The organism is Clostridium tyrobutyricum, assembly GCF_019144085.1.
GTDB classification, from domain to species: domain Bacteria; phylum Bacillota; class Clostridia; order Clostridiales; family Clostridiaceae; genus Clostridium_B; species Clostridium_B tyrobutyricum_A.
In genome coordinates, this window is sequence record NZ_JAHHUY010000006.1 from 57,672 (window position 1) to 115,342 (window position 57,671).

The window sequence follows — 57,671 nt, forward strand, 5'->3', positions numbered from 1 at the left end:
TATTTTGAAGATCAGGATGTTGTAAAAAATCTTCAGAAGCAATTTGCAACATACAAGAACAATTTCCCTATCTGGTCCCAGCAGGCTTCAGGAATTCTTCAATATATAATATGGACTTCCCTTGAAGTTGAAGGGCTTGGAGCTTCAGTACAGCATTATAATCCTCTAATAGACAATGAAGTAAGAAAAACATATGACATACCTGAAGATTGGCAACTTATTGCACAGATGCCTTTTGGAAATATAATTTCTCCAGCGGACAAAAAGGATTTTTTACCACTGGAAGATAGGATAAAAGTGTTCAAATAAAATATGAGTGTATTACAAGGTGCTTTCTAGCATTAGAGAGTGCCTTTTTTAATTTAGTGTGTTAAAATATATTTAAATATATTTATAATACTTTAGGAGGCATTTTATGCATAACGTAAACTTTCGGACCAGTTTTGAAGTAGAAAATGCAAAATTGGCACTAAATTCAATTTCTATTTATAGAAATTTGCTTAAGGACAAGGTAATAGGCAGTTTGTATGTACTTCTTGACTATGTAACTGGAGAAAAGGTGGATTTGGATAATACAGCTGATTTGTACAATGATTTCTTTTTTAAGCTGGCACAGAGCGGATCAAATTCCCTGGAAAATTATATAGTAAATAAAATTGTATTTGATGAAAATCCTTTTTCAATCAAACAACAGTTCAACAAACCATATGAAGGACAAAAGGACATAGAAAATGCTGTAAAAAATGATCTTAAGAACCTTCAAATAGTAGCTAGATTTAAAGGCAGGATTATAAAAGATGGACTTTCAAAATCTCTTGAAGACAGCAATTATAAATTTGTCGTCAATGCATTTCCAGAATGGGATACAGAGAAAACTCTAAAGTCTGATGAGGTTGTTGAATACATAAAGGCAATAAAGGAAAAATTTTACAACAGCGATAACTGGGACAAATGTGTTGATGACCTTAAGAATTTCCACGGAAACTATGGATGTGGAGAATTTGCCAAATATAGAGCTTTTGCTTGGGATCATATTGATGGAAAGGGACAGTTTAAGGGCATAAGCAATCCGGATCCAATCCAACTTTCACAATTGATAGGTTACAAAGATGAAAGATCCGTAGTTATAGAAAATACCCTTCAGTTTTTAAAGGGATTTAGTTCCAACAATGTACTGCTTCATGGGGACAGGGGTACAGGTAAATCATCAACAGTAAAAGCCATACTTAACAAGTACTATGCAGAGGGACTTAGAATGATAGAACTTCCTAAAGCTTATATTGTAGATTTCCCAGAGATAATAAGGAATCTTAAAAATAGATCTCAAAAATTTATAGTATTTATAGACGATCTTGTATTTGGAGATAATGAAGAGAGTTATACTACGCTTAAGTCAGTACTTGAAGGTGGTCTTGAAAGCAGATCAAGTAATATCCTGATATATGCTACCTCAAATAGAAGACATCTTGTAAAAGAATACTTTAGTGACAGGGAACAAGATAGTGATGAATTGCATGTATCAGATAGTAAACAGGAGAAACTTTCTCTTGCAGACAGATTTGGTATAAATGTACTATTTTCATCTCCTGACAAAAAGGAGTATCTTGAAATTGTAGATGGACTTGCAAATAGAAGAAAAATAGATATAGATAAAGAGATACTACATAGAGAGGCCAATAAATGGGAAATGTGGTATAATGGAAGATCTGCAAGGACTGCAGTACAGTTTATTGACTGGCTTGAGGGACACAAGCTTGTTGGCGATGAACTCACATTAGATAAAGAATAGAAAAGGGGAGTATTTTATGATATCTGATATTATGAAAGATTATGTATCCAAAAGTTCTATAATAAGAGCCATGTTTGAAGAGGGAAAGAAAATGGCTTCCATATATGGAGAAGAAAACGTATTTGATTATAGTCTTGGAAATCCAAATGTAGAACCGCCTGAAAATATAAAAAATTCAATAGTGGAAATATTAAACAGTGAATCTCCTAATTTAGTTCATGGATATATGAGTAATTCCGGTTATGATGACGTAAGGACTAAAATTGCACAGAATATAAATCAAAAGTACAGTCTTAAATTGACAGAACATAATCTTATAATGGCCTGTGGAGCTGCAGGAGGACTAAATATTATTTTAAAGACACTTTTGAATCCAGGTGATGAGGTTGTTACATTTGCACCATTTTTTGGGGAATATGAAAACTATGCACACAATTTCAATGGGAAACTTGTAGTTGTACCTTCAAATACAGATACTTTTGAACCTGATTTAAATCAGTTGGAAGCCAAGATAAACAGCAAGACAAAGGCAGTAATAATAAATTCTCCTAATAATCCTACAGGAATTGTATATTCAGAAAAACTTATTAAAAATTTATCTGAGCTTCTTGATAAAAAACAGCATGAATTTAATACCAGCATATATTTGATTTCAGATGAACCTTACAGAGAGATAGTATATGATGGAGTAAAAGTTCCATATATTCTAAATTACTATAGAAATTCAATTGTTGGATATTCCTATAGTAAATCACTTTCACTTCCAGGCGAGAGAATAGGATATGTAGTATGCAGCAGTGAAGCAGATGATTTTGACAATATAATGCAGGCTCTTAATGTGGCAAATAGAATATTGGGATTTGTAAATGCACCTTCATTGTTTCAAAGGGTAATTGCAAAATGTCTTGATGCAGAAGTAGATGTGAATATATATAAGAAAAACAGGGATCTTTTATATGGACATCTTACTAAAATAGGTTTTTCATGTGTTAAGCCACAGGGAGCTTTTTACTTGTTTCCAAAATCTTTAATTCAAGACGATGTGGAATTTGCAAAAGAAGCCAAGAAATTTAATCTCCTCATAGTTCCAGGATCTGCATTTAAATGCCCAGGTCATTTTAGATTGTCCTATTGTATTTCCTATGATAAAATAGAGAAATCATTGGAAAGCTTTGACAAATTGGCAAGGAAGTTTATTTAACAAAATAACTGCAATTAGAAATAGTACTCATTTTAAGGGTACTATTTTTTTATATTTAAATGAAGTATTTTTAATACCTCAATCGTTATATTATATGTAGAGACAAAAAGGTGGTGGTGGTTATTCAACAACAGCAGTTTACAAATTACATAAAACAATATGAACGATTAATCATTACTATTTGTATGTCATTTACCAAAAATTATTTTGAATCTGAAGATTTGGCACAACAGACATTCTTAGCTGCATATAAAAATTATAAAAAATTTGATGGGAAAAATTTCAAAGCATGGATTACCACAATTGCAGTTAACAAATGCAAAGACTATATAAAAAGTCATGCAAGAAAAACAGAAAGATTGTCACATGAAGAATGTCAATTGTTGGAGAGCAGGGATAGTTCTACAGAGGACATAGTTTTACAAAAGCATGACAAAGAGAGAATATATAATTTATTTCAAAAATTAAAAGAGCCCTATAAAACTGTAGCTATAAACTATTTTTATAAAGATATTAAACTGTCCGATATGGCTAAAAGTACAGGACGAAAATTAAAGACACTGCAAACACAGTTGTATAGATCCAAAAAATTGCTCAAAGCTTTATGGGAGGAGGAATTTAAGTGAGAATTGTATTGTTTGATGAAAATGGTCACTTGACTAAAAATGCACTGGAAGAATTTAAAAAAGGAAATTTGCAGGATACTGAACTGATAAAAATATCAGAACATGTTTCCCAATGTGAAAAATGTGCAGATGCAATGGCCGATAGTTTTACCGATACCGAACTTGCGGAAGCTCCTCTTGGTTTTGAAGAGGAAGTAAAAAACAGGATATCAGACAAGAAAAAAGTCAACATTCAGTTTGTCTTATACTCAATCAGAGTTTCAATTGCTGCATGTATAGCTCTTGTCTTTGTGTTCTCCAATACACTGAATGTTATTGCAAATACAAAAGTAAAAACAGTTGATATAGTTTCACCTAATTTAAGTATTGTAAACTCAATAAATAAAAGTCTAGATGATTTTTCACAAAAAATAATTAGTATGGAGGTTTTTAATAGTGAAAACAAAGAAAAGTAAATTTGCAACGATCATATTTTCATTTTTACCTGGAGCAGGTCATATGTTTATGGGATTTATGAAGATGGGAATATCATTTATGTCAGCATTCTTTTTTATAATATTTCTATCAACATGGCTTAAAATAGGTCCGCTTCTATTTGTTTTGCCCCTTATATGGTTTTATTCTTTCTTTGATTGTATAAACAAGAGATATATGCCAGATGAGGAATTTCAAAAATTGGAGGACAAATACCTTTTCTCAATTGACAACTTTACAAAATTTGATAAAGACATGTTTAAAAAGAGAAGATTGGTTATAGGAATATTGGTTATACTTCTTGGAATATATTTAATATGGAATAATGTTAGCAATATGCTATATGGATATATTGACAGTAAAATATATAATATTATAAATAATTTGGCACAAATTGCTCCTCAGATAATTATAGGTGTCATAATAATAATTGTAGGTATTAAGCTTATTGCAGGTAAGAAAAGGGAGGATAAGATGAATGATTAAAGGACGTACAGTTGGTACTCTTACTGCAGGAATAGTACTTGTCATTTATGGAATATTGTTTTTGTCCCATTTGGTATTTCCAGGCATTAAATATTCTATAATAATGTCACTTTGGCCAATTATATTTATACTTCTTGGAATAGAGATTATCGTCTCATATGTGGTAAATAGTAAAGAAAAAATGAAATATGATATAGCAGCAATAATTCTTATAATTATTCTTTCATTCTTTGCAATGGGAATGGGAGCTGCAGAAGTTATAATCAACAATTATCCTACTTTTGTAAAAACATTTTAATAAAAGACTGTCTCAAAATTTATTATGAGGCAGTCTTTTGTTTAATATGTGAATACCATTTTTCCAGATCTCAAAGCTATTGTTCTTGACCACAGCCATTTATTTGTAGTACTGTCATCAAAATAATATATGGCACCTTTTGTTGGATCCGAACCATGAAGTGCTTCATAGGCAGCTTTTTTGGAATCTTCTGAAGCTGCTTTATTTATCCATCCATTTTCTACAGGAGTGAATTGATAGTATTTATCAGATTTTTGATATATTATATCCTTTATTGTGGATGGAAAATTCGAATTATGTATTCTGTTTATAACAACTGCTGCCACACCTACTTTGGCTGTATATGGTTCACTCTGAGCCTCTGCATTAACCAGTCTTGCCAGTAGGTCAAGGTCACTTGAACTATATGGAACTACAGGTTGGGATGAATTTAAATAGCTTGTACTATTAAAGACATGTCCTGACGGTATATTTAACACCTGACCGGGATAAATATAATTGCCTACACTGCTATTTGCTGCTTTTAATGTATCTACAGATACGTTGTATTTTTTAGATATTAGATAGAGACTGTCAGAAGCTTGTACAGTATAAATTTTGGAATCCACCTTTAATACTTGATTTGGATATATTTCAGTAGATTTAAGATTATTGCTTTTAACTAGGGAGTCTACACTATTTTTAAATAGTGTACCTATTTTAAATAGAGAATCACCTGATTTTACTTTATAACTAGCGGCATGTACTTGGGTAACACACATTGTAGAAAGGGTTGCTGCAAATAATATAGTTCTAACTTTTTTGAAATTCATTATAATATCCCCCGTATTCTATCTTTGGTAATTTAGGCTTGTCTATAGTTCACATTTTAACAATACGAGGAATTCATATCCATATTAAATGGCTGGGGGTAGTACTATAATAATCCAATAAAGTAATATTATATTTATATGAAATAAAATAATACCCGGCAGATAGTATATCCACCGAGTATCATTCCAATTGTGAATTGTGCATTGTCAATTGTGCATTGATTTAAGTACTGCATTCATGCTTCCTGTTTTATAACCTAGAATATCCAAAGTTACATAAGTAAAACCTATTTCCCTAAATTTGTTTCCTACCTTGTCCATAAGACTTAAATCAAAGAATTTAGATCTTTCCTCTGGAGCCACTTCAATTCTTGCAATTGTATCATGACATCTTACCCTAACCTGCCTAAAACCTAAATCCAGTAGAAATTGTTCTGCATCTTCTACCATTTTAAGTTTTTTGCTTGTTATTTTGTTTCCGTAGGGAAATCTTGAAGATAAGCAGGCAAATGATGGCTTGTTCCATGTTGGAAGATTCATTTCCCTGGAAAATGTTCTAATATCATCTTTGGTAAGCTTTGCTTCTTTTAAAGGACTTACAATGCCAAGTTCCTTTGCAGCTTCCATTCCAGGTCTGTAATCTCCTGTATCATCAAGATTTGAACCATCTAGTACATAATTAATATCGTTTTCTTTTGCTATATTCCTAAGTTTAGAAAATAATTCCTTTTTGCAATAATAGCATCTGTTAACCGGATTTTTAGCATATCCTTCAATATCCAGTTCCTCTGATTCTATAATTATATGTTTTACTCCCATATTCCTGGCATACTTTTTGGCTTCATCAAGTTCTCGTTTTGGATAGGTAGAAGAAGTTGCGGTTATTGCAATTACATTATTACCTAAAACATCATGTGCAACTTTCAAAAGAAAAGTACTGTCAACACCACCTGAAAATGCAATGGCAGCACTTTGCATTTTCTTGATATTTTCTTTTAGTATATCTAATTTTTTATGCATGTTTTCACCCCAAACTATTATCTTTAATTATACATTGTTTATTAATTATATCATATTTTGACTACTTATTTTTTGATATTTGGTCTTTAAATTTTAAATATATATCAGGATTGTCATCTACAAAATTTATAAAATTGTTGAAACATTGTATAGTCTGTTCATCTATAGTATGTTCCATCTTTTCAGTTTCTTCCAGTATATTATTTTCATTCACACCTAGTATTTTTAAAATTTTTGCTATAGTATTATGTCTATCTATTAATTTCCTTGCTATTTTTATTCCTCTGTCTTCAAGTATTATAACTCCATATTTTTCATATTTTAAAAGTTTTAATTTGGATAGCTTCTGTATCATTTTAGTAACTGAAGGAGGCTGAACATTTAGAGCCTCTGATAATTCATTTACCCTTGTAAAGTGGGATTTCATTGATAATCTATATATCATTTCCATATAGTCCTCCATAGAGGCGGTTAAAACATTATCATCTTTTTTCATATACTCACTAAAAGTGAAGAATTTATTTTCATTCATAAAAACACCTACTCTAACTATAAATGGTAGTAAAGTATATGCTTCCATTTATTTTTATATGTTAAATACATTGACAACAACTATAGTCTAGTGTACTATATTAATAGTGCACTAGACTATTATAAAAATATGGAGGTAAAGAGATGATAGAAGTAAAAGGCGTTTCAAAAATCTATACAATGGGTAAAGAACAAGTTACGGCACTTGACAATGTAAATCTTACAATAAAAGATGGTGAATTTGTGGCAATAGTAGGACCCTCTGGATCAGGAAAATCTACTCTCATGCACCTTGTTGGTGGATTGGATACACCGACTTCAGGAAGTATTGTGGTTAACGGAAAAGATATAAGTAAATTAAAGGACAAGGATATGTCTAAATATAGAAATCAGACTATAGGATTTGTTTTTCAATCTTTTAATCTGGAAAACACCCAAACTGCTCTTGAAAATGTAATGATGCCTTTGATATTTGCAGGAACAGGAAACAGGGAAAGAAAATTAAAAGCAAACAGAGCTCTGGAAATAGTAGGGCTTCAGGATAAAATAAAGCATAAACCAAATGAAATGTCAGGTGGACAGAGACAGAGAGTCAGCATTGCCAGAGCACTCGTAAATGAGCCAAGTATAATTTTTGCAGATGAACCTACAGGAAATCTGGATTCCAAAAATGGTGAACTCATAATGAATCTTTTAAGTGATCTTAATGAAAAAGGATATACCATAATTATGGTAACACATAATATGGAAGAAGCTAAAAAGGCCAAGAGAATGATAAAGATAAGAGATGGACAAGTACAGGAGGTATCAAGGGATGAAATTTAAAGATGGATTGAAAATTGCCTCAAGGGATCTTGGCAAGAGAAAAGGAAGAACATTTTTAACAGCTCTTGCAGTAGCAGTAGGTACTATGCTCATAGTTACCCTGGTAAGCCTTGGTACTTCCGGTGAAAAATTGATTCTGGGGGAAATTGAAAAAAGTTCTTCGCTGAAACAGGTGCAGGTGGCAAATATGAAGTATTTTGATATTTATAGCGATGCTGGAGGTAATACTGATGAAAGTGAGATGTTCAAAAAGATAGATGACAGGGCAATAGATAAATTTGGGAGTATATCTGGAGCGGAAATTGTCCAGGGCTTTGTAGGAGTTAATGTAGATAATGTGGAAATAGAAAATAAACATAATAAAGGTGAAACTTATATAACAGCATTGAATAATAATACAAGCTATTTTAGCAATGTAGATATTGAGTCGGTGAGAAAAAACAATAATAATGAAAATCTTGTTCCAATTATTGCAGGAAGGAACTTAAAGAGTTCAGATAAAAATGCAGTACTTGTAGGGAAAAAGTATCTTGTAAATATGGGGATAAAAGATTATAAAAGTGCCCTTGGAAAAGATATAAATATTACTGAAAGTAAGACTGAAAATCAGAATATAGTATTAAAACCACTTCGGGTTAAAGGAAAGATAGTTGGGATAATAGGCGATAAATTTGAAAAGAAAAATAAAATAGTAGCATCTTTGGACATGACATCACAAATTTTAAGTTATTATTCAATGCAGAAAGATTATTTAAAAAATGAGGGATATGATTTTGTTGTCATAAATAGTAGTAATACGGACAACATTTCACATATAGGAAATGAAGTAAAGAAAACTGGATATCTTTATGTAAGCTATCAGGATATAATTCAGAAAATAGAAAGCTCGTTTAAGATAATAAAGATAATACTTGCCGTTCTCGGGTTGATAGTTCTTTTTGTAGCAGCTGTTGGCATTGTAAATACCATGATTATGGTTATATACGAGAGAACCAGATCTATAGGAATCATGAAATCCATAGGTGCAAATAGAAAAGACATACACAGTATATATATTATCCAGTCCTCTATAATTGGTTTCTTTGGAGGAATACTGGGGCTTGTATTTAGTATTGTTAATTTAAATATAATCCAGTTTGGACTTAAGATGTTTCTTGAAAGCAAGAAAATAACTCAGACTATAAACTTTACCATGCCACTTTGGCTTGCGCTTGGTACACTGGTATTTTCTATTGTTATTTCTATAATTGCAGGGATATATCCATCAAGAAAAGCATCCAAGATGGATCCTATACAAGCTTTGAATTCATAAGAAGGGAATGATTTAGATGAAGTTGGCAGATTGTTTAAAAATGGCATTTAGTGATCTTAATAAAAGAAAACTTCGTACGGCTCTTACATCATTTGGCATAGCGGTAGGGGCAATGCTTGTAATATTAATGGCAGGACTTGGGCAGGGAATTCAACAAATAGGGTCAGATCAGATAAAACAGATGGATACTATGAGAATAATTAAAGTAATGCCAAAGACTACTAAAGAGAAGGACAAAAAAATAGATGAAGATACACTTGATAAGTTTAAAAAAATAAGTGGAGTAACAGATGTTAGTGCTTCTATTGATACTGAAGTGGGAGAAGTAAAATTGGGAAGCAGAACAGGCAAAAAGGTAAATGTCCAGGGAAATAATCTGAAATTCAATGTTTTTATGGACGCAAAGCAAAATGAGATTAAATCTGATAAAGAAAAGGTTAAGAAATATGGATATAGACCAATAATAGCCGGAGATACAATGACACGGAAGAATATGGACTCTGTACTTGTTGGGCAGACTTATCTAAACAGGATAGGAATAAAAGATTACAAAAGTGTTGTTGGGAAAGAAATAGATGTAGTTGTTTCATTTCCTGAGATTCCAGGCGCCCCAAAGAAACAACCACTTTTAATAAAGGCTAAAATAGCTGGAGTAGTTAATAAATTATATGATAATGGAAGTAATGTAATTACTACATCAGATTCAATAGCTGCAAGAATTCAAGAATACTATATGTCCGAAACAGATTATATAAACAAAAAGGGATATACTACTGTAAATGTTGAGGCCAAAAACATGTCAGATGTAACTAAAGTGGAAAGTGCAATTAAAAAAATGGGATATGAAACACAGTCTCAGGCAGGTTATGCGGATAGAATGAATACGATGTTCACTATAATAAAGGCAATTTTAATTGCCGCAGGAGCAATAGTGCTTATTGTAGCATCCATAGGAGTTGTAAATACAATGACCATGTCAGTATATGAGAAGACAAAATCAATAGGTATAATGAAGGCACAGGGAGCTTCTAAAAAGAGTATACGTACAATGTTCACCGTGCAGTCGGGAAGTCTTGGTTTTATTGGAAGTATTGCAGGTATTGTAATAGCTTTAATATTGGGTGGTATTGTAAACAAGGTAGTTGCAGCATATAAAATAGGTGGTATAGAAGCGGGAATGAAAATAGTTGACATAAGGGTTTCAGTTCTTGCATTTACAATTATATTTACAATATTGATATGTATAATAGCAGGAATAATTCCAGCAAGAAAGGCGGCAAAATTAAATCCGGTAGATGCATTAAGATGCGACTAGGTAGTCAACAATTTACAATTACTTCATAAATAAATTGTAAATTGTGAATTGAATTCTATGAATTAATTAAAAATTGAGTATAATAATAATTAGAGTATAATTTATATTCCTAAATTGTAAGTTGTGAATTGTATATTGTGAATGGTAAAAGGAGAGTGATTTGTAATGAGTTTTTTGGAACTTGCAAAGAAACGTTGTTCAGTACGTAAATACAAAAATAAAAAAGTAGAACATGAAAAACTTTTAAAAATTTTGGAAGCAGCTAGAATTTCACCTACAGCTGCTAATAAACAGCCTGAAAGACTTATTGTCGTACAAGAACAGAAAAATCTTGATAAAATAAAAAAATCGGGAAATTTATATGGTGCTCCATTGGTCATAATAGTAACTTCTGACTGTACACAATCGTGGAAAAGACCATATGATAATAAAGATATGTCAGATATAGATGGAAGTATAGTGTCAACTCACATAATACTGCAATCCGTAGAACTGGGGCTTGGAACTATATGGGTTGAACATTTTGATCCTGAAATATTGAGAAGAGAGTTCAATATACCAGAAAATATAATTCCGATAAGCATTATAGGTATAGGTTATGCCGATTGCAAACTTGCTTCTCCAAACAGACATGATACTGAACGCAAGGCTCTAGACGAAATTGTAGTAAAAGAAACTTTTTAATTTCATATTGTTTAAAAACCCGAAACTTTGGAAGCTTCGGGTTTTTAACTCAAGTCTATCGCATATTAAGCAATAAACACTATTTGGGTCGAATAATACTTTTAAATTTCATTCTCATTATGTATAATTATAATTATATAATACATAATTGTGAATTGTTAATTGTGCATTGTGAATTGAATAAAGGTGGGATTACATGTCAAATAAAAATGCAATTATAGGATTTATTGGAACAGGTGTAATGGGTAATAGCATGGCATCAAATCTATTAGCCGGTGGATATAATCTGCTTGTATATAATAGAACCAGGTCAAAGGCTGATAATCTTGTGAAAAATGGTGCCAGGTGGAAAGACAGTGTTGCGGAACTTGCCAGGGAATCAGATATAGTAATCTCCATAGTTGGATATCCTAAAGACGTGGAAGAAACTTATCTTGGTGAAAATGGAGTAGTCAATAATGCAAAACGTGGAAGTACAATAATAGATATGACAACATCCAAGCCATCACTGGCAAAGAAAATATATGAGGAAGCTAAGAAGAAAGGTTTATATTCACTTGATGCTCCAGTATCAGGTGGTGATGTAGGGGCTAAGAATGGCACACTGTCAATTATGGTAGGCGGTGACAGGAATGTATTTGAAGAAGTTAATCCGATTTTTGAATTAATGGGAAAAAATATAGTACTTCAGGGGCCTGCAGGTTCAGGACAGCATACCAAGATGTGCAATCAGATAGCTATAGCAGCTAATATGATGGGAGTATGCGAAGCCGTGGCATATGCTAAAAAATCAGGTCTTGATCCTGAAACAGTACTTAAAAGCATAGAAGTCGGTGGAGCAAGCAGCTGGTCTCTAAGTAATCTGGCACCAAGGATGATAAAAGGTGATTTTAAACCTGGATTTTATGTCAAGCACTTTGTAAAAGATATGAATATAGCTTTAGATGAGGCTGAAAATATGAATTTGGAAACTCCAGCACTTAAACTTTCCAAATCACTGTATGATGAACTTTTATCCGAAAATAAAGGTGACTGTGGAACCCAGGTGCTCTATAAATTACTGGATAAATAGTATCTGAAATTTATTGTCTGCAAAAAGGTAGTAAAGGAGGTACTAAAGTGTTAAAGAAAATTCGTAATATAAATTTAATATTTTTTACGGCCATATTTATTTTTATAGGACAAACTGTTTATGCAGATGGAAACTCTAGTTTATGGAATAATGGAACTGTTTCTAAAGTTAGTGATGATAAAATATGGACTATAACTTTTAACAGACCGGTTGACATGAATGATGCCGGCAATTATATTAAGGTATATGAAACTGAAAATGATAAAAATGTGGATATTAATATTTCTGAGAAAGATAAAAATACTATTATAGTCTCTGCAAAAGATCAGTATAAGAATGGGCAAAATTATGTATTGGATGTGGCTGATGATCTAAAAGATATTTATGGAAATAAATTAAATAAATCTGTAAAGTACAATTTTTCAATAGATAACGATAATTGCATAAACATAAACAGTTATAATGACTATTACAATATATTGAAAAATGCATTGGAGGATTATAGAAGTCAGCTTGTATTAAATATAAAAAATTATGACAGTAAAAGTTATGATTTAAATGTTATAAATAACATTATGAATGATTATCCTGAATTGAGATTGGGATATGAAAGTGCCACTGGTACTGTTGAATACAGCAATCCGGTTAAAATGACTATAAATTTTAAATACAGTGATACAAAGCAGAATCTCATACAGAAGAATAATGTACTCAATAAAAAAGTACAGGATATAGTAAATAGTGTTACAAATTCCAGCATGAAGGATTATCAAAAGGAACTGGCGCTTCATGATTATGTTGTAAACAATGCCAAGTATGACCAGAGAGATGAAAATGGAGGCATTCCTGATGACTCATATAATGCCTATGGTATTTTGATAGATGGAGTTGGAGTATGTCAGGGATATGCAGATGCAATGTACAGGCTTCTTAAAGCAGCAGGTATAGAAAACATTATGGTTATAGGACAGGCAAACAATGGAAGCGGTTTAATTGGACATGCATGGAATATAGTAAAAATACAGGGAAAATATTATAATTTGGATTCAACATGGGATGATCCTGTTACTGACAATGGTACAAATGTACTTTCCCACTTATATTTTAATATAACAGACAAACAACTTTCAGTAGACCATAAGTGGAATGAATCAAATTATCCTAGTTGCAATAGTACTGATTATAGCTATTCTAAAATAGTAAGTTTGCAGAAAAATATAAAATCTACAATAAAATAAATAAACATGGGATTTAATCCCATGTTTATTTACTAATTGTTTTTTGACATTTGCTTTGATTTTTCAGTGCAAGTATTTATGGCATCAATTATTGCATATCTGAAATTATCCTTTTCTAGTATACGTACTGCATCAATTGTAGTTCCTCCAGGGGAACATACATTGTCTTTTAATTCTCCTGGATGCAGTCCTGTCTCAAGTACCATTTTTGCAGATCCAAGTACTGCCTGTGCTGCAAATTTATATGCACTTTTTCTTGGCATGCCTTGAAGTACTGCAGCATCCGCCATTGCTTCAATAAACATGTACACATAGGCTGGAGATGAACCACTTACACCTGTTACAGCATCTATTAGTTTTTCATCAACTATTTCAGATTTTCCACAGCTGTTGAATATATCAACAATTTTATTTATATCATCATCATTTACATTGTTGTTAAAACAAAGTGCCGTCATGGCTTCTTTAACTAATGCAGGAGTATTTGGCATGGCTCTTGCTATTTTTACATCTTTTTCAAACAGAGCTTCTGTTCTCTCTATGGGTATTCCTGCAGCAATTGTTGCTATTATGGTATTTTTGCGTATATGATCTTTTATTTCAGAAATCACTTCCGGATATTTGTTTGGCTTTACGGCAAGTATGATTATATCTGAAACTTTTGCAACTTCTATATTGTCTGTGGTTGTTTCAATTTTGTATTTGTCTTGCGCCTCTTTTAGCTTGGGCTCCGAAGGATTGCTTACAATAATATCCTCAGGCAGAAGAGTTCTTGAACTTACAACTCCACCTATAATAGCCTGTGACATATTTCCGCATCCGATTAAACCAAGTTTTTTGTCCATTAATCAACACTCCTTGAAAACTTATGAATTTTTATGATATAATTTTTAAAATAGGTGTATAATTTATAGACTTAATTATACATCAAAAATTAAAAAATAGGTGAAATATATAATGAATAATAGACAGCACTACTTGAAAAATGTTAAAAGAGTTGTAATAAAAGTTGGAAGTTCAACCATCACTTATGAGAGTGGACTTTTAAATTTATATATGATAGAACATCTCGTAAGACAGATTTCGGATTTACATAACAGAGGATTGGAAGTTGTACTTGTTACATCGGCAGCAATAGGTGCAGGCATAGGAAAGCTTGGACTTAAAAAGAAACCCACAAATGTTGTGGTAAGTCAGGCAGCAGCTGCAGTTGGACAGGGAATTTTGATGAATACATATGAAAAGTTCTTTTCAGAGTATGGAAAGACTGTGGCACAGATACTTATTACAAAAGATGATATAACTCAGGAAGAAAGAGTTACAAATGCCAAGAATACATTTTGCGAACTTCTTGAAAGGGGAGTTATACCCATAGTCAATGAAAATGATGCAATTATAGTAGATGAAATTAAATTTGGCGACAATGATACACTGTCTGCAATGGTAGCATCTCTTATAGATGCTGATCTTTTAATTCTTCTTTCAGATATAGATGGATTGTACAATGACAATCCTAAGGATAATCACAATGCTGTCTTGATAAACTGTGTAAGTGAAATAACAGATAAGATAGAAAACTGTGCAGGAGGATCTGGAAGTAAGCTTGGTACAGGAGGAATGGTAACTAAAATAAGGGCGGCTAAAATTGCCACTTCAGATGGAGTGCCCATGGTAATTGCAAAAGGGGAAACTCCCGATATAATCAGGGATATAATATGCTTTAAAAATGTAGGAACATTATTTTTGCCAAAAACACAATAAAATGGAGGGGTATATTTGGACATAAAAGAATATGTTGTAAAAAAATCCAGGCTTGCTAAGAAAGCTTCCAAAAAGTTGTCCTATGAAAGTACTTTGGTTAAAAACAAGGCTCTTTTGAATATGAGTGAAGCTATCTTGAAAAATAAAGAATATATAATAGAAGAAAATAAAAAGGACGTGGAAAATGCCAGAAAAAAAGGCATATCACTATCATTGATTGACAGACTCATGTTAAATGATGAAAGAATAGAAGGTATGGCTAAAACTTTAAAAGATACTGCAGCACTTCCAGACCCAATAGGTGAAGTTACAAAAATGTGGAAAAGGCCAAATGGGCTTAGAATAGGAAGGACCAGAGTTCCACTTGGAGTTATAGGAATAATTTATGAGGCAAGACCAAATGTTACAGTAGATGCATCTGCATTATGCATAAAGTCTGGAAATGCAGTTATATTAAAAGGTGGAAGCGAAGCAATAAATTCAAATGTAGCAATATACAATGTAATATCAAAAGCTGCTTCTGAGGTGGGACTTGAAGATGGATCAATACAGCTTGTAGATATTACAGACAGGGAATCTGTCAATGTAATGATGAAATTAAATGAGTATATAGATGTGCTAATACCAAGAGGAGGAGCTGGACTTATAAAGAGTGTGGTCAAAAACTCTACAGTACCGGTTATAGAAACGGGACTTGGAAATTGCCATGTCTATGTAGACAAAGATGCGGATTTTAAAATGGCAGAAGATATAATTATAAATGCTAAAACTCAAAGACCGGGAGTATGCAATGCAATGGAAACTCTTCTTGTTCACAAGAGCATAGCAGCCCAGTTTCTGCCAAATCTCTGTGACAAACTGAAGCATATTGGTGTTGAAATAAGAGGATGCAGCATTACACAAAAGATTGTTGATGGAATAGTTCCAGCAGTTGAAGATGATTGGGCAACTGAATATCTGGATCTAATTCTTGCAGTAAAAGTAGTATCTTCTATAGATGAGGCTATGGATCATATATATAAATATGGTACAAGACATTCTGAAGTTATTGTAACAAATAGTTATGCCAACTCTGAAAGATTTTTAAACGAAGTGGACGCTGCAGCTGTTTATGTAAATGCATCTTCAAGATTTACCGACGGCGGACAGTTCGGCTTTGGCGGCGAAATAGGCATAAGCACTCAGAAACTTCATGCCAGAGGACCTATGGGATTGAATGAATTGACTACAGAAAAATATATAATTTATGGCAGTGGCCAGATAAGACAATAGGATTTATATTAATTAGAAATTTACCCTGTACAAATATGTTTGTGCAGGGTTTTTTATATAAAGTCTCTCTATGATATTGATATTCATTATCATTTATAGTATAATCTAGAGTATTGTAGATTATTTATATAGTAGGAGGAAATTTTGAGATGGCAACTAGAAGGGAACCAAGATTTAAATTGAGCAGAAGATTAGGGGTCAATATTTACGGACATCCAAAGGCTATGAAGAGAGCCGAGGCTGTGAATTCAAAGTATAGAAAAAAGATGTCAAATTATGGACTGCAACTTCTTGAAAAACAAAAAATAAAGGCATATTATGGGTTGTTTGAAAAACAATTTAGAAGGTATGTAAAACATGCTGAAGAGAGAAAGGGAATGACAGGTACGGAACTTTTGAAGTTGCTTGAATGTAGATTGGATAATTTAACTTACAGGATAGGATTTGGAAATTCCATAAGGCAGTCACGTCAGATAGTAACTCATGGACATATACTTGTAAACGGAAAGAAAGTAAATATACCTTCTTATGGGGTGAAAGTGGGAGATATAATTTCTCTTAAAGAAAAGTCAAGAAAGAATGAAGAATTCGCAGGTAATTTTTTAGACCTCAGGAAATTTGAGCTTCCTTACATAGAGAAAAATTTTGATGATTTCAGTGGAAAGCTTGCAAGACTTCCTGAAAGAGAAGAATTACCTATAGAAGTAAATGAAATTTCAGTAGTTGAGTTGTATTCCAAATAGTTTGTTTGATTTATACTTTATGGGGATGTGATATATATATGAATAAATATCATAACTATTATTACTGGGAGCATGCACTTGAGAACAGGGATGTTTTCAGACTTAATAATTTTGAAAAAAGTGTTTCTATAGAAAAAAGTATGTTTGTAAATACCGCTATTATAGACTATGATTGCAAATTATTGGATAATGATTGGTCTTGTTATATGGATACAAAGGCAGCACTTGGATTTTTTCAATATGTATATATTCCAATGGCATTTTTTCACGTGATAAATAAAGGTAGAACACCTGTAAGTGTACCTGTTTGCTCTACTGATGAATATATTAAATACATTGATAAATCTTCTTCAGAGTACAGAAAAATAATGAAGAGCCAGATTGTTGAAATTGAAAGCTTTTGGAAGTTGGAGAATGACAGCTGTATTGTACATCTTTCTGACTTTTGCAAAAGATTTAATTCATTTTGGAATAGAGAAAATGTAATACTAAATATGAGTATATACGGTAATGCATTGGAAATAGCTGAAAATTTAATGGATGGTCAGGAATTTCAAGAGGTAGTTGAGGAGGACATAGGTATTACCAGAGATCAACTATTTGATGTTTGCATGAGATTTTACAGGGAAAAAATAATACAGAGGACATTTATAGAATTTTTGAACAACAGAGTAGGCTGTATAATATAAAAAAAATCTTTGTTATGGTATTGACAAAATTGTGAAATAATTATATCATTTATTTGATAGTGATATTCATTATCAAATAAATCAATGAGGTGATTAATATATGTCAAAAGTAAATATAATTTATTGGACAGGCACAGGAAATACAGAATCCATGGCTAACTTAATTGCAGAGGGCGCTAAAGAAAAAGGAGCCGATGTAAATCTTATAAATGTTTCAAGTGCTGGTGAAGCTGATGTAAAAGATGCAGATGTTGTAGCTCTTGGATCACCAGCTATGGGTGCAGAAGTTATTGAAGAAGCTGAAATGGAACCTTTTGTTGAAAGTATATCTGCGGCTGTTTCAGGTAAAAAAATTGCCTTATTTGGTTCCTATGGATGGGGTGATGGTGAATGGATGAGAAGTTGGGTTGAACGAATGGAAGGCTATGGCGCTAACCTGGTAAATGATGGACTTATAGTAAATGAAGCACCAGAAGGTGAATCAGAAGAAGAATGCAAAAATTTAGGTAAGGAATTAGCTTCCTGCTAAAAACATATATTGTTATATTGTTTAAGATATTATATAAAAAGCATTTACGCAGCTGTAAATGCTTTTTTAAGAATAAATATTTAAATTTATTAAAATAGACTTGAAACTTTATTCTGCACGAGTTATAACTATACATCAAAATATCATTTGGAGGTATAGTTATGGATAAGGATTTTGAAGATACTGTTACATATTTTATGGAAAGGAGAATAAGTAAAACTTTATTAAATTTGAAAAATAATTCAAAGTATAATGAATTAAAAATCAGATCAAGAAATATTGAAAATAAAATTATGAATAAATTGAATTCAGAAGAACGAAGTCTATTTATAAAATATGAAGATATTTTAGATGAACAATTAGACATTGCAATGGCAAAAATATATAAAGCTGGTTTTGAAGATTCTATTAGAGTTATAGATGCAATTAAAAATATTAGACATATGAATCTATAATTAATTTGTAAGAGCTCTCTAGGGCTCTTTTAGTTTTCTCCTAGAAGAAGCCAGTTCAAACTTACATTAAGGGCTTTTGCTATTCCTACTATTTCATAATCCGCAACAAATCTATTTCCAGATTCTATTCTTGATATGGAAATTCTATCAAGTTTAATATTCATAAGTTCTAGTTTTGCGGATAGATTGTCTTGAGTTAGGGCAGGATTATGGGATAATCTAGCTTGTTTTACTCTTACCCCAACTATATTCTTATTTCCATCGTACCAGTATATTTTCAATATTCTTTCCTCCTAAATTTAAAATGTAATCATAATAATTGATTCTACATTCTTAAAATGCTATAATGTTGCTAAAGATGAACATAAAGGGCATATTTAGCAATTTTATGTAATAATTTGTAAGATAGTTTCAAATAACATACACTAACATTGAAAATATATTATTAAATTAATTATTGTATCAGCAATAATAGCATATGTTATTTAAATGATTTTCAAACTGTTTTGTAAACGCTTTTTCAAGTTGAACTTTGAGTAATAGCATTAAAAGTTTGTTAGCTTAAATTTTATGGGGGGATACAATGAATCTTTTGAAAAATGTCAGGGTTGGAGTAAGAATTGTTTTATCTTTTATAATAATATCACTGCTAATTATATTGGTCGGTGTTATGAGTATGTATGCACTCAGGGTAGCCAATACTAATTCAAGAAGTATGTACAATACTAATTTTAAAAGCATATACATATTATCAAATATCAAGGAAAATCTAATGCAAAGCAATACGGATTTATTAAAATTATCATATCAGAAAGACACTTCACAAGTAATTCAAATCAAAAATGATTTGGATAATACTAGAGTTAATGATGAAAAATACAGTTCACAGTTTGAAAAAATATTTAAGAGTCAGAAAGAAGAAAATCTATGGATAAATTATAATAAGCAACTTGATGCTTATAGAAATGCCAGACAAAGTGTAATAAATTTAGCACAACATGGAAAATATTCTGAAGCACAATCAACTTTTGTTAATAGAATAAATCCTATAATAGAAAGTATGAATAAAAATATTAATCAATTAATTAATATCAGTGATAATACTGCCAACAATTCCTATTTAAACAATTATTGGGTATATTATAAAAATAGTGTAAATATGGTTATCATCATGGTAATAGGAATATTATTGGCAATAGGAATAGGAATTTTAACTTCAAAAGACATAAATAAATCATTAATACAGATTATGGAAATATCAAAAAATTTAGCAGAATATGATTTTTCCCACGAATATGAGATAGACAGGGAGGATGAATTTGGAAAGGCAAAAAAAGAACTTGTTAAAGCCCAGGAAAACATAAAGCAACTTGTAAAAACTATTTTAAATGATTCACAAAATATGAGTTCTGCCAGTGAGGAACTTTATTCTACAGTAGAAGAGCTTACTTCAAAATTTGAGGAGATAAACAGTTCAACAGTTGCCATATCAGAGGATGTTCAGGAGAGTGGTGCTTCATCTGAAGAAATAAGTGCTTCTATTCAACAGGTGGATTCCAGTGTTAATGAACTTTCTCACAAGGCTGATGATGGAAATGATAAATCTAGAAGCACTAAACTCAGCGCTGTTGAGATAAAAAAAGAAGTTAGAAATTCTATAGAAAAAATTAAAAACTTAAGCAATAATAATAATGAAACAATATTGAAGGCAATAGAAGAAGGTAAAATAGTTGAAGAAATAAAAGTTATGGCCAATACCATTGCGTCAATTGCACAACAGACCAATCTTTTAGCATTGAATGCAGCTATAGAGGCTTCAAGAGCAGGTGAAAATGGAAAGGGATTTCAGGTAGTTGCAGGAGAAGTTAGAAAACTTGCAGAGCAATCACAGCAAGCAGTAAGTGGAATTCAAGGTACTATTTTAAAAGTTCAGCATGCATTTGACAATCTTTCGAAAAGCAGTAGAAATGTATTAAATTTTATCAATGATGATGTGAGTTCTCAACTTAACTCCTGCCAAAATATTGGCGATAAATATTATGCTGATGCTGATTTTATAAGCAGTATGTCTGAAAAAATTTCTTCTATGTCCCAGCAAATTACAGCTACCATAAGTCAGGTAAGTCAGGCGGTTCAAAGTACAGCTGGAGTGGTACAAAATGCTTCACAGAATATAGAAACTATAAAATCAAGTATTGATGAAGCATCCAAAGGAATGGTTCAGATATCTGAAACTGCACAGGGCCAGGCAGAAATGGCAGAGAATCTTAGTATGATGATTCAAAAATTTAAAATTTAATAGTCTGATTAATCTTTGGGAAGATCATTTGAGTCTTCCCTTTGCAGTTACGTAGTCAATAGATATTTTTATTATATTTGTCTTTGAAACAGCCTTGTCTATATAAATACTACCTTCCATTTTAAAGTCTGGAGAATACTTTTGTATAAATCCATATAGGACTTTTTTCTTTTCATTATCGTCTGATATAGAAGATGCCTTTCCAAAAGCTACAGCACTTTTATACTTGGTAGTAAATTTATTTGGAATTATCTCTGTCTTTCCAACTACACAAAAGCAAACTTTATTGTTCAAGTTTATATTGTCAATTTTATTTCCCTCAAATGCACAGTGAAAATATATGCTGTTATTCCAATATACATAGTTTAGGGGAATAGCATATGAGTAATTATTTTCTCCTGTAGTTGCCAAAATTCCATATTCACCACTATTTAATATATCCTTGATTTCATCACTGTCCAATTGTCTTTCCGATTTTCTCATGTTTTTAAACATAATATAGTTATCACTTCCTACAATTAATTATTTAAGTATTGGAATACATTTTATCATAATTCGTTTATTTTAACATCATAAAAAATTTTATATATTGTTTATAAATTGATACTTTTATTGTTGCTATATGTAGTATATTATATTATTGGAAATGCTGATATAATTATATTAAAATTAAAAAGGAGTTTTGAATATGAAATTAAAGACGGGTATAAGTAAACTGTTGACAGTATTTATGGTATTGACTGTAGTAATATCCATAGCTGGAAATAGAGTATATGCTGATTCCTATAAAGTTGTTACATTGGGAGGAAATCTTACAAGCAGTCAGAAAGAGGACATGCTTAAGTATTTTGGAGTAAACAGGCAGGATGCAGATGTTATAGAAGTAAATATTGATGAAGAGAAAAAATATTTAAGTGATGTAGCCAGCAGCGATCAAATTGGTACAAAATCAATATCCTGTGCTTATGTAGAGCCGACTACAAGTGGAGGATTAAATGTATCTACACACAATATATCATGGGTAAGCAGCAGCATGATAAAAAATGCATTGATTACTGCAGGAGTCAAGAATGCCAATGTAAAGGCGGCAGCTCCATTTACTGTATCAGGTACTGCAGCTCTCACAGGAATTTTAAAGGGTTATGAAACCAGCAGTTCAGGTAGTAAAATCGATGAAAACAAGAAAAAAGTTGCAAATGACGAATTGATGACCACAGGAGATATTGGTGATAAAATAGGAAAAGACAAGGCGGCAGGACTTATGAATGACATTAAGAAACAGGTTGTTCAAGATAAGCCTAAAACTGAAGCAGGAGTAAAAAAGATAGTGGAAAATGTAACAAATAACTATAACATAAATTTAAGTGAAGGGGATATCAATAATATAACTTCAGTTATGAACAAAATAAATGGCTTGAATTTGAACTTCGGAGAAATACAAGGTCAATTGAATGGTGTTACCAATCAATTAAAGGATAAGCTGTCAACTCCAGAAGCACAGGGCTTTTTTTCTAAAATAGGAAATGCCATAAAAAGCTTTTTTGCAAGCATTTTCGGATAGATAACTTCCAGGTAACTTCAAGGCAGTTGTTACCTGGAAATTCTTTTTTTTAATTTAACTAACTACATTTATAGGCCTATTATCTATAAATGACTTGATATTTTTCCCAAGAAGTTCGATTAATCTTTGTCTTGATTCAATACATTTACAACCTATGTGAGGAGTCAATATAACGTTTTCCATGGAGAAAAGTGGACTCTTTGTGTCAAGTGGTTCTTTTTCCTGAACATCTAAAGCTGCACCTGCAATTATATTTTTGTTTAAAGCTTCTATCAAATCCGATTCTTTTATTATAGCGCCTCTCGCAGTGTTTATAATGAAAGATGAAGCTTTCATAATCTTAAGTTTGTCTATATCTATGAGATGTTTTGTAGCATCAGTAAGTGGGCAGTGAATTGTTACAAAATCACTTTCTTTTAGAAGTTCTTCTAAAGAAACAAATTTTACATTTTTAATGGGTTTTACACTTCTATTGTATACGAGTACATTCATCCCCAAACTTAAAGCAGTTTTTATTACACTCTGGCCTATAGAGCCTGCACCAATCACTCCAAGAGTTTTACCTTTTATTTCAAAATGAGGGACTTGAAGATCCTTTGTAAAATTATCGAAATTATTTTGCTTTATCATAATCTGTTGAAGAGCCAGGGAAGAACTCAAGCTAAGCATAAAAGTAATAGCCAGTTGGGCTACAGCATCTGTACTGTATCCTGGAACATTGCATACTTTGATATTCTTTTCCTTTGCAGTTTCCATGTCTATGTTGTTATAGCCTGTACCAGCTTCACATATGAGTTCTACTGTAGATGGGAATTTTGATATTAAATCTGCCCCTAAAGGAAGTTCTTTTGTAACTACTATGTTTTGATTCTGAACTCTGTCTAAAATTTCATTTTCAATGCTTATATCATATCTTGTAACTTTTGTGAAACTGTCAAGATTCGAAAAGTCCATTTTGTTGTCAAAGTTCAACTTCTTAGAATTTAGAAACACTGTATTTTTCATGTTATACCCCCTCTATAATTAGTGTTCAAACTAAGTATAGCTTTTCAAAAAAATAATGTCAAAATATTTAAATATTGTATTATAATATTTATATGAAGAAAATTAAGTGTGTACTCAAAAACAGGAGGTTTTATTTTGAAGAGTTTAATAATTTGTATTTCCGTGCATCATAAGAATACTGAAAAAATTGCGGAGAAAATCGCAGGAGAACTGAAAAGTGATATCGTGAACGTTAAGGATGTAAAATTAGATGAAATGGACAAATATGACTTGATAGGATTTGGTTCAGGAATATTTTATGGCAAATTTCATAAGGAACTTCTAAAATTGATAGATGATATGCCTGTATTTAAAGATAAAAAGGCATTTATATTTTCTACAAGCGGACAGGGAAAAGTTGAATATAACGATTCATTAAAGAATAAATTGGTTGAGCATGGATTTGATGTTGTAGCAAGCTTTGCTTCAAAAGGATTTGATACTTACGGCCCATTTAAGTTATTTGGGGGTATAGCAAAGGGAAGACCTAATGAGGATGATTTGGAGGCAGCTGCAGCATTTGCACATAATCTGCATGATTAATGCAGAAAATTAATCGGAGGTAATAGATTTGAAAATTGAAAATTACAAGGTTGAAACATTTATACCTGAGGAATATGTAACAGAGTTAAGGGAGAGTTTAAATGAAATAGGAGCGCTCAGCATAGGAGGAAATTATGACAATTGCATGTCTGTATCCAAAGTTGCAGGATACTGGAGACCTTTGAAAGGCTCCAATCCATTTGAGGGAAAAGTCGGTGAGATAAGTAGTGAAGAAGAATGTAAGGTGGAATTTTGCTGTAGAAGTAAAGTGATTGAAAATACCATAAAAACCATAAGAAGAGTTCATCCCTATGAAGAGCCTGTTATAAATGTTTTTCCACTATCAAATTTGGTAACATACTCAGATAATAACAGTTCACAACTGTAAATTTTAAATTGTGAACTGTGAATTGACTAAATCATATATAAAAAATATTCGTGAAATTTGAAATCTTCTGTAAGTTCTGGATGAAATGAAGTTACGAGAATGTTATTGTGTCTGGCGGCAACTACATTTTCCCTTATAGTGCACAGCCTTTTTACATCATCACCCAAATGTGTTATAAATGGAGCTCTTACAAAAACCAGCGGTATTTTAAAATCAGATACTTCAGGAATAAGTGCATAGTCACAGAAGCTGTCAATTTGCCTTCCATAGGCATTTCTTCTTACAGATATGTCTATGACGGAAAGGTAGCTTCTTCTACTGCCCTCTATTGAATTTGCCAGAAGTATCATACCTGCACATGTTCCCCATGCAGGAAGACCATTTAGAATTTTTTCTCTTAATGGCTGCATCATTTTTGTGATTTCAAGGAGCTTTCCCATAGTAGTACTTTCACCACCAGGAAGTATTATGCCGTCGATTTCATCTAGTTGTCCGCAATCTTTTATTTCTACAGCATCAGCTCCAAGAGATTTTATATGGTCCATATGTTCCTTTACACCGCCTTGAAATGACAGTACACCGATTTTCATACTACCATCCTCTTTCTGCATATTTTTCTTCTATGTCTTTTATTTCAATTCCAGACATTGCAGTTCCAATATCTTCAGAGGCTCTTTCAACTTTTTCAGCATTATCATAATAAGTGGTGGCAAGTACAATTGCCTTTGCTCTTTTTTCTGGATTTTCAGATTTGAATATTCCAGAACCAACAAATACTCCTTCAGCTCCAAGCTGCATCATTAATGCTGCATCTGCAGGAGTTGCAATTCCACCTGCTGCAAAATTTACTACAGGAAGTTTTCCATTTTCCCATACATATTCCATTAGATCATAAGGTGCTTGAAATTGTTTTGCAAGAGTCATAAGCTCCTCTTTTCCCGCACTTTTAACTCTTTGAATTTCATCTACCATTGTCCTCATATGAGTTACAGCTTCAACAACATTTCCTGTTCCAGCCTCGCCTTTTGTTCTTATCATTGATGCACCTTCACCAATTCTTCTAAGAGCTTCTCCAAGATTTCGTGCCCCACATACAAAAGGTATTTTAAAATCTTTTTTATTTATGTGATAGGAATTATCCGCAGGAGTTAAAACTTCACTTTCATCTATGAAATCTATATTTAATTGCTGTAGAATTTGTGCTTCTACAAAGTGTCCTATTCTTACTTTGGCCATAACAGGTATTGATACCGAATTTTGTATTTCTCTTATCATTTTAGGATCTGACATTCTTGCAACTCCACCTTCTCTTCTTATATCAGAAGGTACTCTTTCAAGAGCCATAACTGCACAAGCTCCTGCCTTTTCGGCAATAATTGCCTGTTCTCTGTTTACTACATCCATTATTACGCCGCCTTTTAACATCTGGGCAAGATTTTTGTTTAATTCATATTTTGCCATAACTGCTCCTCCAATATTAATTATTATTGTGTTGCTGCTAATAATTGTATATGTAAAACAATTATTTGAAAAATGTACCCATACATTTATTAGTTAAAATATTGTCAACTACTTCAAAAAATTATTGACAGAGCTTGTTTTAAAAGTATAAAATGTAAGTGAATCTTTAGTAATAGATTTTCTGTTTCTGAGGATATGTTAAAAATCTATGCCAAATTGTAAAGAGTATTCTGAGCAAGATGCTGATAGAACATATTTATTGTGAAAATATATTGTTATATATTTGACATTATATTTTTATGTGAATTAGTTAAACTTTCAGCATTGCCTGGAAAGTTTAATTTTTTTATTTTAGGGAGGAAATATAAAATGGAAATAGATAAAAAGTATTTGGATCCTAATTTTAAGGATTTCATTGATGATGATAAAATATGGGCGCAGTTAAATGCAGCTAAGAATCCAGAAAAAAGCGAGATAAGGGCCATATTTGACAAGGCAAGATCAAAAGTCAGATTGGAACCTGAAGAAACTGCAAAATTACTTCAAATAGAAGATGAAGATCTTCTTCAGGAAATGTTTGCACTTGCAAGACAGATAAAAGAAGAAGTATATGGTGAGAGAATAGTATTTTTTGCACCTTTATATGTAGGGAACAAATGTAGAAACAATTGTCTGTACTGTGGTTTCAGACGTGACAATAAATCAATAGACAGAAAAACTCTTACAATGGATGAACTGGGTGAAGAAGTAGAAGTTCTTGAAAAATCAGGACATAAGAGGTTGATACTGGTATATGGAGAAGATGACAATTATGATGCAGACTTTATAGCAAAGACAATTAAGAAAGTATATGCTACAAAAGTTGGAAGAGGAGAAATAAGAAGAGTTAATATAAATGCGGCTCCATTGGATGTACCTGGATATAAAAAATTACATGAAGCAGGTATTGGAACATTCCAGATATTCCAGGAGACATATCATCACGATACTTATAGAAAATTGCATCCGGCAGGTGATAGAAAGGGAAATTATGCATGGAGACTCTATGGACTTGACAGGGCAATGGAAGCAGGAATAGATGATCTTGGTATTGGAGCATTGTTTGGATTATATGACTGGAAATTTGAAGTAATGGGACTTTTATATCACACAATTCATTTTGAAAAAGCTTTTGATGGGGTAGGACCACATACAATATCTTTTCCACGAATAGAATCAGCTTTGGATGTACCATTTACGCTCAACCCCAAATATAAAGTTTCAGATGATGATTTTAAAAAGCTTGTAGCTATTTTAAGATTGTCAGTTCCATATACAGGTATGATATTGACAGCAAGGGAGAGTACAAAAGTAAGAGAAGAAGTACTTCCACTTGGAGTATCACAGGTAGATGCAGGTTCAAGAATAGGAATAGGAGGTTATGCCGAGTATGACAGGGGACTGATACCTGAAAAAGAGCAGTTCCAGCTTGGAGATATGAGAAGTCTTGATGAAGCTATAAGAGATGTGTGCAAACAGGGATGTATTCCGTCTTTTTGTACTGCCGACTATAGATGTGGAAGAACCGGATCTCATTTTATGAGTATAGCAAAGAAATCATTAATTCATAATTTCTGTATTCCAAATGCAATTTTTACATTCAAGGAGTATCTTTTAGATTATGCATCACCTGAGACTAAAAGTGCAGGAGAGAAAGTTATCGACAAGACCATAAAAAAATTTGATACAGCAAAGCAGAAAATTATAAAAGACAAATTGCAGCTTATTTCAGATGGAAAAAGGGACATTTATATATAAAGTGCATAGTTCAAAGTTAATAATACATTAAACTTTGAGTAAAGATGAGGTTGTGTATGGATAAAATGGAGTTTAAAAAATTTATAAAACATAATTTGAGAGAAGTACTTGAAGCAGGAGATATAAAAGAGGCTTTTAAAATACTATGTGAGAATACAGCGGCTTATTATAAAGGAACTCAGGTGGTTTTTTCTCAAAAATTCACCAAAAGAATAGAATATATAATTGGAGCGGGAAAAGAGACATTCATGCCCCAGGAGAAGATAGAATTGAATGACAGATATATTGTATTTCTCCAAAGCTTTGAAAATGTGCCTGACTATGAAAAAGATATTTTAATTGCCATGTTTAAATTATGTGCAGTCATTAAGTAAAATAAGTATAACCTATTTGAATTCAAATAGGTTATACTTATTTTTATATGGATATATTAGCAGTATTGCCCACTTTGTGTTATAATTATTATATAAAAATGATTATTGATTTCAATACCGCTATGAATTGTGAATTGAATTGGAGGTTTTTACATGAAAAAGATAGTTTTGTTAAGACACGGTGAAAGTCAGTGGAACAAAGAAAACAGGTTTACTGGCTGGGCAGATGTAGATCTATCTGAAAACGGAATAGAGGAAGCAAAAAAAGCAGGACAAATACTAAAAGAGGCAGGATATACTTTTGATGTTGGATTTGCTTCTTTTTTGAAGAGATCAATCAGAACACTTTGGTATACATTGGATGCACTGGATCTATTGTGGATTCCAGTACACAAATCGTGGAGATTGAATGAAAGACACTATGGAGCACTTCAGGGACTCAATAAAGCAGATACAGCCAAGAAATACGGGGAAGAGCAAGTTCACAAGTGGAGAAGAGATTCAAATACTTTTCCTCCTGCACTTACAAAAGATGATGAAAGATATCCCGGAGCTGATCCCAGATACAGTAATTTAAAAGAAGAGGAAATTCCTCTTACGGAAAATTTGAATTCAACTATTGACAGGGTGATTCCATACTGGAAAAGTGACATAATTCCAGCTATAAAAGATGATAAAAAAATTATAGTTGCAGCTCATGGAAATAGTTTGAGGGCACTTGTAAAATATTTAGACAATCTCTCAAATGAGGAAATTACTGATTTGAACATACCTACGGGAATACCGCTTGTATATGAATTGAATGATGATTTAAGTCCAATTAAACACTATTATCTTGGTGATCCAAAAGAGATTGCACTTAAGCAGAAAAAAGTGGCAAACCAGGGAAAAGCAAAGTAAAATATCAAAAGTAAAAAGTTCAAATATGGAGATTTTCGGTTTATACCGAAAATCAACCAAATTTGAACTTCCAATTGTGCATTGTGAATTGCCTAAATGCCAAGGCCTTTTCTCTTGGCCAGAACTATTTCTTCAAGTTTGTCAGCAGCTTTTTTAATGTCACCTTCAATAATTAATTTCCCACCAGTTAAACTTTCCATGTCTTCTGTAAGCAATTTTGAAACAGTTTCACTTCCATCTATGAAAGGTGAAATTGCAAGATGAAGTGGAAGTCCAAGGGACAATCCGAAACATCCGTCTGCAAGAGCCTGTTCTTCCAACCATTGAGGAGCTGAAAGTACTAGTGGAAGAGCTGGAATGTCTATATTCAAATATTCAGCTAGTTCCTTTGCTACAATTTCAAGTCTTCCTATGGCAAGGCATGGACCGAAATTTAATACAGGAGGTATTCCAAGACTTTCACAAACTGATTTTAAGTTTGAACCTGCAAGTCTGGAAGCTTCAGGGGACATCAATCCTACATTTTCAAGTCCTCCACTTGAGCATCCTGCAGACAGTACTATAATATCTCTTTTTATAAGTTCCTTTGCAAGTCCAACAGTAAATACATCATGACCTTTTGCAGTAAGATTTGAGCAGCCTACTATTCCTGCAACTCCCTTGATCTTGCCTGCAGCAATTAAGTCAACTAATGGTTTCCAGGTTCCTCCAAGGAATTCTTTAAGTGATCCTTCGCTTACCCCTGTTATAACATTATCAAAACCGTGATTTTCAGGTATGTTTATCTTTATTTTAGGACGTCTGTCTAAATAACTTTTTATTGATTCATCTATTATATGATTGCTTATTTCCTTTCTTTTATCGAAAGAATACTCTACATATTCTGCATTGGATTTTTTGGCTACATCATCAACACATATCATCTTTACCATGAATTTATCTGAGACTGGCTCTATTCCTGGAAGTGTGCAGTTGAATTCTGATACTATGGAATCTATGCCGCCAGTTGCAATTAGTGCTTCACTGGTAAAGTTGTTTCCTGCATGTCCTGAAAATACATCCTTGTAATGTTCTCCTCTTAATTGAAGATCCTGACCTACACATGTGCATCCTACAAGTTTGAAACCTTTGGCTCCAGCTTTTTGTGCTTTTTTTATTATTTCAGGAGTTGTAAGAATATCTTCAAGATATGATATGATTGATTGTTGGTGCCCTGTTACCATTATATTTATATAGGAAGGGTCAACTACTTTGAATCCTACTTTAGCTGGTCTTATTGAAGGTTCTCCAAGTAGAATGTCGTTCAGTAGGTTTGTAAGGGTAAGTCCATAAATTCCTGTACTTATTCCAAGATTTAAACAGTTTACCATCATGTCCTTGACATCACTGTTCAAATTTGTAGAGGTTTTTACTATGGCATCAAATACTTCGGATTTTGCTCCTCCAGGCATTATGCCTAATTTTTCCCAGTTTTCAATTCTAGGAGCATAACCTAATTTTTTCACCAAATCCATTTTTTCAAATCTAGGTTTGTACAAATCACTCAATACTTTATCTGCTACCAATACAGCTTTCTTGTGAATATCTGTCTCTGATATTCCAAATGTATCCGCAAGTCTGTTAAGTGAAGCTTCTCCCTTGATTTTTCCATTTGATTCACCAGTAGATTTTAAATTTCTGGCAGTATTTTCAACTACATGAAGATAACATGCAGTACCTGCTGCTACAGCCCTTAAAAAATTTCTTGCAACTATTGTATCGGCAGTTGCTCCGCATATTCCTCTAGGAGATTTTTCACTTATTCTACAGGGACCATTTGCACACAGCTTGCAGCATACACCATTTTTTCCGAAGTTGCATTTATACTTCTGACTCTCTACACGATGAAGAGAAGTCTCTATATCCAATGTTTTAACGAAATCTTCCAATACCTTGTCAGCTGAATTACAAATACTACAACTTTTACAATTTTCCATTACAATACCTCCTGAAATTATACCATTATAGTATACTTTAATGGTATAAAAATTTATTAAATAACTAATATCAACACATAAACTATATCAATATAGTATACTTTTGCTTACTAATATATACCTTTTATTAAAATTTGTCAAATACAAGTCTTATTTAAAAATAATTTGCATAAATTATGTACTATAAGCAGAGAGCCCAAATCTTTGATTTGGTGCGAATCGGTTAAGCAGGCACACAAAATCTGTGATTTTGATGTGATCGCTTACTCAGGCGAGTACTCCACTGACTGAAAGGAAGCGGAGTTTCAATTAAAAGAGAGCCCAAATCTTTGATTTATTTAAAAATAATTTGCATAAATTATGTACTATAATATATAATAACGTTTGAAGTTAGAACTTTTAGTTAATGGCACCTTCTGCATTATTTGTTTTTAGAAGGTTTTTTTTCATAAATTGAATAACTTAGCATATATTTGGAGGTAAAAAATGAAACATAAAGATATAGATAATGAAGTATATGATGTAAACTCTCTAACTTCACTTGAAAAACTTGAACCAGTTAGAGTGAGACCTGGAATGTATATAGGGTCTACAGGGAGTAAAGGACTTCATCATTGCATATGGGAAATATTAGATAATTCTATAGATGAAATTTCGAATGGTTTCGGTTCATATGCATCTGTTATTTTGAATGAAGATGGCAGTGCAACTGTAACTGACAATGGAAGGGGAATTCCAACAGGGGTACATCCTTTAAAGAAAAAGACAGGTGTCGAAATGGTATTTACTGAGCTTCATACCGGCGGCAAATTCAACAATGATGTCTATAAAACCTCTGGAGGTCTTCATGGAGTTGGTGCAGCAGTTGTAAATGCACTCTCAAAATGGATGGAAGTAGAAGTAAAACAAAAAGGACACATATATAAACAGAGATTTGAATATTCATACGATGAATCACTTGGAAAGGATATGCCGGGAACTCCTGTAACAAAACTCAATAAAGCAGGAGACACTGCAGATACAGGAACCAAAGTTACATTTATGCCGGATCAGGATGTTTTTTCCACTGTTGAATTCAAATTTGATATAATAGATGAAAGATTAAAGGAACTGGCATTTCAAAACAAAGGTGTTACATTAAAATTAATAGATAGGAGAGGTCAGGAGGAAATTCAGAAGGAATATCACTCGGAAAGAGGACTTCTTGATTTTATAGAATATTTAAATGAAAGCAAAACACCTCTTCATAAAGATCCAATACTATTTCAGGGTGAAAGACAGGTAAATGACATAAAAATGCAGGGAGAAGTATGTATTCAATTTACCGATTCAACTACTTATCATATAGCAAGTTATGTAAACAATATTCCAACTACGGAGTCGGGAACTCATGAAAGCGGATTTAAAACTGGAATGACAAGAGCATTTAAAGATTGGGGTAAAAAGCTTAATCTGGTAAAGGAAAAAGAATTTGAAGGAGACGACTTGAGAGAGGGAATGACAGCTATAGTCAAGATCAAGATAAGCAATCCCGTATTTGAAGGACAAACCAAGACAAAACTTGGAAATACAGAAGCTTATACTATGATGAATGATCTTTCCTATACAAAACTTTCAGAGTGGATAGAGGACAATAAAAAAACAGCCGCTGTCATAATAAACAATGCACTGGATTCAGCTGCAAGAAGAGAGAAGATAAAGAAGATAAATGATGCGGAGAAAAAGAAGATAGGAAAAGGAGCTGCACCTCTTGCGGGGAAAATTGCAGTGTGTACTTTGAAAAATTCTTCTTACTGTGAGTTTATAGTAGTGGAGGGTGACTCTGCAGGAGGATCCGCCAAACAGGCAAGGGACAGAAGATTCCAGACTATAATGCCATCCAAGGGAAAGATCATGAATACAGAAAAACAGAAACTGGAAAATGTTCTGGGAAGTGAAGAATTGAAAATATTCAATTCAGCTGTAGGAACAGGCATACTTGATAACTATAATGAGAAAGATTTAAAATATGACAAGATAATAATAATGAGTGATGCGGATGTAGATGGTTATCATATAAGAACCTTGTGGATGACATATATATATAGATATATGAGAAAACTTATTTCAGATGGTCACCTTTATATAGCACTTCCACCTCTGTATAAAGTATATAAAGATACTAAAAACAAGCAGATTGTTAAATATGCATATAGTGACCAGCAGCTTTTAGATGCAAAAAATGAAGTCGGCTCAGGTGCACTTATACAGAGATACAAGGGTCTTGGAGAGATGAATCCGGATCAGCTTTGGGAAACCACACTGAATCCTGAGACCAGGACACTTCAGCAGATAACTATAGAAGATGCTGCAAAAGCGGAGAAGATGGTATCACTTCTCATGGGGGATGTTGTAGCACCTAGAAAGAAGTACATGTATAAATACGCACAATTTTAGATAATTCACAAGAAAGGACGATCAACTTTGACCAAGAAGACGATAATTCCAAAAGACAACAACATAATAAGACTTCCTATTGAAGAAGCCATGCCTGACAATTATCTTCCATATGCTGTAGAAGTGGCAAAAGACAGAGCTCTTCCTGATGTAAGGGATGGATTAAAACCTGTACACAGAAGAATAATTTATGGCTCCTACATGTTAAAGGCATTTCCAGATAGACCATATTATAAATCTGCCAGAATAGTAGGGGATATTTTAGGTAAATACCATCCTCATGGAGATACTTCCGTATATGATGCAATGGTAATACTGGCTCAAAATTTTACAACTAGAATGCCTATAATAGACGGACATGGAAACTGGGGAAGTCAGGATGGAGATAATGCTGCAGCCATGCGTTATACCGAGGCAAGACTTACTCCCATTGCCATGGAAATGGTAAAGTACATAGAAGATGATGTAGTAGATATGGTGGACAATTATTCGGGATCGGAAAAAGAACCTGAAGTTCTACCTGTAAGGTACCCGAATCTTCTTGTAAATGGAGCATTTGGAATAGCGGTAGGACTTGCCACCAATATACCACCCCATAATTTAAAGGAAGTTATAGATGCTGCAATGGCATTGATAGACAATCCAAAATCAAATACAGACGATCTTATGAAATATGTTAAAGGACCAGATCTTCCAACAGGTGGAATAATCATAGGAAGGGATTCGCTGAAATCCGCTTATGAATCAGGAGAAGGCAGGGCAACATTAAGGGCCAGGACTTCAATAGAAAAGCTGGAAAATGGAAGGTTTGGAATAGTCATAACGGAATTTCCATATAGAAGGAGCAAGGCAAAACTTCTACAGACCATTTCTGAAATGACAGTTGACAAGAGGCACTCCAAAGTACTTGATTCTATTTATGACATAAGAGATGAATCGGACAGAACTGGAATAAGATCCGTAATTGAATTCAGAAAATCAATAGATCGTACCCAGGTGGAAAAAATATTGAAATATCTGTTCAAAAAGACAGAACTTCAATGTACTGTGTCTTTCAATATGGTAGCATTGGCAGATGGAAAACCCAATACACTTTCACTTAAGAGCATACTTGAACATTTTATAGATTATCAGAAAGAGATACTCATAAGAAGGACAAAAAAAGAACTTGAAGCTGCCAGAAAGAGATTTCATATTGTAGAAGGATTTATAAAGGCCATTGGAATAATGGATGATATTATAAAGACTATAAGAAGTTCAAAATCCAAAAAAGATGCATGTAAAAATCTTATGGATATATTTGATTTTACTAAAATTCAGTCTGAAGCCATACTTGAACTTATGTTATACAGACTTACAGGACTTGAAATAGTTGAATTTGAAAAAGAACATAGAAAACTTTCAAAGTACATAAAGAAACGTGAACTTATACTTTCAAGCGAGAAGGAACAGTTTAAAGTTATAAAAAATGAATTGAAGGATATAAGGGACAAATATGGAGATGACAGAAGAACTGAGATTATAGAAGATGACAGTGAGGCTAAAATACAGGTAGATGAGATTATAATTCAAGAAGATATAGTCGTAACCATGTCCAATGAGAACTTCATAAAGAGAATATCTCAAAGAAGTTATAATAGATGCAGTAAAAATATAGAGGAAATAGAGTACAGGGAAGGGGATTATAGTAAGCTTGTTATAAATTCAAATACCAAGCAAACTATTATGTTCTTTACTGATAAAGGATACATGTACAAATTGAAAGGCATAGATATTCCCGAATTCAGATGGAAGGAAAAGGGAGATAAACTGGACAATATCATAAGAGGATTCAATAGCTCACGGGAAAAAATAGTTTCCGTTATAGATGTAGAGGATATAAATGACAATTTTGACATTGTATTGTTTACAAGTATTAGCGGAATGAAGAAAACTTCTCTTGAAAAATTCAGAACCAATTATACAAAACTTATGGCACTTAAGCTGAAAAAAAATGAAAAACTGATAAAAGTAGAATTAGTACCAAAAGACAGAAGAGAAGGTTCTTTAAAATTGGTTACAAAATTTGGATTGGAATTTATCCTGCCGGAATTGAAGCTTGAAACACAGGACAGAAATATAGTAAGCAGTGATGTATTTACTCTTTCCGAAAATGATGAAGTCATAGACATTGATTTTTCAGAACAAGAAGTTAAAAATAATGAATTCTATATTTCCATAGATAAAAACGGCATATTGAAATCCTCGGATAACAACAGAAGGACTTTTGGTATCAATACATCTTCTTCAAGTACTATATTGATTTTTACAAAGGACGGAAAAGTGTTTTCAATACTATCAGCAGTTGTAGAAAATATAGCAGAAGGTATTGAAATAAATAAGCTGTTTGGCATATCCAACAGGTCTGATATAATAAACATTTTTTCTGTAGATGATTTCCAAATGGGAAATATATATTTTTTCACCTCGAAGGCTATGATAAAGAAGAGTGCCTTAAGTGAATTTCAACACATTAAAAGTGGTGAAATTACATATAAATTCAAGGATAAAGATGACAAGATAATTGACGTGGAATATTCAAAGCAAGAAGATATAGATATAGTGGTTTTGACAGAAAAAGGCATGGGAATTAAATTTTCCAGTGAAGACGTAAATAGAACAGGTAAAATTGCATCTGGATCTGAAGCTATAAATTTAAAGAAAGACGATAGGGTAATATATTCACTTTTAATAGATAAAGATGATGATAAATCATATATAGAGTTGACAGATAAAAATGATAGAAAATTTAATGTGATGCTGAATGAAATAAAGCGTCAAAATAGATCTGGAGTTGGAAAACCTGTTGTAGACAGTGAAGAAAACATAAAAAAAATAAATTTAAAAATAATGTAGAATAAAGTATTGTAATCCTTTAAATTTTATACTATAATGTTGTCATAGATAAGAGGCAGAGAATAGGAGAGCCGCTTTTAATATAGCTGATATGGCTGTATTAAAAGCGGCTTTTCATGCAAAAAAATATGTGTTTAGTATTTCATGTAATCGATTTTATAAAGAAAAATTATTCTACTGTCCAATAAAAATAACATATGGGAGATCTGGGAGGAAGTTATATGTCAAAATTAATAGCTGAATTTGTAGGTACAATGATTCTGGTTTACTTAGGTGATGGGGTATGCGCCAACTGTACCCTTACAAAGAGCAAGGGACAAAATGGAGGATGGATTGTAATAACCGCAGGATGGGCTTTTGCAGTTGGTATACCGGCTCTTATGTTTGGAAGCGTAAGTGGAGCTCATTTTAATCCGGCACTTACTATTGGACTTGCAATAGCAGGAAAATTTCCAGCAACTGAAGTACCGGGTTATATAATTGCCCAGATGCTTGGAGGAATAGTTGGAGGTGCACTTGTCTGGATTACTTATCTTCCTCATTGGGAAAAGACAGAGGACAAGGCAGCAAAGCTTGGTATATTCTGTACTGCTCCAGCTATAAGAAATTTACCATCAAACTTTTTAACAGAGTTTTTAGGAACATCACTTTTGGTATTTGCAATATTGGGAATGGGGACACAGCACACAGTTCTTGGAATAGGCACACTTTTCGTAGTATTTTTAATATGGTCCATAGGCCTTTCACTTGGAGGACCTACAGGATATGCAATAAACCCTGCGAGAGATCTTGCACCTAGAATTGCACATGCAATTTTACCTATTGCAGGTAAAGGTGGTTCAGATTGGTCATATTCATGGATACCTGTTTTTGGACCAATAGCAGGTGGAATATGTGGAGCACTTCTGTTTAATGTAATATTTTAATATGTTGGTTGTATCTCTTTAAATGTGATGTTAAAATTAATAATAGTTGTTAACCATTAAATTATAAAGAGGTATAGTAGATGAATAAGCTTAAAGAAGTACTAATAGAAAATCCAGTTATAGCTGCAATAAGAAATGATGAAGGATTGAAAAAGGTAGTTTCAAGTAATGCCAGTATAGTTTTTATACTATATGGAGACATATTAAGTGTCAGGGATATATGTAGTAAACTTAAGGAAAAAGGAAAATTGGTATTTGTCCATTTGGATTTGATAGATGGAATAAGAGGCGATCAATCTTCTGTAAGATTTATAAAAGAAAATGTAAAGGCAGATGGTATAATAAGCACTAGATCTTCAAATATAAAATATGCAAACCAGATTAATTTGTTTTCAATACAAAGAATGTTTGCAATAGACTCACTTTCATTGAAGACCGGAATAAAAAGTATTCATGATACGAATCCGACTGCAGTAGAAGTTATGCCAGGAGTAGCAAGTAAAATAATAAATGTTCTAAAAAAAGAAATAAAAGTTCCAATAATTGCAGGTGGACTTATAACAAACAAAAAGGATGTTATTGAATCATTATCTGCAGGAGCTGTAGCAGTTTCAACTACTGATAGCAGTTTGTGGAATTTATAAATTGCAATTGAAATTCTATTAAATAAAAAAATATAATTTGAAAACGATGCGTGGGAGGAGAATATAAAATGGCAAAGTATGTTATGGCTTTAGATCAAGGTACTACTAGTTCAAGATGTATAATATTTAATGAGAGCGGATTACCTGTAAGTACTTCACAGAAGGAGTTCAAACAAATATATCCAGAAGGTGGATGGGTTGAACACGATCCTATGGAAATATGGGCTACACAGTTTGGTGTAGCTACGGAAACACTTCTAAAATCAAATATAAAAGCAGAGGATATAGAGGCAATAGGTATAACAAATCAGAGGGAAACTACAATTGTATGGGATAGAAGAACAGGATTACCAGTATACAATGCCATAGTGTGGCAGTGTAGAAGAACAGCTGATTATTGTGATGAATTAAAAGCAAAAGGCATAGATAAAATCATAAAAGAAAAGACAGGACTTGTACTTGACGCATATTTTTCAGCAACTAAAATAAAGTGGATACTTGACAACGTACCTACTGCCAGAAGAGAAGCAAATAGAGGAAATCTTATATTTGGTACTGTAGACACATGGCTCATGTGGAATTTGACAAAAGGCAAGGTTCATGTAACCGATTATACAAATGCTTCCAGAACTATGCTGTTCAACATACATGAACTTAAATGGGACAAGGAACTTTTGGAACTTTTCGATATCCCAGAATCAATGCTTCCAGAAGTAAAACCATCAAGCTGTGTATATGGACAGACTGCTGAAAATTTATTTGGTGTAGAAATTCCAATAGCAGGAGATGCTGGAGATCAACATGCAGCTTTATTTGGACAAACATGTTTCAAGCCTGGAATGGCAAAGAACACTTATGGAACAGGATGTTTTCTCCTTATGAATACAGGCGATAAGGCTGTAGAATCAAAAAATGGACTATTGACTACAATCGCCATAGGTATAGATGGAAAAGTTGAATATGCACTTGAAGGAAGTATATTCATAGGTGGAGCTTCCATACAGTGGTTAAGGGATGAGCTTAGAATGCTTAAAACTTCGGCCGAATCTGAAAAATACTGTGATGCTATAGAAGATACCGGCGGAGTCTATCTGGTACCTGCTTTTGTAGGACTCGGGGCACCTTATTGGGACCAATATGCAAGAGGTATAATAGTTGGAATCACGAGAGGAACTAAAAAGGAGCATTTTGTAAGAGCTACAGTAGAGTCACTTGCATATCAGACTTATGATGTTCTTAAGGCAATGGAAGAGGATTCACATATAGAGCTCAAGGCACTCAAAGTAGATGGAGGAGCTTGTGCAAATAATTTCCTTATGCAATTTCAATCGGATATATTAAATGTTCAGGTAGACAGACCTAAAGTTATAGAGACTACTGCACTTGGTGCAGCATACCTTGCCGGTATTGCAGTAGGATATTGGAAAAACAGGGAAGATGTACTCAAAAACTGGACAATATCCAAAAACTTCACTCCTACAATGCAGGAAGATAAAAGAGAGAAACTTTTAGAAGGATGGCACGATGCTGTAAAGAGATCCATGGGATGGGCCAAATAATAAAAACTGTAGAAAAATCCTGCACTCATTGTGAGTTGCAGGATTTTTCATACATTTATGTATTTGTAGAAAACAGTTATAATTATTATAATGTTAAAAGAGAGACTAAAATGTAGGAGGTATTATTTTGAAAAAAGCTATAGTATTACTTTCAGAAGGATTTGAGGAAATTGAAGCTTTGACACCTGTTGACATACTAAGAAGGGGAAAGCTAGGCTGTACAATATGTTCTGTAGATGATAAAAATGAAAAAACAAGCTCAAGAGGTACTACTGTAAAAACAGATGAAATATTGAAAAACATAGATGTAGATGAATATGATGCCGTTGTACTTCCAGGTGGTCTTCCGGGAGCAACCAATTTGAGAGACGATGACAATGTAATAAAGCTGATTTCAGAATTTAATAAAAAGGGAAAATTGGTAGCAGCCATATGTGCAGCACCTATAGTTTTGGATAAAGCGGGAATTATAAAAAATAAAGATGTAACATCCAATCCAAATTTTAAAGATGAGCTTAAAGAAGTTAATTATAAAGAAGAACTTGTAGTTCAAGACGGTAATATTATAACAAGCAGAGGTGCAGCTACATCAATTTATTTCGCTTTTAAAATACTTGAAAATCTTTCTGACATGGACACTGTGGAAAGAGTAAAAAAATCTACACTTATGAATCTAGTAGAACAGTATCATGAAAAGCAGTAAGTTTAAAAAATATTAACAAACTGTGAACTCGATAAAATAAACATTGCAATAGTGTCCGTCTATAATACGTACAAATCATATGCAGTGTTCATTCAACAGACGGACACATACATACTATATACCCCAAACCCACTTGTACACCATAATTATTAATTTGAAAAGTTGGTGATAATATGGAATATTGCACTTTGAAAAATGGAATCAAACTTATATACGAACACAGGCAGGGTGAAATAACATCACTTTGCATAGGATTTAATGCAGGAGCTCTGGAAGAAAAGGGTAGATTTAATTTCGGAACAGCACATGCATTGGAACATCTTGTATCAAAAGGAACATGTCACAGAACTGAAAATGAGATAAATGCGGAATTTGATGACATATTCGGCTTCGAAAATGCCATGACCAATTATCCATACACAATATACTACGGCAGTTGTTTGAGCAGGGATATGGAAAGAGCACTGGAACTCTATTCTGACATACTCCTGAATCCATCTTTTCCTGCATGTGGTTTTAAGGAAGAAATGAATATAATCCTTGAAGAACTTAAAGAATGGCATGGTGACATGTATCAGTACTGTGAGGATACACTTTTTAAAAATTGTTTTGAAAATAGAAGAATAAGGGAAATCATAATAGGTTCGGAAAAGGATATAAAACTTATAACACTGGATGACATAAAGAATTTTTATAAATGCTTTTATACACCGGATAATTGTGTAATAAGTTTCTCATCTTCCCTGGACTTTGAACTTGTTTGCAAGTTTGTTGAACAATATTTCGGGTCATGGAATACTGAATCCAACTGTTCAATATCAGATAAAATATATGAGAAAAATATATCTGGATTATATAAAGACAAATTAGAATCTCTTGAAGGAGTTAAAATTCAGTATGTATTTGACATTGGCAGCTTGAGTAATGAGGAATTCAAAGCTTTGCTATTGTTCAATAATGCATTTGGACAGGGAACAAGCAGCCTTCTTTTTCAGGAAATAAGAACAAAAAATGCTGCAGCATATGAGATAGGAAGTCATATAAAAAATGAGAGAGGCATAAAACTTCTGTCTATAAACATGGGAACCTCTGTGGAAAAAGTGGATAAATCCATTAGTACAATAAATGCCATTATAGATAATATTACGAGTAAAATGGACTGTTTCAAGCAGAAAGACATAGAAAAACTGGCAAGAAGAGTTAAACTTAAAAGAGAACTCAAGCTTGAAAGATCCATACAGCTCTGTAAAGAACTTACTACATATGAATTGATGTATGGAGATTATAAAAAACTCTATGAAGAAACGGAAAATCTACAGGGCATTTCCCGGCAAGATATATACGATGTAATAAAGAAGGTAATAAAAGAACCATCCATACAAATCCTCAATTGAAAAGGGAGTGTTTTTTTGCAGAAGCAGTGGATGCTTAGAAGACGAAAAACAGACAGGAATATTTTAAAAAAAATTAATATAAACCCGATTTTACTTTCCATACTTGCAAATAGGGGTATAACCAGTGAAGCAGATGTGGTGGATTTTATGAATCCTTCAATAGACAAATTACATGACCCTATTTTAATGAAAGATATGGATAAGGGAACTGACATAATAATTGATGCAATACATAAAAAGAAGAAGATAGCAGTGTATGGCGACTATGATGCAGACGGAATAACCAGTACATTTATACTGTACAGTGCATTTTCAAGCTGTGGTGCAGATGTAAAATATCATATACCTGACAGGGTAAAGGAAGGCTATGGTATAAATGAAGCGAGCATAGAGTGCCTTCACAGTGAAGGTTTTGATACAATTATAACTTGTGACAACGGCATATCGGCCATATCTCAGATTAAAAGAGCTAGGGAACTCGGTATGACTGTAGTTGTAACGGATCACCATGATGTACCATTTGAAGGTACTGATGAAATAATTCCAGATGCAGATGCTGTAATAGACCCTAAACAAAGAGAGTGTAAATATCCATTTAAAATGCTCTGTGGAGCAGGTATAGCATTTAAATTTGTGCAGGTAGTCTGCGATAAACTGGGAATGGACAAAAATAAAGCACTTGAATTTATTGAATATGCGGCTATTGGAACTATATGTGATGTAGTTGATCTTTTGGGAGAAAACAGAATAATAGCAAAATGTGGACTTGAAATGCTGAACGGAACTCAAAATTTGGGCATACAGGCACTTGTAGATGAAAATTCTTTAAATATTGGAAGTATAACTTCATATCATGTAGGATTTGTTCTGGGACCTTGTATAAATGCTACCGGAAGATTGGACAACGCAGTACTTGCATTGAAACTTTTTCTTTCAAAAGATAAGAAAACTGCCACAGAACTTGCAAAAAAACTCAGGGAATTGAATATGGAACGTCAGAATATAACTATGAAAGGACTTGAGGAAATAGTAGACGTAGTTGAAAATTCTGATTTGAAAAAAGACAGGGTGCTTGTAGTGTATAGAGAAGGTATTCATGAGAGTGTTGCCGGAATTATAGCAGGAAGGCTGAAGGAGAAATACAATCTACCCTCTATAGTACTCACAAATGGTGAGTTCATGGCAAAAGGGTCTGGAAGGTCCATAGATGAATACAATATGTTCGAAGAACTATCAAAGTGCCGTGACCTGTTTGAAAATTTTGGAGGCCATCAGATGGCCGCAGGAATGTCCATTAAACATGAAAATATAGATGAACTAAGAAGAAGATTGAATCAAAATTGCACACTTACAGAAAAAGATATTATACCAAAGGTCAGAATAGATAAGGCGCTACCACTTGAAAACATAAATTTTAAGATAATAAAGAATTTGAAATCTCTTGAACCTTTTGGAAAGGGAAATGCATCTCCTCTCTTTGCAGAAAGAAATATAGCTGTATTCAAGGCATATTTTATAGGAAAAGACAAGAATACGGTAAAACTTTTCTGCAGAGTGAAAAACAGTATGGAAAAAATGGATGCAATTATTTTCAATGGAGGAGAGAAATTCAGAGAATTTGTACCAAGTTTGAATTTCAAAACTATTTTTATGGATTTCATATTTTCTCCATCTATTAATGAATTCAACGGAAATACAAGTATTCAACTTATTGTCAGGGATTTTAGAATGTCAAAAATTTAGTGTGGACTATGTATGCAGCTGGATGTAAAATTAAACTGTGAATTGTGAATTGATATGTGGAGGGAAATAATTTTGAAGAAGATAATATTAACTGGCGGTGGTTCTGCCGGACATGTAACTCCAAATCTTGCACTTGTTCCTAAGCTTAAAGAATTGGGTTATGACATAGAATATATAGGTACCAGAAATGGAATAGAGAAAAAGATAATAAAATCTGCAAATATTAAATACTTTTCAATATCCAGCGGAAAATTGCGAAGGTATTTTGATATAAAAAATTTTACTGATCCCCTTAAAGTTTTGAAAGGCGTATTTCAGGCCTTTTTTATAATGAAAAAGGAAAAACCCAATATTGTGTTTTCAAAAGGAGGATTTGTATCCGTTCCAGTAGTAATTGCGGCCCATTTAAGTAAAATACCTGTAGTAGTCCATGAATCAGACATGACTCCAGGACTTGCAAACAGGCTTTCTGCCCCTTATTGCACTAAAATATGTGTTACATTTCCAGAATCATTAAATAAGATAAAAGATAAAAAGGGAATTCTCACAGGTACCCCTATACGAAAGGAGATTCTGGATGGCAGCAGGATAATTGGAAGAAGAATATGTGATTTTAAAGAGGATAAACCAATTCTTCTAATAATAGGAGGAAGCCTTGGATCAAAATTTATAAATGATATAGTCAGGGAATCTTTAAATGTACTTTTGAAGGCATACAATATAGTTCATATATGTGGAAAGGGAAATTTAGATAAAACTTTAGAAAACAGAAAAGGTTACATACAATTTGAATATGTAAATCAAGAAATGCCCCATTTGATGAATGCAGCTGATATTGTAATATCAAGAGCGGGAGCTAACGCCATATTTGAACTGTTGGCGCTAAAAAAACCTAATCTGCTCATTCCACTTTCACGAAAATCAAGCAGGGGAGACCAGATATTAAATGCTGCATCTTTTGAAAAAAGTGGATACAGTATGGTTTTGGGAGAAGAAAGTTTAAATTCCAAATTACTTGTAGAAAAAGTAGAGGAATTATACAAAAACAGAAATAATTATATAAATAATATGAAAGTTAGCAATATTGGAAATGGTGTGGACAGAATAGTAGCTATTATAAAAAAATATAGTATTCAATAAAATATTATTTTGTTAAATAATATTTTATGTTATAATAAATATTGTAGTCCATTACATCTCAAATAAATCAGCAATCATTAAGGTGTTTGATTGAGTTTGTATTTATATGGTCAATATGTTCTTTTATGTATTTTCATGGATTTTACTTTAAACAGATAAAACATTTTGTGAAAAAAATGATTATGTTTATAATTAAGGAATACATGATTATGGAACATCAAATGAAATATATTTGGAAGGTGGAGATGTTAATATGTCAAAAGTTGCAGTAATATACTGGAGCAACGGTGGAAATGTAGAAGTTTTGGCTGATTCAATTTCAAAAGGAGCAAAAAGTGCAGGAGCTGATGTAGTTATAAAACAAGTACAGGATGCAACGGTGAAAGATGTACAGGATGCTGATGCAGTAGCTTTTGGAAGTCCATCAATGGATAACAACAGAATCGAACAGAAAGAAATGGCTCCATTTATTAATGAATTCAAATTGCTTCCATCAAATAATAAAAAGACTGTATTATTTGGATCTTATGGATGGGACAAGGGTGCTTTTTTAAAAGATTTTAAAAAAATTGCAACTGATTATGGATTTAATGTAATAGGAGAATTGGCTGTTAACGAGTCCCCTAATGATGAAGAATTAAAAAGAGCAGAAGAATTGGGAAAATCACTTGCAAAATAATGCAGTGATATAATTGATTTTAACAATAGTGAATGACTAAAATCTTTCACTATTGTTATGAAATAGATTCAAGTAGCATATTAATACAGAACTTAAATAAGCGGTAATAACGCGTATATATTCATACACACTTAAATATTTTTACTAATACAGCAAAAAATTATAATTTACATATTGAGTTTTTTGTTGTAATATAAAGTTGTAATATAAAAGTGTGATATTAATTCAAATTTTGATTAATAGGTTTTATACGCTTTTATTATAAATTAGGTTGTTCAATAACAATATATGACCTTATATAACTATACCCTTAAAAAATAAAGGAGGAAATTTATATGTCAAGATCTAAACAATCAATGGATGGTAATACAGCCGCTGCACATGTAGCTTATGCGTTTACTGAAGTAGCAGGTATCTATCCTATTACACCATCAAGTCCAATGGCTGATGTCATTGACCAATGGTCTGCTGCAGGACGTGAAAATATTTTTGGTAATCAAGTTAATGTTGTAGAAATGGAGTCTGAAGCAGGTGCTGCAGGAACTGTTCATGGTTCTCTTGCTGCTGGAGCTATCACAACAACATTTACAGCATCACAGGGTCTTCTTTTGATGATTCCTAATATGTATAAAATTGCTGCTGAACAGCTTCCTTGCGTATTTGATGTATCAGCACGTACCGTTGCTACTCAGTCACTTAATATATTCGGTGACCACAGTGATGTATATGCTTGTCGTCAGACAGGTTTCGCAATGCTTGCTGAAACAAATCCACAGGAAATAATGGATTTAAGCCCAGTTGCACATCTTTCTGCAATTGAAGGTAAAGTTCCATTTATAAACTTCTTTGATGGATTCCGTACATCTCATGAAATTCAGAAAATAGAAAAATGGGATTATGAAGATCTTAAAGAAATGTGCAACATGGATGCCGTTAAAGCTTTCCGTGAACATGCATTAAACCCAGAACACCCAGCTATGCGTGGTTCCCACGAAAATGGAGATGTATTCTTCCAGCATCGTGAAGCAAGCAACACAACTTACGATAAATTACCAGCTGTTGTTGAAAAATACATGGCTAAGGTAAATGAAAAACTTGGTACAAACTATGACTTGTTCAATTACTATGGAGCTCCTGATGCTGACCGTGTCATCATCGCTATGGGATCTATATGTGATGTAGCTGAAGAAGTTATTGATTACTTAACAGCTAGGGGAGAAAAAATTGGAATACTTAAAGTTCGTTTATATCGTCCATGGGTATCCAATTCACTTCTTAAAGTTTTACCTAAAACAGCTAAAAAGGTTGCAGTTCTTGACCGTACAAAAGAGCCAGGAGCACTTGGAGATCCACTATATCTTGATGTAGCTACAACTCTTCGTGAAGCAGGACTTAATGACATAGTATTAACAGCTGGACGTTATGGACTTGGTTCTAAGGATACTCCACCTTCAAGTGTATTTGCTGTATATACTGAATTGAAGAAAGATGCGCCTAAAGCTCGTTTCACAATCGGTATAGTTGATGATGTTACAAACTTGAGTTTGCCAGAAGCTAAACCAGCTCCTATTACATCTGCACCTGGAACTGTAGAATGTAAATTCTGGGGTCTTGGCGGTGATGGTACAGTAGGTGCCAACAAGAACTCAACAAAGATCCTAGGAGACCATACAGACAAATATATTCAAGCATATTTCCAGTATGACTCCAAGAAAACTGGTGGTGTAACAATATCACATCTTAGATTTGGTGACAAGCCAATCAGAAGCCCATATTATATAAATCAGGCTGATTTTGTTGCATGTCATAATCCATCATATGTTGTTAAAGGATATAAGATGGTTCAGGACGTTAAACCAGGTGGAACATTTATGATCAACTGTCAGTGGTCAGACGACGAACTGGATTCTAAGATAACTGCTGATTCTAAGAAATACATAGCAGATAACAACATCCAGTTGTATACAATCAATGCTATTGACAAAGCAATTGAAATTGGTATGGGTAAACGTACTAATACAATTCTTCAATCTGCATTCTTTAAATTGGCAAATGTTATGCCAATTGATGATGCTGTTAAGTTTATGAAAGCTGCTGCTAAAAAATCATATGGTAAAAAAGGCGATGCAATTGTAGAAATGAACTATAAAGCAATTGATGCCGGTGTAGATGCTGTTCATAAAATAGATGTTCCAGCTTCTTGGAAGAATCCAGCACCAGACGCTCCAGCTCCAAAACTTGAGGGACGTCCAGAAACAGTTAAGATGGTTAAAAATCTTATGAATCCTATTACACTTATGGATGGAGACAGTCTTCCTGTATCTGCATTTGAAGAAAATCCAGATGGACAGTTTGAAATTGGTGCTGCTGCATATGAAAAACGTGGTACTGCTGTAAATGTTCCAGAATGGGATCCAAATAAATGTATTCAGTGTAATAGTTGTGCATTTGTATGTTCTCATGCAACAATTCGTCCATTTATGTTAAGTGAAGCTGAAGTAGAAGCAGCTCCTTCAAATATAAAAGTTGCTGATACTAAGCCAAAGGCTGGAAAATTCAAGTTTACAATGAGCGTAACTCCTCTTGATTGTATGGGATGTGGAGAATGTATTACCGTTTGTCCTACAAAGGCTATCAAGATGGTACCTCAGGAATCACAGTTAGACCAGCAGCCAGTATTTGACTACTTAGTTGCTAATGTAGGCAAGAAGCCAGGAGTACCAGCTGACACTACAGTTAAGGGTTCACAGTTCAATCAGCCACTTCTTGAGTTCTCAGGAAGCTGCGCAGGATGTGCTGAAACATCTTATGCTCGTTTGCTTACACAATTGTTTGGTGAACATATGTACATCTCAAATGCTACAGGATGTTCTTCTATCTGGGGTGGTCCTGCTGCAACAAGTCCATTTACAGTTAATAAAGATTCAAATATGGGTCCAGCTTGGGCTAACTCATTATTTGAAGATAATGCAGAACATGGATTTGGTATGTATCTTGGACAGAAGACACTTCGTGACCAAGCTATAGCTAAAATCGAGAAGATGGCTGCTTCTGACAAAGCATCTGATGAATTAAAAGTTGCTGCTAAGAAGTTTATAGAAACAAAAGATAGTACAAAAGAAAACACAGCTGCTGCTAATGCATTAGTAGCTGAACTTGAAAAAGCTGCTGCTGCAGGTTGTGATACTTCTAAAGCATTACTTGCAAGTAAACAGTACCTTGCTAAGAAGTCAGTATGGATTCTTGGTGGAGATGGATGGGCATATGATATCGGATTCGGTGGACTTGACCATGTACTTGCTTCAGGAGAAAATGTAAATGTCATGGTATTCGATACAGAAATGTACTCAAATACAGGTGGACAGGCTTCAAAGGCTTCCAACATCGGTGAAGTTTGTCAGTTCGCTGCTGCAGGTAAAGAAGTTGGAAAGAAGAGCCTTGCTGAAATAGCTATGAGCTACGGATATGTATATGTAGCACAGATTGCTCTTGGTGCAAACCCAGCTCAGACTGTTAAGACTATTTCAGAAGCAGAAGCTTACAATGGACCATCACTTATAATCGGATATGCACCTTGTGAACTTCACGGAGTTAAGGGCGGCATGAATCATTGTCAGGATGAGATGAAGAAAGCTGTAAAGGCTGGATACTGGAATCTGTTCTCCTTTAATCCTCTTCTTAAGGCTGAAGGAAAGAATCCATTCACTCTTACATCTAAACCAGGTGATGGAACTTATAAGGACTTCTTGAACAATGAAACACGTTATACTCGTTTGAAACGTGCATTCCCTGATCGTGCAGAGAAGTTGTTCGATAAATCTGAGGAATCTGCAAAAGATCGTTATGACCATTTGTTAAGATTAGTAGAACTTTATAAATAATAGTAAGGAGGAGCCTAAATCTAGACTCCTCCTTTTTATAAAAATTAATTAAAAACAAAAAAAGCTTTTATTATCTATGTATTAAGGGTAAAATTAAATAGTTCAATTCAATATCAAAAAAGGAGAGGTGTTTTTTATGGGAAGAAAAATGAAAACTATGGATGGTAATACAGCTGCAGCTCACATTTCCTACGCATTTACTGATGTAGCAGCTATTTATCCTATAACTCCATCATCACCAATGGCTGAACATGTTGATGAATGGGTTGCTCAGGGAAGAAAGAATATATTTGGACAAGAAGTAAAGGTTATGGAAATGCAGTCAGAAGCAGGAGCAGCTGGTGCTGTTCATGGTTCATTACAAGCAGGAGCATTAACTACTACTTATACTGCTTCACAAGGCCTTTTACTTATGATACCTAATATGTACAAAATAGCAGGTGAGCTTTTACCAGGAGTATTCCATGTATCAGCTAGAGCATTAGCTACAAATTCACTTAACATATTTGGGGATCATCAAGATGTTATGGCATGTAGACAAACTGGTTTTGCTCTTCTTGCAGAGAGTTCCGTACAACAGGTTATGGATCTTTCAGCAGTAGCACATCTTGCAGCTATAAAGGGAAGAGTTCCATTTATGAACTTTTTTGATGGATTTAGAACTTCACATGAAGTTCAAAAAATCGAAGTACTTGAGTATGACGAATTAGCAAAATTATTGGACAAGGATGCTGTAAATGCATTCAGAAGAAGAGCATTGAATCCAGATCATCCAGTAACTCGTGGTACAGCTCAAAATCCTGATATATACTTCCAGGAGAGAGAAGTAAGCAACAAGTACTATGATGCAATTCCAGAAATGGTTGAAGATTGCATGGCTCAAATAACTAAATTAACAGGAAGAGAATATCACCTGTTCAATTATTATGGAGCAAAAGATGCAGATAGATTGATAATAGCTATGGGTTCAGTCTGTGAAGCCGTAGAAGAAACAATAGATTATTTAACTTCAAAGGGCGAGAAAGTTGGTCTATTGACAGTTCATTTGTATAGACCATTCTCAATAGATCATTTCTTTAAATATATACCAAAAACTGTTAAGAAGATAGCAGTTCTTGATAGAACTAAAGAACCAGGTTCAATCGGAGAACCATTATACTTGGATGTTAAGAATGTTTTCTATGAAAACAAAAATTGGCAGCCGGTAATAGTTGGTGGTAGATATGGATTAGGATCAAAAGATACACTTCCAGCAGATGTTGCAGCTGTATATGAAAATTTGAAAGCTTCAACTCCAAAGAACGGATTTACTATGAGTATAGTAGATGATGTTACAAACACTTCATTGCCAAGAGGAGCAGAAATAGACGTTACACCAGCTGGAACTAAGGCATGTAAGTTCTGGGGTCTTGGATCAGATGGTACTGTTGGAGCAAACAAGAGTGCTATAAAAATCATAGGAGATCATACAGACATGTATGCTCAAGGTTATTTTGCATATGATTCAAAGAAATCCGGTGGTATAACAGTTTCACATTTAAGATTTGGTAAATCACCAATAAAATCCCCATATCTTATAGACAAAGCTGATTTTATAGCTGTTCATAACCAATCATATGTTCATAAGTACAATGTACTTGAAGGACTTAAAAAAGGTGGTAATTTCTTATTAAATACAATCTGGACTCCAGAACAGTTGGAAAAAGAATTACCAGCTTCAATGAAGAGATATATAGCAAACAATGATATAAACTTCTATACATTGGACGCTGTTAAAATAGCTCAGGCAATTGGACTTGGCGGAAGAGTAAACATGATCTGTCAGGCTGCATTCTTCAAAATTGCAGATATCATTCCAATAGCTGATGCTGTTAAGTATTTGAAACAAGCAGTTGTAACTTCTTACGGCAAGAAGGGACAAAAAGTTGTAGATATGAATAACGCTGCTATAGACAAGGGTGTTGGAGCAGTAGTCAAGATAAATGTTCCATCTTCATGGAAAGACGTACAGGATGAAGCAGCAGCTACAAAAGAAGCACCAGAATTCATAGAAAAGATCGTTTATCCTATGAACAGACAGGATGGAGACAAACTTCCAGTAAGTGCTTTCATAGGCATGGAAGATGGTACATTCCCACAGGGAACTGCAGCTTATGAAAAAAGAGGAGTTGCTATAAACGTTCCAGAATGGGATATAAACAAATGTATCCAATGTAACCAGTGTTCATTCGTATGTCCTCATGCAGCAATAAGACCAATTCTTACTACTGATGAAGAATTAAAGAATGCACCAGCTGAGTTCAAGGCTAAACCAGCAATGGGAGCTAAGGGACTTAACTTTACAATGATGATTTCCCCACTTGATTGTGCAGGATGTGGAAACTGTGCTCAGATATGCCCAGCTAAGGAACCGGCTCTTACTATGAAACCAGCAGGCACTCAGCTTAAGAATGTAGAAGCTTGGAATTATGCAATGTCAGTATCACACAAAGCTAATCCAATGAAGAATAAATACAATGTAAAAGGAAGTCAGTTCGAACAACCATTACTTGAGTTCTCAGGAGCTTGTGCAGGATGTGGAGAAACTCCATATGTTAAGCTTATAACTCAATTATTTGGTGACAGAATGATGGTTTCAAATGCAACTGGATGTTCATCAATCTGGGGTGCATCAGCACCAGCAACTCCATACACTACTAACTACAAAGGCGAAGGTCCAGCATGGGCTAACTCATTATTCGAGGATAACGCTGAGTTTGGTTTAGGTATGTCACTTGGAGTTTCACAGATGAGAAGCAAACTTGTTGATGATGCTAAAAAGGCAATAGAAGCTGGAGTAAGTGCAGACTTAAAGGCAGCTTTTGAAGACTGGATAGCAAATATTGACGAGGGTGAAGGTTCAAGAGAAAAAGCTGAGAAGTTAACAGCTGTTCTTGAAAAAGAAAAGAAAAATGATATCTTATTAAATGAAATATATGAAAACAAAGACTTCTTCGTTAAGAGATCACAATGGATTATTGGTGGAGATGGTTGGTCTTACGATATAGGATATGGTGGAGTTGACCATGTTCTAGCATCAGGAGAAGATGTAAATATTCTTGTACTTGATACAGAAGTTTACTCAAACACAGGTGGACAATCATCAAAAGCTACTCCAGCAGCAGCTATTGCTAAGTTTGCAGCAAGTGGTAAGAGAACTAAGAAGAAAGATCTTGGAATGATGGCTATGTCTTATGGATATGTATATGTTGCACAGATATCCATGGGTGCTGACAAGAACCAGACATTAAAGGCTATACATGAAGCAGAAGCTTATCATGGACCATCTCTTGTAATAGCTTACGCACCATGTATCAACCACGGATTAAAAGCTGGAATGGGCAAGAGCCAATTGGAAGCTAAAAAAGCAGTTGATTGTGGATATTGGGCATTATATAGATTTAATCCAGAATTGAAGAATGCTGGAAAGAATCCATTTGTTCTTGATTCAAAGGAACCAACTGGAGATTTCAAGGAATTCTTATTAGGTGAAGTAAGATATGCTTCTCTTAAGAAACAGTTCCCAGATCAAGCAGATGCATTATTTGAGAAAACTCATAAAGATGCAATTGAAAGACTTGAAGGATACAAAAAACTTGCAAGTGAAAAATAATATAGCAGTATAATATGAAAGGATACCGGATTATCCGGTATCTTTTTAATATTTTTTGAAAATTTTAAAAAAAGCTTTTATTATCTGTGTATTAAGGGTAAAATTAAAACATAACACATAAAAGGAGGTCCAAAGAGACTTATGAGTAATGAAAAATTAAAAGAATATGATGAAGATAAATCAGAATGCGGCTGCGGCTGCAATCATGAACATGAACACAACCATGAAGACTGCGGCTGCGGTTGCGAAGAACACGAACACGAAGGTCTAGCTGTAGAAATGGAAGATGAGAATGGAAAAATAGTTACATGTCATATAGTGGATGGATTTAAATTCAAGGAAGATGAATACGCAGTAGTTGATCATCCTGAAAGTGAAAGTGTATATTTGTTTAAAGTAGTTGGAGACGATGAAACAGCAGAACTTGTTCTTCCTAACGATGAAGAATTTGAAGAAGCATCAAAATACTATTCATCCTTGGAAGACTAATAAAAAATGAGTGCAGATATACTGTACTCATTTTTTTGATATGTTTTATTATTTCCAGTGAAGAACTTTTATGCTTTTCGTATCATTGCCCTTGAAATTTATCAGATAAGGATTGCCAACAAGTCTTAAAAGAGGCAAATCCGACAGTGAATCAGAAAACATATATGAATTTTCAAAATCCACTTCCATGTTTTTGCCCTTCAAATATTCCTTGAGACGTCTTACTTTTTCCTCTCCCTTGCAGTTCCTGCCTACTATTTTGTTGTGATAAACACCATTGGATTTCAAGAAAACAGTACCTATTATCTTGTCTACCTCAGGTAAATTGTATAGGGTATTTAAATAAAATTCTCCAGATGCGGATATTAAATATACCTTGCAATTTTCTGCCTTTAATTTTTTTATCTCCTCAATTGCATCTATATAGAATATCTTACTCAACCTTTTTTCGTAAAATTCATCTACAAAGGATTTCATGGTTTTTTCATCAATTCCATCAATAAATTTTATGAACAATTCCTTGGTCTTTTTAGCAGGCATAATTTTAATTACAAATAATAGTGCAGATAAAATACATACAGGAAAATATAAAATTATCCATGGGCGTTTTTTTATCATGAACAAATAGAATTCCAATAAAGTCTCCCTTTTGGTTATGGTAAAATCCACATCAAATATTGCAAGCTTTTCCAAATGATCACCTTTCTTTGCAGCGTATTTTTTATTATTAATATACCTATTATATAATAACATAATCCACTATTTAAAACTAAATAGAATTCTAATATGGATAATGATAAAATAATACGGAGGTGATTGCATTGAATAAATGCATTAATAAATTTTTTATATTAAATAATAATGTTAAAGTTTTGAGAGAATTTGAAGATAATAAAATAGAGACGGGAAAATCTTTATATGAAGTAATAAGAATAATAGATGGAAAGCCTCTGTTTCTAAAAAGACATCTGGATCGTCTGGAAAATTCAGCTAGAGTAACCGGACTTGAATTGTGGCTTGGAAGAGAAGAGATAAAACAGAGTATATTGAAACTAATAGAAAAAAACAATGTATGCATTGGAAATATAAAACTTGTATTTAATTTCAATGTAAAAAATAATTTTTTTGCATATTTCATAGATCATCATTATCCTGAACTTTCCGATTATGAAAATGGAGTTGATACCATACTTTATTTTGGAGAGAGGCAAAACCCAAATGCAAAGATTATAAATGCCGACTTTAGAAGACAGACAGATATTTTAATAAAGGAAAAGAATGTGTTTGAAGCTATATTGGTAGACCGAAATGGCAATATAACTGAAGGCAGCAGATCAAATATCTTTTTCGTAAAAGGGAAAAATTTGATTACGGCACCACTTAAACAGGTATTACCGGGTACCACAAGGCAGGTTATAATGGAAGCTTGCTCCAAAATAGGAATTGATGTAAAAGAATGCAAGATAAATTACAGGGATATAGATAGATATGATGCACTATTCATATCTGGAACGTCTCCAAAGGTATTGCCTGTAAAGTCAGTAGACAATATAAAATTCAATTCGTCCAAAAACAAAATTGTAATGGATGTGATGAAAGCATATGATGAAGAAATCAAGATGGATTTAAGCAATCTATAAGGAGAAAAATATGAAAAGATTATTTCAGGGAAATTCACTAAACAACTGTATTAAATTTGCCTGTAAAAAACTTAATATTGGAGAAGACAAGCTGAACTATAAGGTTCTCAAGGATGAATCATTTTTATTTATGAAAAAAGTAATTATAGAAGTTGAAATTCTGGAACATAATGCTGAAGCTCCAAATACAAATAATGGAAATTTAAAAATAGTAGAAGGCAGAATAATAGTTCATGATCCTGAAGAAGGTGGTACTCCTGCAGTTGTAAGAAAGGGAAGAAACATGACTCTTGCAGTTGATGGAAAAGATATAGGATCAGAGTCAGAGGTATTTGAAAACAGCAGTATAGAAGTTACTTTCCCGGAAGAAGAGGCTATAAGGCAGTTTAATATATATCTATCCGATGATAAAATGCAGGCCAGTGCCAAAATTGAATACAGCCCTAAAATCCTATATAAATTAAAGGATAGTGAAGAGAGTGGAATAATTGAGCTTGAATCTGAAATCAAGGGAAAAATCTATCCACCCAAATATACTGAATCTGAAATTACAGAACAACTTTCAAAAAATAAAATTGTATACGGTATAATAGATGAAAATTTTAAAAAACTGGCGGATGGCAGTGACAAACTCATAGTAGCACAGGGCAAAGCTGCTGAAGACGGCATAAGTGATTCCGTAGAGATAAAATTTCAAACATTTTCTAACCTTGAAGAAGATAAACAGGGAAATGTGGACTTTAAAAGTATAGGAAAAGTGGATTCTGTTAATAAAGGTGACATACTCGCCATAAAGCATACAGGAACTGGAGGTATATTTGGAAGTGATGTCAATGGAAAAGAGTTAAAACCTAAAGACGGGAAAAAGTTAAAAATAAAAGCAGGACCAGGTTGCCTTCTAAAAGATGAAAATACTATTATTGCAGCTATGAGTGGAAAGCCACATGTTAAAGGAAATACATTCTATGTTAAACGGGTACATGAAATAAATGGTGACGTGGATTTAAGTACTGGGAATGTATGCTTTCTAGGTGATGTAGAAGTCCATGGAAGCATAAAAGAAGGTATGTCTATAGAATGCGGCAGCAATCTTACTGTTGACAGAAATGTGGAAAGAGCAAAACTAAGTGCAAGAGGAAACATTCTTGTAAGAGGAAGTATAGTAGGTTCTAAAATATGTGCTGGAGGCGAAGATGTAAAAAATTTAAAATATCAGAAACACCTTGTAAAATTCAGTGAAGAACTTACAAATCTCATGAATTCCGTAAATGAAATAAAAATGTACAATTTACTCGGCAAGGAAAAAAAAGATGGTGAAATTATAAAAATACTTTTGGAGAATAAATTCAAGAATATAATAATGCTCTGTATAAATATAATTTCAGAAACAAATAGTAGTTCAGGTGGAAGTGAAGAAGACATATTGGTAAAGCTTATAAAATCAAAACTTATGGGAATGGCACCTATAAGCATAGAGAACTATTCTGAATTGGAGGAAATAGTACAATGTTCCAATTCAAAGATAGAGAAACTTAAAAATGCACTCAGGCTGCCTGTTAAATTGATATTATCCTATTGCCAGGATTCATATATAGAGAGTTCCGGAGATGTAATTGTATCCAGCAAGGGAGAGTATATTTCAAATATTATAGCAAACAAGTCCATTGAATTTACCCAACAGGGTTCTGTCGCAAGAGGAGGCACTCTTAGAGCAAAAAATGAAATAAAATGTAGAACTGTAGGAAGTGAAGCAGGGGTTACTACAAGACTTGAAGTGGAAAATAGCGGAAATATATGGGCTGATGTAGCCTATCACAATACAATATTCAAAATAGGCGGGAGAGAAATATTATTGGAATCTTCCAGCAAAAATGTACATGTCTATTTAAAAAATGGTAATATAGAATTAGATAAATTTGTACTATAATATAAATACATGTTGAGGAGGATATAGATGGAGGACAAAGAAATAAAAGTACTTGTATTCAATATAAATGGAGAATATTTTGCAGCTGATATTATGGAAATAGAGAGAATAATAGGTTATGAAGAACCTACTAAAATTCCGGATTCTCCGGATTTTGTAGAAGGTGTCATCAATTATTCCGGAAATATACTTCCTGTAATATCCCTAAGTAAAAGATTCAATTTAGGTGATAGTGAAAATAGAAGTCAGGCAAAAATCATTGTAACAAAACAGGACCAAAATAAAATAGGAATCATAGTGGATATAGTATCTGAGGTAAAAGATATAAATTCTTCTACTATAGAACCAGCTCCGGATATTGCAGCAGGAATATCAAAGAGATATATAAATGGACTTATAAAGATTGATGACAAGATAATAATATTTTTGAACATATCAAAGATATTGACCGAGGAAGAAAAACAGCTCATACAATAATAAATGGAAGG

Annotated in this window: 53 protein-coding genes (1 of these 53 only partly in view); 42 read left to right on the plus strand and 11 right to left on the minus strand. The window is 33.3% G+C overall.

All coding sequences use genetic code 11. The features are described 5' to 3' along the window. From KM800_RS04185 to KM800_RS04215, 7 genes are all read left to right on the plus strand, one after another. A protein-coding gene (locus tag KM800_RS04185; RefSeq protein ID WP_017752593.1) for a nitroreductase family protein crosses the window boundary here: on the plus strand, positions 1-309 show its 3' portion. It extends 291 nt beyond the left edge of the window; 309 of the gene's 600 nt are visible here — the last part of the coding sequence; its start codon lies beyond the left edge, outside the window; the stop codon is at positions 307-309. Positions 310-415: 106 nt separating this feature from the next. Continuing rightward, on the plus strand, positions 416-1,789 hold the full coding sequence (locus KM800_RS04190; RefSeq protein WP_017752594.1) for an ATP-binding protein: 1,374 nt from the start codon (positions 416-418) through the stop codon (positions 1,787-1,789). Positions 1,790-1,805: 16 nt separating this feature from the next. After that, positions 1,806-2,990 carry a pyridoxal phosphate-dependent aminotransferase gene (locus tag KM800_RS04195; protein ID WP_017752595.1) on the plus strand — a complete coding sequence of 395 codons (1,185 nt, stop codon included), beginning with the start codon at positions 1,806-1,808 and terminating at the stop codon, positions 2,988-2,990. Positions 2,991-3,103: 113 nt separating this feature from the next. Then, complete coding sequence (locus KM800_RS04200; RefSeq protein ID WP_026093952.1) at positions 3,104-3,616, plus strand: RNA polymerase sigma factor; 513 nt, start codon at positions 3,104-3,106, stop codon at positions 3,614-3,616. Next, a complete protein-coding gene (locus tag KM800_RS04205) occupies positions 3,613-4,071 on the plus strand; it encodes a hypothetical protein (RefSeq protein WP_017752597.1) in 459 nt (152 codons plus the stop codon). Before KM800_RS04200 ends, KM800_RS04205 begins: the two co-directional genes overlap by 4 nt. Then, entirely contained in the window at positions 4,052-4,576 is a 525-nt protein-coding gene (locus KM800_RS04210; protein WP_017752598.1) for a hypothetical protein, read from the plus strand. Before KM800_RS04205 ends, KM800_RS04210 begins: the two co-directional genes overlap by 20 nt. Next, positions 4,569-4,874, plus strand: a complete 306-nt coding sequence (locus KM800_RS04215) for a LiaF transmembrane domain-containing protein (protein ID WP_217811931.1) — start codon at positions 4,569-4,571, stop codon at positions 4,872-4,874. Before KM800_RS04210 ends, KM800_RS04215 begins: the two co-directional genes overlap by 8 nt. Positions 4,875-4,915: 41 nt before the next feature. Here KM800_RS04215 and KM800_RS04220 read toward each other — a convergent pair whose 3' ends face one another. From KM800_RS04220 to KM800_RS04230, 3 genes are all read right to left on the minus strand, one after another. Then, positions 4,916-5,686 carry a cell wall hydrolase gene (locus KM800_RS04220; protein WP_058953591.1) on the minus strand — a complete coding sequence of 257 codons (771 nt, stop codon included), beginning with the start codon at positions 5,684-5,686 and terminating at the stop codon, positions 4,916-4,918. 207 nt (positions 5,687-5,893) lie between these two features. Further along, positions 5,894-6,706 carry an ATP-dependent sacrificial sulfur transferase LarE gene (gene larE / locus KM800_RS04225; protein WP_017752601.1) on the minus strand — a complete coding sequence of 271 codons (813 nt, stop codon included), beginning with the start codon at positions 6,704-6,706 and terminating at the stop codon, positions 5,894-5,896. A 61-nt stretch (positions 6,707-6,767) separates the two neighbouring features. Then, the gene (locus KM800_RS04230) at positions 6,768-7,238 is read right to left on the minus strand and encodes a metal-dependent transcriptional regulator (RefSeq protein WP_017752602.1); all 471 of its coding nucleotides are present in this window, start codon (positions 7,236-7,238) and stop codon (positions 6,768-6,770) included. A 143-nt stretch (positions 7,239-7,381) separates the two neighbouring features. Between KM800_RS04230 and KM800_RS04235 the strand changes: the two genes are divergently transcribed. The 6 genes from KM800_RS04235 (at position 7,382) to KM800_RS04260 (ending at position 13,683) form a co-directional block, all read left to right on the plus strand. Then, positions 7,382-8,062, plus strand: coding sequence for an ABC transporter ATP-binding protein (locus tag KM800_RS04235; RefSeq protein ID WP_017752603.1), 681 nt, complete (start codon positions 7,382-7,384; stop codon positions 8,060-8,062). Beyond that, on the plus strand, positions 8,052-9,374 hold the full coding sequence (locus KM800_RS04240; protein ID WP_017752604.1) for an ABC transporter permease: 1,323 nt from the start codon (positions 8,052-8,054) through the stop codon (positions 9,372-9,374). Before KM800_RS04235 ends, KM800_RS04240 begins: the two co-directional genes overlap by 11 nt. 16 nt (positions 9,375-9,390) lie before the next feature. Further along, positions 9,391-10,689, plus strand: a complete 1,299-nt coding sequence (locus KM800_RS04245) for an ABC transporter permease (RefSeq protein ID WP_217811932.1) — start codon at positions 9,391-9,393, stop codon at positions 10,687-10,689. A gap of 165 nt (positions 10,690-10,854) precedes the next feature. After that, positions 10,855-11,373, plus strand: a complete 519-nt coding sequence (locus KM800_RS04250; RefSeq protein ID WP_217811933.1) for a nitroreductase family protein — start codon at positions 10,855-10,857, stop codon at positions 11,371-11,373. A gap of 196 nt (positions 11,374-11,569) precedes the next feature. Next, positions 11,570-12,445, plus strand: coding sequence for an NAD(P)-dependent oxidoreductase (locus tag KM800_RS04255; RefSeq protein ID WP_217811934.1), 876 nt, complete (start codon positions 11,570-11,572; stop codon positions 12,443-12,445). Positions 12,446-12,492: 47 nt separating this feature from the next. Continuing rightward, on the plus strand, positions 12,493-13,683 hold the full coding sequence (locus KM800_RS04260; RefSeq protein ID WP_217811935.1) for a transglutaminase domain-containing protein: 1,191 nt from the start codon (positions 12,493-12,495) through the stop codon (positions 13,681-13,683). A gap of 32 nt (positions 13,684-13,715) precedes the next feature. Here the strand turns inward: KM800_RS04260 and proC are convergent, their stop codons facing one another. Beyond that, positions 13,716-14,528, minus strand: a complete 813-nt coding sequence (proC, locus tag KM800_RS04265) for a pyrroline-5-carboxylate reductase (protein WP_217811936.1) — start codon at positions 14,526-14,528, stop codon at positions 13,716-13,718. Between the two features lie 112 nt (positions 14,529-14,640). Here proC and proB point away from each other — a divergent pair, with 112 nt between their 5' ends. From proB to KM800_RS04295, 6 genes are all read left to right on the plus strand, one after another. After that, on the plus strand, positions 14,641-15,444 hold the full coding sequence (gene proB, locus KM800_RS04270) for a glutamate 5-kinase (protein ID WP_217811937.1): 804 nt from the start codon (positions 14,641-14,643) through the stop codon (positions 15,442-15,444). 15 nt (positions 15,445-15,459) lie between these two features. Continuing rightward, positions 15,460-16,716 carry a glutamate-5-semialdehyde dehydrogenase gene (locus tag KM800_RS04275; RefSeq protein ID WP_217811938.1) on the plus strand — a complete coding sequence of 419 codons (1,257 nt, stop codon included), beginning with the start codon at positions 15,460-15,462 and terminating at the stop codon, positions 16,714-16,716. Positions 16,717-16,865: 149 nt separating this feature from the next. Continuing rightward, the gene (gene rpsD / locus KM800_RS04280; protein WP_217811939.1) at positions 16,866-17,459 is read left to right on the plus strand and encodes a 30S ribosomal protein S4; all 594 of its coding nucleotides are present in this window, start codon (positions 16,866-16,868) and stop codon (positions 17,457-17,459) included. Between the two features lie 38 nt (positions 17,460-17,497). Further along, a complete protein-coding gene (locus KM800_RS04285; protein WP_217811940.1) occupies positions 17,498-18,148 on the plus strand; it encodes a hypothetical protein in 651 nt (216 codons plus the stop codon). Between the two features lie 100 nt (positions 18,149-18,248). Then, the gene (locus tag KM800_RS04290; RefSeq protein ID WP_217811941.1) at positions 18,249-18,677 is read left to right on the plus strand and encodes a flavodoxin; all 429 of its coding nucleotides are present in this window, start codon (positions 18,249-18,251) and stop codon (positions 18,675-18,677) included. 161 nt (positions 18,678-18,838) lie between these two features. Continuing rightward, positions 18,839-19,132 (plus strand): DUF6809 family protein, encoded by a 294-nt coding sequence (locus KM800_RS04295; RefSeq protein WP_217811942.1) that lies wholly within the window; start codon positions 18,839-18,841, stop codon positions 19,130-19,132. Positions 19,133-19,161: 29 nt separating this feature from the next. Here KM800_RS04295 and KM800_RS04300 read toward each other — a convergent pair whose 3' ends face one another. Beyond that, positions 19,162-19,413 carry a helix-turn-helix domain-containing protein gene (locus KM800_RS04300; protein ID WP_217811943.1) on the minus strand — a complete coding sequence of 84 codons (252 nt, stop codon included), beginning with the start codon at positions 19,411-19,413 and terminating at the stop codon, positions 19,162-19,164. Positions 19,414-19,715: 302 nt separating this feature from the next. Between KM800_RS04300 and KM800_RS04305 the strand changes: the two genes are divergently transcribed. Continuing rightward, positions 19,716-21,431, plus strand: a complete 1,716-nt coding sequence (locus KM800_RS04305; protein ID WP_217811944.1) for a methyl-accepting chemotaxis protein — start codon at positions 19,716-19,718, stop codon at positions 21,429-21,431. 24 nt (positions 21,432-21,455) lie between these two features. On the opposite strand, the gene KM800_RS04310 is transcribed toward KM800_RS04305, so the two are convergent. After that, complete coding sequence (locus KM800_RS04310; RefSeq protein WP_217811945.1) at positions 21,456-21,926, minus strand: pyridoxamine 5'-phosphate oxidase family protein; 471 nt, start codon at positions 21,924-21,926, stop codon at positions 21,456-21,458. Positions 21,927-22,119: 193 nt separating this feature from the next. Between KM800_RS04310 and KM800_RS04315 the strand changes: the two genes are divergently transcribed. Then, a complete protein-coding gene (locus KM800_RS04315) occupies positions 22,120-22,992 on the plus strand; it encodes a DUF1002 domain-containing protein (RefSeq protein ID WP_217811946.1) in 873 nt (290 codons plus the stop codon). A 54-nt stretch (positions 22,993-23,046) separates the two neighbouring features. Here the strand turns inward: KM800_RS04315 and KM800_RS04320 are convergent, their stop codons facing one another. Next, the gene (locus KM800_RS04320; protein WP_217811947.1) at positions 23,047-23,997 is read right to left on the minus strand and encodes an NAD(P)-dependent oxidoreductase; all 951 of its coding nucleotides are present in this window, start codon (positions 23,995-23,997) and stop codon (positions 23,047-23,049) included. Positions 23,998-24,132: 135 nt separating this feature from the next. On the opposite strand from KM800_RS04320, the gene KM800_RS04325 reads away from it, so the two are divergent. Continuing rightward, positions 24,133-24,579: a flavodoxin family protein gene (locus KM800_RS04325; RefSeq protein ID WP_217811948.1), complete on the plus strand. Its 447-nt coding sequence runs from the start codon at positions 24,133-24,135 to the stop codon at positions 24,577-24,579. Between the two features lie 28 nt (positions 24,580-24,607). Beyond that, positions 24,608-24,967 (plus strand): cytochrome C biogenesis protein, encoded by a 360-nt coding sequence (locus KM800_RS04330; protein WP_217811949.1) that lies wholly within the window; start codon positions 24,608-24,610, stop codon positions 24,965-24,967. A gap of 26 nt (positions 24,968-24,993) precedes the next feature. Here the strand turns inward: KM800_RS04330 and pdxT are convergent, their stop codons facing one another. Beyond that, positions 24,994-25,557: a pyridoxal 5'-phosphate synthase glutaminase subunit PdxT gene (gene pdxT / locus KM800_RS04335; RefSeq protein WP_217811950.1), complete on the minus strand. Its 564-nt coding sequence runs from the start codon at positions 25,555-25,557 to the stop codon at positions 24,994-24,996. A 1-nt stretch (position 25,558) separates the two neighbouring features. Further along, a complete protein-coding gene (pdxS, locus tag KM800_RS04340; RefSeq protein WP_217811951.1) occupies positions 25,559-26,428 on the minus strand; it encodes a pyridoxal 5'-phosphate synthase lyase subunit PdxS in 870 nt (289 codons plus the stop codon). Positions 26,429-26,797: 369 nt separating this feature from the next. Here pdxS and hydG point away from each other — a divergent pair, with 369 nt between their 5' ends. The 3 genes from hydG to gpmA all read left to right on the plus strand — a co-directional run bounded on the left by hydG (position 26,798) and on the right by gpmA (position 29,499). Then, positions 26,798-28,225 (plus strand): [FeFe] hydrogenase H-cluster radical SAM maturase HydG, encoded by a 1,428-nt coding sequence (gene hydG / locus KM800_RS04345; RefSeq protein WP_217811952.1) that lies wholly within the window; start codon positions 26,798-26,800, stop codon positions 28,223-28,225. A gap of 56 nt (positions 28,226-28,281) precedes the next feature. Next, entirely contained in the window at positions 28,282-28,599 is a 318-nt protein-coding gene (locus tag KM800_RS04350; RefSeq protein WP_217811953.1) for a hypothetical protein, read from the plus strand. Between the two features lie 153 nt (positions 28,600-28,752). Further along, positions 28,753-29,499 carry a 2,3-diphosphoglycerate-dependent phosphoglycerate mutase gene (gene gpmA / locus KM800_RS04355; RefSeq protein WP_217811954.1) on the plus strand — a complete coding sequence of 249 codons (747 nt, stop codon included), beginning with the start codon at positions 28,753-28,755 and terminating at the stop codon, positions 29,497-29,499. A 92-nt stretch (positions 29,500-29,591) separates the two neighbouring features. Here gpmA and cooS read toward each other — a convergent pair whose 3' ends face one another. Continuing rightward, positions 29,592-31,475: an anaerobic carbon-monoxide dehydrogenase catalytic subunit gene (gene cooS / locus KM800_RS04360; RefSeq protein ID WP_217811955.1), complete on the minus strand. Its 1,884-nt coding sequence runs from the start codon at positions 31,473-31,475 to the stop codon at positions 29,592-29,594. 486 nt (positions 31,476-31,961) lie between these two features. Between cooS and KM800_RS04365 the strand changes: the two genes are divergently transcribed. The 13 genes from KM800_RS04365 to KM800_RS04425 all read left to right on the plus strand — a co-directional run bounded on the left by KM800_RS04365 (position 31,962) and on the right by KM800_RS04425 (position 53,616). After that, positions 31,962-33,911, plus strand: coding sequence for a DNA gyrase/topoisomerase IV subunit B (locus tag KM800_RS04365; protein WP_217811956.1), 1,950 nt, complete (start codon positions 31,962-31,964; stop codon positions 33,909-33,911). A gap of 27 nt (positions 33,912-33,938) precedes the next feature. After that, positions 33,939-36,806: a DNA topoisomerase IV subunit A gene (locus tag KM800_RS04370; protein ID WP_217811957.1), complete on the plus strand. Its 2,868-nt coding sequence runs from the start codon at positions 33,939-33,941 to the stop codon at positions 36,804-36,806. A gap of 221 nt (positions 36,807-37,027) precedes the next feature. Next, on the plus strand, positions 37,028-37,732 hold the full coding sequence (locus KM800_RS04375) for an MIP/aquaporin family protein (protein ID WP_217811958.1): 705 nt from the start codon (positions 37,028-37,030) through the stop codon (positions 37,730-37,732). 80 nt (positions 37,733-37,812) lie between these two features. Further along, positions 37,813-38,376, plus strand: coding sequence for a glycerol-3-phosphate responsive antiterminator (locus tag KM800_RS04380; RefSeq protein WP_217811959.1), 564 nt, complete (start codon positions 37,813-37,815; stop codon positions 38,374-38,376). A gap of 68 nt (positions 38,377-38,444) precedes the next feature. Then, a complete protein-coding gene (gene glpK, locus KM800_RS04385) occupies positions 38,445-39,935 on the plus strand; it encodes a glycerol kinase GlpK (protein WP_217811960.1) in 1,491 nt (496 codons plus the stop codon). Positions 39,936-40,062: 127 nt separating this feature from the next. Further along, the gene (locus tag KM800_RS04390; RefSeq protein WP_217811961.1) at positions 40,063-40,638 is read left to right on the plus strand and encodes a DJ-1 family glyoxalase III; all 576 of its coding nucleotides are present in this window, start codon (positions 40,063-40,065) and stop codon (positions 40,636-40,638) included. Between the two features lie 173 nt (positions 40,639-40,811). Next, a complete protein-coding gene (locus KM800_RS04395; protein ID WP_217811962.1) occupies positions 40,812-42,032 on the plus strand; it encodes a M16 family metallopeptidase in 1,221 nt (406 codons plus the stop codon). Between the two features lie 15 nt (positions 42,033-42,047). Continuing rightward, positions 42,048-43,775: a single-stranded-DNA-specific exonuclease RecJ gene (recJ, locus tag KM800_RS04400; protein WP_217811963.1), complete on the plus strand. Its 1,728-nt coding sequence runs from the start codon at positions 42,048-42,050 to the stop codon at positions 43,773-43,775. Between the two features lie 72 nt (positions 43,776-43,847). After that, the gene (locus KM800_RS04405) at positions 43,848-44,915 is read left to right on the plus strand and encodes an undecaprenyldiphospho-muramoylpentapeptide beta-N-acetylglucosaminyltransferase (protein ID WP_217811964.1); all 1,068 of its coding nucleotides are present in this window, start codon (positions 43,848-43,850) and stop codon (positions 44,913-44,915) included. Positions 44,916-45,168: 253 nt separating this feature from the next. Beyond that, a complete protein-coding gene (locus KM800_RS04410; protein WP_217811965.1) occupies positions 45,169-45,594 on the plus strand; it encodes a flavodoxin in 426 nt (141 codons plus the stop codon). 335 nt (positions 45,595-45,929) lie between these two features. Then, positions 45,930-49,475, plus strand: a complete 3,546-nt coding sequence (gene nifJ / locus KM800_RS04415; protein WP_217811966.1) for a pyruvate:ferredoxin (flavodoxin) oxidoreductase — start codon at positions 45,930-45,932, stop codon at positions 49,473-49,475. A 136-nt stretch (positions 49,476-49,611) separates the two neighbouring features. Beyond that, positions 49,612-53,127, plus strand: a complete 3,516-nt coding sequence (nifJ, locus tag KM800_RS04420; protein WP_217811967.1) for a pyruvate:ferredoxin (flavodoxin) oxidoreductase — start codon at positions 49,612-49,614, stop codon at positions 53,125-53,127. A gap of 141 nt (positions 53,128-53,268) precedes the next feature. Further along, complete coding sequence (locus KM800_RS04425; RefSeq protein WP_217811968.1) at positions 53,269-53,616, plus strand: DUF1292 domain-containing protein; 348 nt, start codon at positions 53,269-53,271, stop codon at positions 53,614-53,616. A 48-nt stretch (positions 53,617-53,664) separates the two neighbouring features. On the opposite strand, the gene KM800_RS04430 is transcribed toward KM800_RS04425, so the two are convergent. Next, positions 53,665-54,309, minus strand: coding sequence for an HAD-IB family hydrolase (locus tag KM800_RS04430; protein WP_217811969.1), 645 nt, complete (start codon positions 54,307-54,309; stop codon positions 53,665-53,667). A 128-nt stretch (positions 54,310-54,437) separates the two neighbouring features. On the opposite strand from KM800_RS04430, the gene KM800_RS04435 reads away from it, so the two are divergent. The 3 genes from KM800_RS04435 to KM800_RS04445 are packed head-to-tail and all read left to right on the plus strand — an operon-like array spanning position 54,438 to position 57,660. Beyond that, positions 54,438-55,256, plus strand: a complete 819-nt coding sequence (locus KM800_RS04435) for an aminotransferase class IV (protein ID WP_217811970.1) — start codon at positions 54,438-54,440, stop codon at positions 55,254-55,256. A 10-nt stretch (positions 55,257-55,266) separates the two neighbouring features. After that, on the plus strand, positions 55,267-57,183 hold the full coding sequence (locus tag KM800_RS04440; RefSeq protein WP_217811971.1) for a DUF342 domain-containing protein: 1,917 nt from the start codon (positions 55,267-55,269) through the stop codon (positions 57,181-57,183). Between the two features lie 27 nt (positions 57,184-57,210). Then, positions 57,211-57,660: a chemotaxis protein CheW gene (locus KM800_RS04445; protein WP_217811972.1), complete on the plus strand. Its 450-nt coding sequence runs from the start codon at positions 57,211-57,213 to the stop codon at positions 57,658-57,660. Positions 57,661-57,671 lie beyond the last annotated feature (11 nt).

Coding starts and splice junctions, on each gene's coding strand:
- KM800_RS04190 (WP_017752594.1), top strand. CDS start 416: ATGCATAACGTAAACTTTCGGACCAGTTTTGAAGTAGAAAATGCAAAA.
- KM800_RS04195 (WP_017752595.1), top strand. CDS start 1,806: ATGATATCTGATATTATGAAAGATTATGTATCCAAAAGTTCTATAATA.
- KM800_RS04215 (WP_217811931.1), top strand. CDS start 4,569: ATGATTAAAGGACGTACAGTTGGTACTCTTACTGCAGGAATAGTACTT.
- KM800_RS04220 (WP_058953591.1), bottom strand. CDS start 5,686: ATGAATTTCAAAAAAGTTAGAACTATATTATTTGCAGCAACCCTTTCT.
- larE (WP_017752601.1), bottom strand. CDS start 6,706: ATGCATAAAAAATTAGATATACTAAAAGAAAATATCAAGAAAATGCAA.
- KM800_RS04230 (WP_017752602.1), bottom strand. CDS start 7,238: ATGAATGAAAATAAATTCTTCACTTTTAGTGAGTATATGAAAAAAGAT.
- KM800_RS04235 (WP_017752603.1), top strand. CDS start 7,382: ATGATAGAAGTAAAAGGCGTTTCAAAAATCTATACAATGGGTAAAGAA.
- KM800_RS04240 (WP_017752604.1), top strand. CDS start 8,052: ATGAAATTTAAAGATGGATTGAAAATTGCCTCAAGGGATCTTGGCAAG.
- KM800_RS04245 (WP_217811932.1), top strand. CDS start 9,391: ATGAAGTTGGCAGATTGTTTAAAAATGGCATTTAGTGATCTTAATAAA.
- KM800_RS04250 (WP_217811933.1), top strand. CDS start 10,855: ATGAGTTTTTTGGAACTTGCAAAGAAACGTTGTTCAGTACGTAAATAC.
- KM800_RS04255 (WP_217811934.1), top strand. CDS start 11,570: ATGTCAAATAAAAATGCAATTATAGGATTTATTGGAACAGGTGTAATG.
- proC (WP_217811936.1), bottom strand. CDS start 14,528: ATGGACAAAAAACTTGGTTTAATCGGATGCGGAAATATGTCACAGGCT.
- proB (WP_217811937.1), top strand. CDS start 14,641: ATGAATAATAGACAGCACTACTTGAAAAATGTTAAAAGAGTTGTAATA.
- rpsD (WP_217811939.1), top strand. CDS start 16,866: ATGGCAACTAGAAGGGAACCAAGATTTAAATTGAGCAGAAGATTAGGG.
- KM800_RS04285 (WP_217811940.1), top strand. CDS start 17,498: ATGAATAAATATCATAACTATTATTACTGGGAGCATGCACTTGAGAAC.
- KM800_RS04290 (WP_217811941.1), top strand. CDS start 18,249: ATGTCAAAAGTAAATATAATTTATTGGACAGGCACAGGAAATACAGAA.
- KM800_RS04295 (WP_217811942.1), top strand. CDS start 18,839: ATGGATAAGGATTTTGAAGATACTGTTACATATTTTATGGAAAGGAGA.
- KM800_RS04305 (WP_217811944.1), top strand. CDS start 19,716: ATGAATCTTTTGAAAAATGTCAGGGTTGGAGTAAGAATTGTTTTATCT.
- KM800_RS04310 (WP_217811945.1), bottom strand. CDS start 21,926: ATGTTTAAAAACATGAGAAAATCGGAAAGACAATTGGACAGTGATGAA.
- KM800_RS04315 (WP_217811946.1), top strand. CDS start 22,120: ATGAAATTAAAGACGGGTATAAGTAAACTGTTGACAGTATTTATGGTA.
- KM800_RS04320 (WP_217811947.1), bottom strand. CDS start 23,997: ATGAAAAATACAGTGTTTCTAAATTCTAAGAAGTTGAACTTTGACAAC.
- pdxT (WP_217811950.1), bottom strand. CDS start 25,557: ATGAAAATCGGTGTACTGTCATTTCAAGGCGGTGTAAAGGAACATATG.
- pdxS (WP_217811951.1), bottom strand. CDS start 26,428: ATGGCAAAATATGAATTAAACAAAAATCTTGCCCAGATGTTAAAAGGC.
- hydG (WP_217811952.1), top strand. CDS start 26,798: ATGGAAATAGATAAAAAGTATTTGGATCCTAATTTTAAGGATTTCATT.
- KM800_RS04350 (WP_217811953.1), top strand. CDS start 28,282: ATGGATAAAATGGAGTTTAAAAAATTTATAAAACATAATTTGAGAGAA.
- gpmA (WP_217811954.1), top strand. CDS start 28,753: ATGAAAAAGATAGTTTTGTTAAGACACGGTGAAAGTCAGTGGAACAAA.
- cooS (WP_217811955.1), bottom strand. CDS start 31,475: ATGGAAAATTGTAAAAGTTGTAGTATTTGTAATTCAGCTGACAAGGTA.
- KM800_RS04365 (WP_217811956.1), top strand. CDS start 31,962: ATGAAACATAAAGATATAGATAATGAAGTATATGATGTAAACTCTCTA.
- KM800_RS04375 (WP_217811958.1), top strand. CDS start 37,028: ATGTCAAAATTAATAGCTGAATTTGTAGGTACAATGATTCTGGTTTAC.
- KM800_RS04380 (WP_217811959.1), top strand. CDS start 37,813: ATGAATAAGCTTAAAGAAGTACTAATAGAAAATCCAGTTATAGCTGCA.
- glpK (WP_217811960.1), top strand. CDS start 38,445: ATGGCAAAGTATGTTATGGCTTTAGATCAAGGTACTACTAGTTCAAGA.
- KM800_RS04395 (WP_217811962.1), top strand. CDS start 40,812: ATGGAATATTGCACTTTGAAAAATGGAATCAAACTTATATACGAACAC.
- KM800_RS04410 (WP_217811965.1), top strand. CDS start 45,169: ATGTCAAAAGTTGCAGTAATATACTGGAGCAACGGTGGAAATGTAGAA.
- nifJ (WP_217811966.1), top strand. CDS start 45,930: ATGTCAAGATCTAAACAATCAATGGATGGTAATACAGCCGCTGCACAT.
- nifJ (WP_217811967.1), top strand. CDS start 49,612: ATGGGAAGAAAAATGAAAACTATGGATGGTAATACAGCTGCAGCTCAC.
- KM800_RS04425 (WP_217811968.1), top strand. CDS start 53,269: ATGAGTAATGAAAAATTAAAAGAATATGATGAAGATAAATCAGAATGC.
- KM800_RS04440 (WP_217811971.1), top strand. CDS start 55,267: ATGAAAAGATTATTTCAGGGAAATTCACTAAACAACTGTATTAAATTT.
- KM800_RS04445 (WP_217811972.1), top strand. CDS start 57,211: ATGGAGGACAAAGAAATAAAAGTACTTGTATTCAATATAAATGGAGAA.